Source organism: Curtobacterium sp. MCLR17_044 (genome assembly GCF_003234435.1).
In the GTDB taxonomy this organism is placed as follows: Bacteria; Actinomycetota; Actinomycetes; order Actinomycetales; family Microbacteriaceae; genus Curtobacterium; species Curtobacterium flaccumfaciens.
On the sequence record NZ_QKTC01000017.1, the window covers coordinates 1 to 56,959 of the forward strand.

At 68.8% G+C, this 56,959-nt stretch carries 52 protein-coding genes, 1 rRNA gene and 1 pseudogene (1 of these 54 cut by a window edge); 25 read left to right on the plus strand and 29 right to left on the minus strand.

What is annotated here, in order from left to right; genetic code table 11:
* The 4 genes from rrf to DEJ04_RS13025 all read left to right on the plus strand — a co-directional run.
* A 5S ribosomal RNA gene (rrf, locus tag DEJ04_RS13010) occupies window positions 1–104 on the plus strand; the annotation flags it as partial.
* Window positions 105–231: 127 nt separating this feature from the next.
* Window positions 232–1,362: an ROK family transcriptional regulator gene (locus DEJ04_RS13015; protein ID WP_111047337.1), complete on the plus strand. Its 1,131-nt coding sequence runs from the start codon at window positions 232–234 to the stop codon at window positions 1,360–1,362.
* A 103-nt stretch (window positions 1,363–1,465) separates the two neighbouring features.
* A complete protein-coding gene (locus DEJ04_RS13020) occupies window positions 1,466–3,481 on the plus strand; it encodes a beta-galactosidase (protein ID WP_111047338.1) in 2,016 nt (671 codons plus the stop codon).
* Window positions 3,478–5,637: an alpha-galactosidase gene (locus DEJ04_RS13025; RefSeq protein ID WP_258371381.1), complete on the plus strand. Its 2,160-nt coding sequence runs from the start codon at window positions 3,478–3,480 to the stop codon at window positions 5,635–5,637. The genes DEJ04_RS13020 and DEJ04_RS13025 overlap by 4 nt, the downstream gene beginning before the upstream one ends.
* Window positions 5,638–6,096: 459 nt before the next feature.
* Here the strand turns inward: DEJ04_RS13025 and DEJ04_RS13030 are convergent, their stop codons facing one another.
* Complete coding sequence (locus DEJ04_RS13030; RefSeq protein ID WP_111047339.1) at window positions 6,097–8,664, minus strand: glycoside hydrolase family 2 protein; 2,568 nt, start codon at window positions 8,662–8,664, stop codon at window positions 6,097–6,099.
* Window positions 8,665–8,780: 116 nt separating this feature from the next.
* Here DEJ04_RS13030 and DEJ04_RS13035 point away from each other — a divergent pair, with 116 nt between their 5' ends.
* Genes DEJ04_RS13035 through DEJ04_RS13060 form a run of 6 tightly spaced genes read left to right on the plus strand, consistent with a single transcriptional unit; the run spans window position 8,781 to window position 16,508 of the window.
* The gene (locus tag DEJ04_RS13035) at window positions 8,781–10,466 is read left to right on the plus strand and encodes an ABC transporter substrate-binding protein (protein WP_111031007.1); all 1,686 of its coding nucleotides are present in this window, start codon (window positions 8,781–8,783) and stop codon (window positions 10,464–10,466) included.
* A 34-nt stretch (window positions 10,467–10,500) separates the two neighbouring features.
* A complete protein-coding gene (locus DEJ04_RS13040) occupies window positions 10,501–11,490 on the plus strand; it encodes an ABC transporter permease (RefSeq protein WP_071247140.1) in 990 nt (329 codons plus the stop codon).
* Window positions 11,491–11,504: 14 nt separating this feature from the next.
* Window positions 11,505–12,545 carry an ABC transporter permease gene (locus tag DEJ04_RS13045; RefSeq protein ID WP_111023919.1) on the plus strand — a complete coding sequence of 347 codons (1,041 nt, stop codon included), beginning with the start codon at window positions 11,505–11,507 and terminating at the stop codon, window positions 12,543–12,545.
* A complete protein-coding gene (locus DEJ04_RS13050; RefSeq protein WP_111047340.1) occupies window positions 12,542–13,498 on the plus strand; it encodes an ABC transporter ATP-binding protein in 957 nt (318 codons plus the stop codon). The genes DEJ04_RS13045 and DEJ04_RS13050 overlap by 4 nt, the downstream gene beginning before the upstream one ends.
* Window positions 13,495–14,388 carry an ABC transporter ATP-binding protein gene (locus DEJ04_RS13055; protein ID WP_111047341.1) on the plus strand — a complete coding sequence of 298 codons (894 nt, stop codon included), beginning with the start codon at window positions 13,495–13,497 and terminating at the stop codon, window positions 14,386–14,388. The genes DEJ04_RS13050 and DEJ04_RS13055 overlap by 4 nt, the downstream gene beginning before the upstream one ends.
* A complete protein-coding gene (locus DEJ04_RS13060) occupies window positions 14,385–16,508 on the plus strand; it encodes a glycoside hydrolase family 36 protein (RefSeq protein ID WP_111047342.1) in 2,124 nt (707 codons plus the stop codon). Before DEJ04_RS13055 ends, DEJ04_RS13060 begins: the two co-directional genes overlap by 4 nt.
* 205 nt (window positions 16,509–16,713) lie before the next feature.
* Here the strand turns inward: DEJ04_RS13060 and DEJ04_RS13065 are convergent, their stop codons facing one another.
* The 6 genes from DEJ04_RS13065 to DEJ04_RS13090 all read right to left on the minus strand — a co-directional run bounded on the left by DEJ04_RS13065 (window position 16,714) and on the right by DEJ04_RS13090 (window position 22,630).
* Window positions 16,714–18,318 carry a DHA2 family efflux MFS transporter permease subunit gene (locus DEJ04_RS13065; protein ID WP_111047343.1) on the minus strand — a complete coding sequence of 535 codons (1,605 nt, stop codon included), beginning with the start codon at window positions 18,316–18,318 and terminating at the stop codon, window positions 16,714–16,716.
* 79 nt (window positions 18,319–18,397) lie between these two features.
* Window positions 18,398–19,030, minus strand: coding sequence for a response regulator transcription factor (locus tag DEJ04_RS13070; RefSeq protein WP_111047344.1), 633 nt, complete (start codon window positions 19,028–19,030; stop codon window positions 18,398–18,400).
* Entirely contained in the window at window positions 19,027–20,229 is a 1,203-nt protein-coding gene (locus DEJ04_RS13075; RefSeq protein ID WP_146248704.1) for a sensor histidine kinase, read from the minus strand. The genes DEJ04_RS13070 and DEJ04_RS13075 overlap by 4 nt, the downstream gene beginning before the upstream one ends.
* A 29-nt stretch (window positions 20,230–20,258) precedes the next feature.
* On the minus strand, window positions 20,259–21,056 hold the full coding sequence (locus tag DEJ04_RS13080; RefSeq protein ID WP_111047346.1) for an ABC transporter permease: 798 nt from the start codon (window positions 21,054–21,056) through the stop codon (window positions 20,259–20,261).
* Window positions 21,053–21,892, minus strand: a complete 840-nt coding sequence (locus DEJ04_RS13085) for an ABC transporter ATP-binding protein (RefSeq protein ID WP_111047347.1) — start codon at window positions 21,890–21,892, stop codon at window positions 21,053–21,055. Before DEJ04_RS13085 ends, DEJ04_RS13080 begins: the two co-directional genes overlap by 4 nt.
* A 165-nt stretch (window positions 21,893–22,057) precedes the next feature.
* Window positions 22,058–22,630 carry a hypothetical protein gene (locus DEJ04_RS13090; protein WP_111047348.1) on the minus strand — a complete coding sequence of 191 codons (573 nt, stop codon included), beginning with the start codon at window positions 22,628–22,630 and terminating at the stop codon, window positions 22,058–22,060.
* Window positions 22,631–22,768: 138 nt separating this feature from the next.
* Here DEJ04_RS13090 and DEJ04_RS13095 point away from each other — a divergent pair, with 138 nt between their 5' ends.
* A complete protein-coding gene (locus DEJ04_RS13095; protein ID WP_111047349.1) occupies window positions 22,769–23,701 on the plus strand; it encodes an NADP-dependent oxidoreductase in 933 nt (310 codons plus the stop codon).
* Window positions 23,702–23,792: 91 nt separating this feature from the next.
* Entirely contained in the window at window positions 23,793–23,996 is a 204-nt protein-coding gene (locus DEJ04_RS13100) for an HTH domain-containing protein (protein ID WP_084740495.1), read from the plus strand.
* Window positions 23,997–24,072: 76 nt separating this feature from the next.
* Here the strand turns inward: DEJ04_RS13100 and DEJ04_RS13105 are convergent, their stop codons facing one another.
* Window positions 24,073–25,338 carry a hypothetical protein gene (locus DEJ04_RS13105; RefSeq protein WP_111047350.1) on the minus strand — a complete coding sequence of 422 codons (1,266 nt, stop codon included), beginning with the start codon at window positions 25,336–25,338 and terminating at the stop codon, window positions 24,073–24,075.
* A 138-nt stretch (window positions 25,339–25,476) separates the two neighbouring features.
* On the opposite strand from DEJ04_RS13105, the gene DEJ04_RS13110 reads away from it, so the two are divergent.
* The 9 genes from DEJ04_RS13110 (at window position 25,477) to DEJ04_RS13145 (ending at window position 35,480) form a co-directional block, all read left to right on the plus strand.
* A complete protein-coding gene (locus DEJ04_RS13110) occupies window positions 25,477–27,597 on the plus strand; it encodes an AAA family ATPase (protein ID WP_181437816.1) in 2,121 nt (706 codons plus the stop codon).
* Between the two features lie 46 nt (window positions 27,598–27,643).
* Window positions 27,644–28,765 (plus strand): McrC family protein, encoded by a 1,122-nt coding sequence (locus tag DEJ04_RS13115; protein WP_146248706.1) that lies wholly within the window; start codon window positions 27,644–27,646, stop codon window positions 28,763–28,765.
* 59 nt (window positions 28,766–28,824) lie between these two features.
* The gene (locus tag DEJ04_RS13120) at window positions 28,825–29,145 is read left to right on the plus strand and encodes a nucleotide pyrophosphohydrolase (protein WP_111047353.1); all 321 of its coding nucleotides are present in this window, start codon (window positions 28,825–28,827) and stop codon (window positions 29,143–29,145) included.
* Window positions 29,132–30,853, plus strand: coding sequence for a DUF2075 domain-containing protein (locus DEJ04_RS13125; protein WP_111047354.1), 1,722 nt, complete (start codon window positions 29,132–29,134; stop codon window positions 30,851–30,853). The genes DEJ04_RS13120 and DEJ04_RS13125 overlap by 14 nt, the downstream gene beginning before the upstream one ends.
* 150 nt (window positions 30,854–31,003) lie before the next feature.
* Window positions 31,004–31,498: a helix-turn-helix domain-containing protein gene (locus DEJ04_RS18730; RefSeq protein ID WP_258371382.1), complete on the plus strand. Its 495-nt coding sequence runs from the start codon at window positions 31,004–31,006 to the stop codon at window positions 31,496–31,498.
* Window positions 31,422–31,862, plus strand: coding sequence for an alcohol dehydrogenase catalytic domain-containing protein (locus DEJ04_RS13135; protein ID WP_258371384.1), 441 nt, complete (start codon window positions 31,422–31,424; stop codon window positions 31,860–31,862). Before DEJ04_RS18730 ends, DEJ04_RS13135 begins: the two co-directional genes overlap by 77 nt.
* Window positions 31,863–31,897: 35 nt before the next feature.
* Entirely contained in the window at window positions 31,898–33,841 is a 1,944-nt protein-coding gene (locus tag DEJ04_RS13140) for an AAA family ATPase (protein ID WP_111047355.1), read from the plus strand.
* Window positions 33,838–34,437, plus strand: coding sequence for a hypothetical protein (locus tag DEJ04_RS18220; RefSeq protein WP_146248707.1), 600 nt, complete (start codon window positions 33,838–33,840; stop codon window positions 34,435–34,437). The genes DEJ04_RS13140 and DEJ04_RS18220 overlap by 4 nt, the downstream gene beginning before the upstream one ends.
* A 275-nt stretch (window positions 34,438–34,712) precedes the next feature.
* Window positions 34,713–35,480, plus strand: coding sequence for a hypothetical protein (locus DEJ04_RS13145; protein ID WP_111047356.1), 768 nt, complete (start codon window positions 34,713–34,715; stop codon window positions 35,478–35,480).
* Between the two features lie 829 nt (window positions 35,481–36,309).
* Here the strand turns inward: DEJ04_RS13145 and DEJ04_RS18225 are convergent.
* The 17 genes and pseudogenes from DEJ04_RS18225 to DEJ04_RS13215 all read right to left on the minus strand — a co-directional run bounded on the left by DEJ04_RS18225 (window position 36,310) and on the right by DEJ04_RS13215 (window position 49,017).
* Window positions 36,310–37,575 carry a site-specific DNA-methyltransferase gene (locus DEJ04_RS18225; protein ID WP_146248708.1) on the minus strand — a complete coding sequence of 422 codons (1,266 nt, stop codon included), beginning with the start codon at window positions 37,573–37,575 and terminating at the stop codon, window positions 36,310–36,312.
* A 412-nt stretch (window positions 37,576–37,987) separates the two neighbouring features.
* Complete coding sequence (locus tag DEJ04_RS13150; protein WP_111047357.1) at window positions 37,988–38,593, minus strand: aminotransferase class IV; 606 nt, start codon at window positions 38,591–38,593, stop codon at window positions 37,988–37,990.
* The gene (locus tag DEJ04_RS18450) at window positions 38,497–38,751 is read right to left on the minus strand and encodes a hypothetical protein (RefSeq protein WP_181437817.1); all 255 of its coding nucleotides are present in this window, start codon (window positions 38,749–38,751) and stop codon (window positions 38,497–38,499) included. The genes DEJ04_RS13150 and DEJ04_RS18450 overlap by 97 nt, the downstream gene beginning before the upstream one ends.
* Window positions 38,748–38,945 (minus strand): hypothetical protein, encoded by a 198-nt coding sequence (locus DEJ04_RS13155; protein ID WP_220035566.1) that lies wholly within the window; start codon window positions 38,943–38,945, stop codon window positions 38,748–38,750. Before DEJ04_RS13155 ends, DEJ04_RS18450 begins: the two co-directional genes overlap by 4 nt.
* A 36-nt stretch (window positions 38,946–38,981) precedes the next feature.
* Window positions 38,982–39,365: a substrate-binding domain-containing protein gene (locus DEJ04_RS13160; protein ID WP_111047359.1), complete on the minus strand. Its 384-nt coding sequence runs from the start codon at window positions 39,363–39,365 to the stop codon at window positions 38,982–38,984.
* 63 nt (window positions 39,366–39,428) lie between these two features.
* Entirely contained in the window at window positions 39,429–39,827 is a 399-nt protein-coding gene (locus DEJ04_RS18875) for a phospho-sugar glycosidase domain-containing protein (RefSeq protein ID WP_375334733.1), read from the minus strand.
* A 39-nt stretch (window positions 39,828–39,866) separates the two neighbouring features.
* Window positions 39,867–40,520, minus strand: a pseudogene (locus DEJ04_RS18880) (MupG family TIM beta-alpha barrel fold protein); the annotation flags it as partial.
* The gene (locus tag DEJ04_RS13175; RefSeq protein ID WP_111047362.1) at window positions 40,520–42,076 is read right to left on the minus strand and encodes a PTS transporter subunit EIIC; all 1,557 of its coding nucleotides are present in this window, start codon (window positions 42,074–42,076) and stop codon (window positions 40,520–40,522) included. The pseudogene DEJ04_RS18880 and the gene DEJ04_RS13175, both read right to left, overlap by 1 nt.
* Window positions 42,077–42,120: 44 nt before the next feature.
* Window positions 42,121–43,044 carry an N-acetylmuramic acid 6-phosphate etherase gene (gene murQ, locus DEJ04_RS13180; RefSeq protein WP_111047363.1) on the minus strand — a complete coding sequence of 308 codons (924 nt, stop codon included), beginning with the start codon at window positions 43,042–43,044 and terminating at the stop codon, window positions 42,121–42,123.
* Window positions 43,045–43,052: 8 nt separating this feature from the next.
* Window positions 43,053–43,967: a MurR/RpiR family transcriptional regulator gene (locus DEJ04_RS13185; RefSeq protein WP_181437818.1), complete on the minus strand. Its 915-nt coding sequence runs from the start codon at window positions 43,965–43,967 to the stop codon at window positions 43,053–43,055.
* Window positions 43,968–44,023: 56 nt separating this feature from the next.
* On the minus strand, window positions 44,024–44,611 hold the full coding sequence (locus tag DEJ04_RS18230) for a hypothetical protein (protein WP_146248709.1): 588 nt from the start codon (window positions 44,609–44,611) through the stop codon (window positions 44,024–44,026).
* Window positions 44,608–45,900, minus strand: a complete 1,293-nt coding sequence (locus DEJ04_RS13190; protein WP_111047365.1) for a hypothetical protein — start codon at window positions 45,898–45,900, stop codon at window positions 44,608–44,610. The genes DEJ04_RS18230 and DEJ04_RS13190 overlap by 4 nt, the downstream gene beginning before the upstream one ends.
* Window positions 45,900–46,643 (minus strand): ATP-binding cassette domain-containing protein, encoded by a 744-nt coding sequence (locus DEJ04_RS13195; protein WP_111047366.1) that lies wholly within the window; start codon window positions 46,641–46,643, stop codon window positions 45,900–45,902. Before DEJ04_RS13195 ends, DEJ04_RS13190 begins: the two co-directional genes overlap by 1 nt.
* 89 nt (window positions 46,644–46,732) lie before the next feature.
* Complete coding sequence (locus DEJ04_RS13200) at window positions 46,733–47,356, minus strand: hypothetical protein (RefSeq protein ID WP_146248710.1); 624 nt, start codon at window positions 47,354–47,356, stop codon at window positions 46,733–46,735.
* Window positions 47,353–47,955, minus strand: coding sequence for a hypothetical protein (locus DEJ04_RS13205; protein ID WP_111047368.1), 603 nt, complete (start codon window positions 47,953–47,955; stop codon window positions 47,353–47,355). The genes DEJ04_RS13200 and DEJ04_RS13205 overlap by 4 nt, the downstream gene beginning before the upstream one ends.
* Before the next feature lie 103 nt (window positions 47,956–48,058).
* A complete protein-coding gene (locus DEJ04_RS13210) occupies window positions 48,059–48,538 on the minus strand; it encodes a DUF4395 domain-containing protein (RefSeq protein WP_111047369.1) in 480 nt (159 codons plus the stop codon).
* Entirely contained in the window at window positions 48,535–49,017 is a 483-nt protein-coding gene (locus DEJ04_RS13215) for a thioredoxin family protein (protein ID WP_111047370.1), read from the minus strand. Before DEJ04_RS13215 ends, DEJ04_RS13210 begins: the two co-directional genes overlap by 4 nt.
* Window positions 49,018–49,220: 203 nt before the next feature.
* Here DEJ04_RS13215 and DEJ04_RS13220 point away from each other — a divergent pair, with 203 nt between their 5' ends.
* The 4 genes from DEJ04_RS13220 (at window position 49,221) to DEJ04_RS13235 (ending at window position 54,421) form a co-directional block, all read left to right on the plus strand.
* Window positions 49,221–49,439: a DUF1653 domain-containing protein gene (locus tag DEJ04_RS13220; protein WP_258371383.1), complete on the plus strand. Its 219-nt coding sequence runs from the start codon at window positions 49,221–49,223 to the stop codon at window positions 49,437–49,439.
* 68 nt (window positions 49,440–49,507) lie between these two features.
* On the plus strand, window positions 49,508–53,017 hold the full coding sequence (locus DEJ04_RS13225; protein ID WP_111047371.1) for a TM0106 family RecB-like putative nuclease: 3,510 nt from the start codon (window positions 49,508–49,510) through the stop codon (window positions 53,015–53,017).
* Between the two features lie 17 nt (window positions 53,018–53,034).
* Window positions 53,035–53,415 (plus strand): hypothetical protein, encoded by a 381-nt coding sequence (locus DEJ04_RS13230; RefSeq protein ID WP_111047372.1) that lies wholly within the window; start codon window positions 53,035–53,037, stop codon window positions 53,413–53,415.
* 148 nt (window positions 53,416–53,563) lie between these two features.
* A complete protein-coding gene (locus DEJ04_RS13235; RefSeq protein ID WP_111047373.1) occupies window positions 53,564–54,421 on the plus strand; it encodes a nuclease-related domain-containing protein in 858 nt (285 codons plus the stop codon).
* A gap of 31 nt (window positions 54,422–54,452) precedes the next feature.
* Here DEJ04_RS13235 and DEJ04_RS13240 read toward each other — a convergent pair whose 3' ends face one another.
* The 4 genes from DEJ04_RS13240 to DEJ04_RS13255 form a co-directional block, all read right to left on the minus strand.
* A complete protein-coding gene (locus DEJ04_RS13240) occupies window positions 54,453–54,878 on the minus strand; it encodes an SseB family protein (protein WP_146245601.1) in 426 nt (141 codons plus the stop codon).
* A gap of 95 nt (window positions 54,879–54,973) precedes the next feature.
* The gene (locus tag DEJ04_RS13245) at window positions 54,974–55,777 is read right to left on the minus strand and encodes an SDR family oxidoreductase (protein WP_111047374.1); all 804 of its coding nucleotides are present in this window, start codon (window positions 55,775–55,777) and stop codon (window positions 54,974–54,976) included.
* 160 nt (window positions 55,778–55,937) lie between these two features.
* A complete protein-coding gene (locus DEJ04_RS13250; protein ID WP_111047375.1) occupies window positions 55,938–56,603 on the minus strand; it encodes a GPP34 family phosphoprotein in 666 nt (221 codons plus the stop codon).
* Window positions 56,604–56,680: 77 nt separating this feature from the next.
* A protein-coding gene (locus DEJ04_RS13255) for an HNH endonuclease family protein (protein WP_309148019.1) crosses the window boundary here: on the minus strand, window positions 56,681–56,959 show its final stretch. The gene runs 513 nt beyond the window's last position; 279 of the gene's 792 nt are visible here — the last part of the coding sequence; its start codon lies beyond the right edge, outside the window; the stop codon is at window positions 56,681–56,683.

Genomic DNA, 56,959 nt, shown 5'->3' on the forward strand with positions numbered 1-56,959 from the left:
GCGAGAGGGAAACGCCCGGTCACATTCCGAACCCGGAAGCTAAGCCTCTCAGCGCCGATGGTACTGCAAGGGGGACCTTGTGGGAGAGTAGGACGCCGCCGGACTTAACGTTGAAGAACCAGGGAACCCCTGACCATTCGTGGTCAGGGGTTTTCTGCGTTTGCGGCCCCTTCGGGGTCCTTGTCGACGGGGACCGGTCAGGCCGTAGGATCAGCCGACGACGGAGGAACGATGACCGAAGCCTGGCCGGCCCTGCCCGACGGCTCCCGACTGGCGCTGCGGGAGATCCTCATCCACGGGGTGCTCTCCCGCGCCGAGATCGCTCGGTCACTCGGGCTCTCACGGGCGAGTCTCACCCGGGCCATGCGCATCCTCGTGTCACAGCGGCTCGTGGTCGAAGTGGGGACCGACGTGCGAGGTGCCACCGGTCGCCCGTCTGAGCTCCTGCAGGTGAGCAGCGGGCAGTGGGAGTTCCTCGGCATCAAGCTCACGAAGGACCGCCTGTACGCCGCGGTCACGGACCTGGGCGGACGGGTCCTCGCCCTGCACGAAGAGGCGATCGACGACACCGCCGCCGAGCCACTCGCGGAGCAGATCACCCTGGTGCTCGGTCGGCTCCGGAATGCGCACCCGGCCATCTGTGCGATCGGGGTCTCGCTGCCCGGCGACGTCATGGTCCGCGCGGGGGAGTCCGTCGTCGCGGCGTCGGTGTTCCTCGGGTGGCACGAGGTGCCGTTCGCCCGGATGCTCGAGGAGCGGACGGGGATCGCCACGTTCACCGCGAACGACGTCCACGCGCTGACGGCGAAGGAGCACTGGTTCGGTGCCGGCGCCGGTCGCGGGTCGATGGTGCTCGTGACGGTCGGTGAGGGTCTGGGGCTCGGGCTCATCGCGAACGGGCAGGTCTCCACCGGGGAACACGGGCGACTGGGGCGCATCGGGCACCTCCCGGTCCTCGGGGGCGGTCCGGACTGTGGCCTCGGTCACGCCGGGTGCGCCTCGAGCTACCTGCCGAGTCCGGTCATCGTGCGCAATGCCGGGCACGCGGGGAAGACGTACGACCAGGTGGTCGAGCTCGCGCGGGACGGCGACGAGGGCGCCCTCGCTGCGTTCGAGGATGCCGGCCGCGCCCTCGGGGTCCTGCTCGCCACCGCGGTGCACATCGCGGACCCCTCGGCGATCGTGCTGACTGGTGACGGGCTGCCCGTGTACGACCTGGCGCGGGCGACCGTCGACGAGTCGATGCGAGCCGCACTGGCGCCGTACACCGAGCCGGTGACGGTGGAGGTACAGCCGTTCGAGTTCTCGGAGTGGGCACGCGCGGGGGCGGTCCTCGCCATCCGTCGGCTGCTGGGGGAGTAGGCCGCGACCGGCTTGCAGAGCTGTCGACGCGTTAGTTACACACGTTGACAAACGCCGACGCAGACGGGAGGCTTGAGCGGTCCACACCATCGAAGGAGATGCCGTGACCGCAGCCCCCACCGTCCCGTGGCCGACCGACGGCCTGTCGTTCGGCGGCGACTACAGCCCCGAGCAGTGGCCCCGGGAGACCTGGCTCGAGGACGTCCGCCTGATGCGTGAGGCCGGCGTGAACCTGGTCACCGTCGGGGTGTTCTCGTGGGCACTGCTCGAGCGGTCGCCGGGGGACTTCACGTGGGAGTGGCTCGACGACGTCCTCGCGCTGCTGCACGAGAACGGCATCGCGGTTGACCTCGCGACGCCGACCGCTGCACCACCGAACTGGCTGCTGACCGCACACCCGGAGATCCTGCCCGTGGACGCCACCGAGCGGCGGGAACGACCCGGTGGGCGACTCGGGTGGTGCCCGGCCTCCGAGCTGTTCCGGGAGCACGCGCTCCGCGTGGTCGACGCGCTGGCGGAGCGGTACGGCCGACACCCCGCGGTGCGGCTCTGGCACGTGAGCAACGAGCTCGGCGGCGGCAACGGCCGGTGCTACTGCGAGGAGTCCGCAGCGGACTTCCGGCACTGGCTCGTCGCGAAGTACGGCGACGTCGAGGCCGCGAACGACGCGTGGGGCACAGCCTTCTGGGGGCACACGTACACCTCGTTCGACGAGGTCTCGCCGCCGCGCGGTGTCGGCGGCGCGCCGAACCCCGGGCTCGCGCTGGACTTCGAGCGGTACTCGTCCGACGCCCTGCTCCGCCAGTACGACGCCGAGAAGGCCGTCATCGAGCAGCACTCGGACGTGCCGGTCACGACGAACTTCATGGTGGGTGCCGGGTCGCAGGTCGTCGACTACGCCGGGTGGGCGAAGCACGTGGCGATCGTCGCGAACGACCACTACACGCTCGTCGACGACGCCCGCCGCGAGCAGGACCTCGCGCTGGCCGGGGACAGGATGCGCGGGATGTCAGCGGACCGTCGTCCCTGGCTGCTGATGGAGCACTCGACGGGTGGGCCGAGCTGGCAGCAGCGCAACCGCGCCAAGGAACCGGCCGAGCTCGTCCGGAACGCCCTGGCGCACGTCGCACACGGGTCCGACGGGGCGCTGTTCTTCCAGTGGCGGGCCTCCACCGCGGGCGCGGAGCAGTTCCACTCGGCGATGCTCCCGCACGCCGGCACCCGCACTCGCATCTGGCGCGAGGTCCTCGCCCTCGGCCGGGCACTGCAGGCCCTCGCCCCCGTGCAGGGCACCCGCGTCGAGCCGGCCCGAGTCGCGATCATCGTGGACGAGGCCTCCGGGTGGGCCGTGCAGTCGGGGCTCAAGCCGCACCGGGGCCTGCGCTACGGACGGGAGCTCCGCGCCTGGCACCGCGCGTTCCACGACCGGCAGGTGCTCACGGACGTGGTGCCCGCCGACGCCGACCTGGACAGCTACGACGTGGTCGTCGTGCCGACGATGCTCATCGTCGACGACGCGACCGCCGCGCGGCTGTCCGCCGTGGTGGACCGCGGCGCGACCCTGATCGTCACGTACCTGTCCGGCGTCGCCGACGAGACAGCCCGCATCCGCACCGGCGGCTACCCGGGCGCGTTTCGCGAGGTGCTCGGCGCCTGGAGCGAGGAGTTCACCCCGCTCCAGCGCGATGAACGCTGGACCCTCGACGACGGCGAGGTCGTCACCGACTGGGCCGAAGCGGTCGTCCTCGAGGACGCCGAGTCCGTGCTCCGCTACACCGACGGCCCGCTCGCGGGCCGGCCCGCCGTCACGCGCCGCGCCGTCGGCGGCGGCGCCTGGTACGTGTCCGCGATGCTCGCGGACGACAGCATCCAACGGCTCGTGGACGGGGTGATCGCGGAGCGGGGGATCCTGCGGACGGTCACCGGGCCTCCCGGCCTGGAGGCGGTGCGTCGCGTCGGCGACGACGGTTCCGCCTTCCTGTTCCTCGTCAACCACCGCGCTGACGACGTCACGGTCGTCGCGTCCGGCATGGACCTGCTCGACGGGTCCGGCCACGGGCCGGACACCGTCGTGCCGGCCGGACGCGTCCGCGTGCTGCGCGAGGAGCGGGCCTCGTGACCGTCGTGGAGCGCGAGTCGACAGCCGTCGGTGCAGGCGATCGACGGGTGCACGTGCTGCGATCAGCCGGGGTGTCGCTGGTGCTGGCGTCTGCGGCGGACGGGCTGCCCGAGGTGCTGCACTGGGGACGTGACGTCGGGCCCGTCGCGCCGGACGACGCGGCCGACCTGCTGCTCGCACTCGGCCGGCCGCTCGGGCCGAGTGCGCTCGACGCGCGGTGGCCCCTCACGGTGCTGCCCACCGAGCGCGACGGGTGGGAGGGGCGACCGGGGATCGCCGGGCACGTGGACGGAATCCCGCTCGTGCCGCGGTGGCGTGACGTGGTGGTGATCGGTGACGACGAGCGGATCGTCGTGACCGCCGAGTCGGACTCGTTGGCGCTCCGGAGCGAGTTCGCGCTCGACTCCGCGGGGGTGCTGCAGGTGCGGCACACCGTGACGAACACGCATGCCGAGCCCGTGCACGTGCAGGCGCTCGAGGCGACGCTGCCCGTGGGGGAGCGGATCACCGAGGTGCTCGACCTGGGCGGACGGTGGACCCGAGAGCGCACACCGCAGCGCCGGGCGGCGACGGCCGGGAGCCACGCGCGGGAGAGCCGTCGCGGGCGGACGGGCCACGATTCGCCGACGTTGCTCGTGCTCGGGACGCCCGGGTTCTCGGACGCCGAGGGCGAGCTGTGGGCGGTGCACCTGGCCTGGAGCGCGGACTCCGTGTACCGGTACGACCAGCTCGCCGAGGCGCGACCGCTGCTCGGTGCCGGAGAACTGCTGCGTGCCGGCGAGGTCGTGCTCGGCGAAGGGGAGTCGTTCGCCGCCCCCGACGCCGTGTTCGTGTGGAGCGACACCGGGATCGACGGGCTGTCCGACCGCCTGCACGACTCGTTGCGCAGCCGCCCGGGGCACCCGCGACGACCCCGGCCCGTGGTGCTCAACACGTGGGAGGCCGTCTACTACCGGCAGGAGCTCGAGCCCCTGGTGGCCCTGGCCGAGACGGCGGCGGACATCGGCGTCGAGCGGTTCGTGCTCGACGACGGGTGGTTCCTCGGCCGGCGGTCGGACTCGACCTCGCTCGGGGACTGGCGCGTCGACCCGTCGGTGTGGCCGCACGGGCTGGCACCGCTCGTCGACCGGGTGCGTGCGCTCGGCATGGAGTTCGGGCTGTGGTTCGAGCCCGAGATGGTCAGCCCGGTGTCCGAGCTGGCGGAGGCACACCCCGACTGGATGCTGCAGCGCCCCGAGGACGACGTCCGCACGTGGCGGAACCAGTACGTGCTCGACATGGCGAACCCACTGGCCCGGCACCACGTGCTCGAGAGCATGTCCCGCGTGATCGGCGAGCACCACGTCGACTTCGTGAAGTGGGACCAGAACCGGGACATCGTGCACGCGGTGCACGCGGGCCGCGCCGGCATCGACGCGCACACCCGCGGCGTGTACGCGTTGATGGACGAGCTGCGTGCGCGGCACCCGTGGCTCGAGATCGAGGCGTGCGCGAGCGGCGGTGCCCGGATCGACCTCGGCGTGCTCGAGCGTACCGACCGGGTGTGGCCGTCGGACTCGAACGACGCCTTCGAGCGACTGCCGATCCAGCGGTGGACCGAGGCACTGCTCCCGCTCGAGCTGATCGGCTCGCACGTCGGGCCGGAGATCTCGCACACCACGGGCCGGCACCTCGACCTGGACTTCCGGATGGCGGTGTCGCTGTTCGGCTCGGCCGGCATCGAGACCGACATCACGAAGCTGTCGCCCGAGGAGCTCGACCGGCTCCGGGCCTGGACGGCGCTGTACCGACGGGAGCGCGGGCTGCTGCACTCCGGGCGGCTGCGGCACCTGGACCTCGGAGACCCGGGAACGGTGGCGACGTCGGTCGTGGCCACCGACCGTTCGCGGGCGCTGGTGCGGGTGGCGCGGACGGAGACGGGGCCGAGGTCGTTGCCGGTGCCGCTCCGGGTGCGCGGACTCGACCGGTCGCGGCGCTACCGGCTCGCCCCGGTGTCCGGGCTCGCTGTCCCGCGTGGGCTCGACATGGTGCCGCCGGAGTGGCTCGTGCGCGGACACCTGGAACTGACCGGCGCCGTGCTCGAGGACGTCGGCGCCCGGCTGCCACTGCTCGCACCCGCGACCGCGATCGTGCTGGAGCTCCGCGCGATCGACTGAGCGCTGTCAGCCGGGCTCCTTCGGCCGGGGAAGCGTTTCCTGGTCGGCGACGTGACGGTTCTGGTTCGCGATCCTCGGCGATCGTGAACCAGAACCGTCACGCGTCGAGAGGAAATGGCCGTCCCGGGGCGCTCGGTGTGGGGTGTCGCGCGGTGAACGAGGCGGCGGTGCGGGACGACCCCTCCGTCCGCGGGCTGCGGTGTTGCGGGCTGCGGGCTGCGGTATTGCGGGTGGGAGTGGTGCCGGTGCGAGCGACGGTGCTGCCGGGTGCCGGGTGCCGGGTGCCGGGTGCGGGGTGGCGGTGCTGCGGGTGGTGCGGTGTGGGTGGCGGTGGTGCGGGTGCAGCGGAGGTGTGCGGGCGTGCTCGGGTGACGGTTCCGGTTCGCGAACCCGGGGGATCGTGAACCGGAACCGTCAGCGGCGCGAGGGAACGTCGCCGTCCCCCCTAGGGCGCCCGGGTCAGGGCAGCAGCGAACCCGCGTGGCGGAGGACGAGCGGGTGGACGAGTTCCTGTGCAGCGATGCCCGGCGCACTCGTCACCGTGAAGGTCACCGACTCGCCGGGGAGCAGGGACACCAACCCGTCGTCGACGCGGGCGGCCGCATCCACGCGGTCGGGGAACAGCGAGACGTCGCGCGCGTACGCGGTCGCCGTCACGGTGACCGTTGCGCCGTCCTCGGTCGCCGACACCACCGTGGACAGGGGCGAGGGCTCGAGTGCCTGGTCGACGACCTCGGCGAAGTCGTGCACGGTGCGGGTGCCGGCTCCCGTGACGACGAGGACCTCGGAACCGGGGTCGCCCGGCACCGCGAGCGACGACGGCAGCTGCACCCGGTCGGCATCGGCGGGAGCGGCCGCGAGCATGAACGACGACGACTCGAGCACGGTGCCGTCGAAGGCCACGCGGGAGACCGTGACCTCGTCGGCGACCGACGCCCCGGACGCGTTGACGAGGACGACGTCGAGACCTCCGTCGCCGTCGCCGCCCTGGGCACCGGACGACGGCTGCACGGTGAGCAGCACGGGCTGGTAGGCCTGCCGGACGGCGTACCAGACGGGCTTCCGGATGCCGGCGTGGTCGACCAGCGCCCAGGACACCACGGGCCAGTCGTCGTTGAGCTGCCAGACGACCATGCCGGTGTTGTCGGGCGTGCGGGAGCGGAACCACTCCATGCCGAAGCGGATCGCGTGCGCCTGGTTGAGCTGTGCGGCGAAGTGCCAGTCCTCGATGGAGGTCGGCTCGGGCAGGTGCCCGCGCATGCCGTCGGCGAGCTTCCGGTTGCCCTGGTCGGCCTTCTGGTGCACGAGCATCTCGTGGCCGTCCGGGTCGAGGGGCTCGTCGTGCACCACCGCGGTCAGGGTCGACCACGCCGGCGGGCCCTGGAACCCGAACTCGGCGACGAACCGCGGCTCCCAGTCGGCGTAGGCGCGGTAGTCGAGGCGGTTCCAGACGTCCCAGATGTGCACGCTGCCGTTCCGCTGGTCGTTCGGCGTCAGGTACTCGTCGAACGAGAACGGACTGCCCGGCGTGTACGGCCGGGTCGGGTCCAGCTCGGCGACGACAGACGGCAGCAGGGAACGGTAGTAGCCGTTGCCCCAGGTCCGGCCGACGAGCGACGGCCGCCAGCCCCACTCGGCGTAGGCGACGAGGTTCTCGTTGTTGCCGTTCCACACCACGAGCGACGGGTGCGGGCTGAGGCGGGTGACGGCCTGGCGGACCTCGGGCTCGACCTCGTCGGCGAGCCAGGGCTCCTCGGCGTAGGCAGCACAGGCGAACAGGAAGTCCTGCCACACCAGGACGCCGAGCTCGTCGCACCGGTCGTACAGGTCGTCGGACTCGTAGATGCCGCCGCCCCAGATGCGCAGCAGGTTCATGTTCGCGTCGATCGCGTCCTGGATCCGGTCCGCGTAGCGCTCGGGCGTCATCTCGGTCAGGTAGGCGTGGTCGGGGATCCAGTTCGCCCCGCGCACCATGACCGGACGGTCGTTGACGCGGAGCAGGAACGGCGCCCCGCCGGCGTCGGCAGCGGTGTCGAGGGTGACCGTGCGGAAGCCCACGCGGCCGGTCCACACGTCGTCGCCGACCTCGACCCGCACGTCGTACAGCGGCTGGTCGCCCTCGCCGCGGGGCCACCAGACGGCGACGTCGGGGACCTCGAGGCGGACGGTCGCCGCGCCGTCGACGACGGGACGTGCGCCGACGACCCGGCCGTCGGTGTCGGAACCGGTGTGCCCTGCGGACGCGGGGTGTGGGGCCAGGGTGATCCGGGCCTCCAGGCCGGTGCCCGCGGAACCGTCCGCGGACGCGACGGGCGCGCTGCCGATGGCCTGCGAGAAGGAGCCGGTGGAACCGGCGTGCTCGACGTCGACGTGGGCCGTCAGCACTCCGGTGGTGCCGTCGAGGTCGACGAGCGGGCGGACGGCCGCGATGCGGACGCCGCTCCAGGACTCGATGCCGATCGACTTCCAGATGCCGCTCGTGGCGACGTCGACGCCCCAGTCCCACCCGAAGTTCGACGCGTTCTTGCGGAGCGCGTTGTAGGGGTGGTGGTTGACGTGCGGCAGCTCGCCGCCGTGCAGAGCGGACAGGCGCTCGGCGGCGGGGACGGGCGCGTCAAAGGTGACGACGAGCTCGTTCGTGCCCGGCCGGAGCAGGTGCCCGACGGGGAACCGGTACGAGCGGTGCTGGTTGGCGGTGGTCGCGACGACGATGCCGTTGAGCTCGATCGTGGCGAGGGTGTCGAGGCCCTCGGCGACGAGGTCGTGGCGGGCATGCGTGGTCGGCCCCGTGACGGTCTCGCCCGGCCAGTCGAACGTGCGGCGGTAGCGCCAGACGGTGTCGCCGATCCACTGGGTGGCGGCCTCGCCGTCGCCGTCGAACGGGTCGGGGATCCGGCCGGCCCGCAGCAGGTCGGTGTGCACGCAGCCGGGGACCTGCGCCTCGACCGGTTCGCGGTGCTCCGCCGACTGCTCGGGCCCGGTCACCGCCTCGAGGGTCCACGTGCCGTCCAGGGTGGTCCGCTCCATTGCGTCTCCTCATCGTTACGGGGCCGTGACCCGGCCCCTTGACCGCCTTAGTTTACGCGTGTAACAATCACGCTCACAACGTGGACCCTGCGACGACGCAGACCGAGAGGACAACGATGTTCAACCCAACCCGTTCACGGCTCGCCATCGGCGGCGCCGTTCTCCTCGCAGCCGGCCTCGCGCTCAGCGGCTGCAGCTCCAGCGGCACCGCCAGCACGAACGACGCCGCTGCCTCGACCCTGGTGGCGTACACCGGCCAGTCCGGCGACTACCAGATCAACTTCAACCCGTGGTCGCCCTCCAACATCGGCGGCGTCGGCACGATCTACGAGTCGCTCTTCTTCATCACCAACGTCAACACGAAGGACCCGAAGCCGCTGCTCGGCAAGTCGTACGAGTGGAACGACGACGGCACGCAGCTCACCATCACGCTGCGCGACGGAGCCACCTGGAGCGACGGCGAGCCCTTCACCTCGAAGGACGTCGTGTTCACGCTCGACATGCTCAAGAAGCAGAAGGCCCTGAACTCGATCGGCTACGACGGCACCGCGAAGGCCGACGGCGACGACAAGGTGGTCGTCTCGTTCGACAAGCCGTCGTTCGTGCTCGGCCCGAACCTGCTCGGCAAGACCTGGATCGTGCCCGAGCACCTGTGGAAGGACATCGACCCGACCACCGACGTCGTGCGCGAGCCCGTCGGCACCGGCCCGTACACGCTCGGCACCTTCAAGGCGCAGGCGTTCACCCTCGAGGCGAACAAGAAGTACTGGGACGGCGCCCCGGCCGTGAAGACCATCCGCTACCTGTCGCTCTCAGGCAACACCGCCGGTGCCGACGCACTGAAGCAGGGGTCGATCGACTGGCAGACCGGCCCGGTGCCGAACATGGACGACATCCCCGCCAACTACAACGGCTACGACGGCATCACCGTCGGCCAGAACCAGATGGCCCTGCTGACCTGCGCGAACACCGACCTGGGATGCGCCGGCCCGCAGACCGACCCGGCCGTCCGCCACGCCATCGCCGACGCCATCAACCGCAAGCAGCTCAACTCGCTGGCGTTCGAGAACACCGCGAGCGAGATCTCGCCGACCTTCGCGCTCACCACGACGCAGAAGGACACCATCTCGAAGGACATCGAGCCGGCCGTGATGCCGGAGACCGCCGACACCGACGCGGCCGCCTCGACCCTCGAGGACGCCGGGTGGGAGAAGGGCTCCGACGGCATCTACGCCAAGGACGGCAAGAAGCTGTCGCTCACGGTCGAGGTCGTCACCGGGTGGACCGACTACATCACCGCGATCGACACGATGACGCAGCAGCTCAAGGCCGCGGGCATCGAGCTCAAGGCGCAGCAGTCGTCGTGGAACGAGTGGACCGACAAGAAGACCAAGGGCAACTTCGAGCTCGCGATCGACTCGCTCGGCCAGGGCCCGACGGCGAACCCGTACTACCTGTACAACAACTACTTCACGACGGCCAACACCGCGAAGGTCGGTGAAGCGGCCCCGATGAACATCTCGCGGTACAGCAACCCCGACGTCGACAAGGCCATCGCGAAGCTCGCCACGATCAACCCCGAGGACACCGCGGCGACCCAGCCCGAGCTCGACACGATCCAGGAGCACATCGTCGAGGACCTGCCCTACATCCCCGTGATGACCGGCGGCACGACGAGCGAGTTCCACGCGGCGAAGTTCACCGGCTGGCCGACGAAGGACGACCTGTACGCGTTCCCGGCGGTCTGGGCGAGCCCGGACAACGCCGAGATCTTCAAGGCGCTCAAGCCGGCGAAGGGCTGACACCGATGGGATCGCGACCGAGGGGCACTCGACGATGACCTACTTCCTGCGCAAGATCGGCTTCTACGTCGTCGCACTGTGGGCGGCCCTGACGCTGAACTTCATCATCCCCAGGCTCCTGCCCGGCAACCCGGTGGACATCCTGCTCGCCAAGCTCCAGCAGCGCGGCGGGCAGGTGACCCCGGCGACCCGGGAGGCGTACGAGCTGCTCCTCGGTGGCGATTCCTCGGAGCCGCTCATCTCCCAGTACGGCCACTACCTGGTCAACGTGTTCCGCGGTGACCTCGGCGTGTCCGTCAGTTACTTCCCGGCACCCGTCACCGAGGTGATCGGCAGTTCGCTGCCGTGGACCATCGCCCTGGTCGGCATCGCCACGATCGTGGCCGCCATCATCGGCGTCGGCCTCGGGGCCTTCGTCGGGTGGCGGCCCGGCACCTGGCTCGACTCGTTCGTGCCGGCCACCACCCTGCTCGCCGCGGTGCCCTACTTCTGGCTCGCGCTGATCCTGGTGTACTTCTTCGCCACCGGGCTGCACCTGTTCCCGGCGCAGGGCGGCTACGACGTCATCCTGACCCCCGGGTTCAACTGGGACTTCATCGTCTCGGCGGTGCAGTACGGGGTGTTGCCGGCGGTGACGATCGTGCTCGCGTCGCTCGGCGGCTGGCTGCTCGGCATGCGCAACATGATGGTGTCGACGCTGTCCGAGGACTACATCACCACCGCGCAGGCGAAGGGCCTGTCGGACGGCAAGATCCTGCGGAACTACGCCGCCCGGAACGCCGTGCTGCCGTCCGTCGCCGGGTTCGCGATCTCCCTCGGGTTCATCGTGTCCGGCTCCGTCGTCACCGAGCAGGTGTTCTCGTACCCGGGCATCGGGTCGAAGCTGCTGTCCGCCGTGACGAACAACGACTACGCGCTCATGCAGGGGATCTTCCTGTTCATCACCCTGGCGGTCCTCGGCGCGAACCTCGTCGTCGACCTGCTGTACGGACTGATCGACCCGCGCACGCGGGCCCGGAGCTAGGGGAGGAGACGACCATGACCAACATCCAGCAGGAGACCGAGCCCACCATCGGCGCACTGACCGAGGAGGCCGACAGCACCACGTCGATCGCCACCCGGCGCGCGTCGAAGGGCGGCATCCGCAGGTTCCTCCCCACCCTCACCCCGTGGCTCGTCACGGGCATCGCGCTCGTCGCCGGCGTCACGCTGTTCGGGGTGATCGGACCGCTGCTCGTCGGCGACCCGACCACCATCCGCGACACCGGGCTGCAGGGACCGAGCGGCTCGAACGTCCTCGGCACCACCCAGACCGGTCAGGACGTCCTGGCGCAACTCGCCTTCGCCACCCGCGGGAGCCTGCAGATCGGGCTCATCGTCGGCGTCCTCGCCACGGTGCTGTCCGCGTTCTTCGGCATCCTCGGCGCCTACCTGGGCGGGATCATGGACGAGGCGTTCTCGCTGTTCTCGAACGTGTTCCTCGTCATCCCCGGCCTGCCGCTCGTCATCGTCATCTCCGGCCTGGTGCCGCGTGAGGCCCGCGGGCTCTGGACCATCGCCGTCGTCCTGGCGATCACGTCGTGGGCCGGGTCCGCCCGGGTGCTGCGGGCGCAGACGATGTCGATCCGCAACCGCGACTACGTGTCCGCCGCCCGGGTCGCCGGCGAACGGCCCTGGCGGGTCATCGCCGTCGAGATCCTGCCGAACCTGCTGCCGGTGCTCGCGTCACAGTTCGTGTTCGCGGTGATCGCCGCGATCCTCGGAGAGGCTGGGCTGTCGTTCCTCGGGCTCGGGGCGTCGAACTCCTCGACGCTCGGCACCATGCTCTTCTACGCCCAGAACGGCTTCGCGCTGGCGAACGGCGCCTGGTGGTGGTTCGTGCCGCCGGGCCTGCTCATCGCCCTGCTCGGCATGGGCCTGTCCCTGGTGAACTTCTCGATCGACGAGGTCATCAACCCGCGACTCGCGAACGTGCGTGCGCAGCGACGGCGCGACCGTCGTGCGAAGCGTGCGGCCCGCTCGGGAGGCCCGGCCCGCGTCGCCACCGCCGGTCACGACACGAAGGGGGTCGCCCGATGAGCGCCACCGACACCGCACGACCGGTCACCTCCGGCGCCACGGGCGACGGCCGCCGGCCGGCCGTGCTGACCATCGACCACCTCGACGTCGTCTACGAGACCGAGCACCCCGTGCACGCCGTGAAGGACGTCTCGCTCACCCTGGCGCCCGGCGAGATCCTCGGACTCGCGGGGGAGTCGGGCTGCGGCAAGACGACCCTGGCGTACGCCATCACCCGGCTGCACCGGCCGCCGGCGAAGGTCACGTCGGGCAGCATCACGTTCCACGACCGCGACGGCACCGACGTCGACCTGCTCGGCCTGCCGCACGAGCAACTCCGGGCGGTGCGGTGGTCGAAGCTGTCGATGGTGTTCCAGGGGGCGATGAACGCGCTCAACCCGGTCACCACGATCCGCGCCCAGCTCGACGACGCCCTGGTCGAACACCGCAAGGGCCTGCCGCGCAAGGAACGACGGGCCATTGCCGAGGACGCCCTGCGCCGCGTCGGCGTCGACCGGTCCCGCATCACCGCGTACCCGCACGAGCTGTCCGGCGGCATGCGGCAGCGCGTCATGATCGCGATGGCGATGCTGCTCGAACCGCAGATCATGATCATGGACGAGCCGACCACCGCGCTCGACGTCGTGGTGCAGCGGGAGATCCTGCGCGAGATCGTCCGACTGCGCGACGAGCTCGGGTTCGCCGTCGTGTTCATCACGCACGACCTGCCGCTGCTGCTCGAGATCAGCGACCGGATCGCGATCATGCTCCGCGGCGAGGTCGTCGAGTGCGACCGTGCCAGCGTGATCCAGCACGACCCGCAGCACCCGTACACGCGGAAGCTGCTGCAGTCGTTCCCGAGCCTGTCCGGAGCCCGCGGCGCGTTCATCCGCACCGGGGTCGAGGACGGCGCCGAACCCGAGACCGACACCCGGGCCGTCGTGGTCCAGGCAGCACAGGAGACGGACCGATGACCAGTGTGACCGTCAGCCACCTCGGCAAGGACTTCCACACCCGCAAGGGCCTGAAGCGCACCACCCTGCGGGCCGTCGACGACGTGTCGTTCGACCTGCTGCCCGGCCGGACCGTCGCACTGGTGGGGGAGTCCGGCTCGGGCAAGTCCACCATCGCGCGGATGCTCGCCAAGCTCGAGACCCGGACGCGCGGCTCGATCGACGTGCGGCTCGAGGACGGCACCCCCGTCGAGGGCAGCATGTACCGGCGGCACGTGCAGATGGTGTTCCAGGACCCGTTCGCCTCGCTCAACCCGTTCCACTCGATCGAGCACCACATCGCCCGGCCGCTGCAGCTGCACCACCGAGCCCGCGGCGCTGACGAGACCGCCGACAAGGTGCGGGAACTGCTCGGTCGGGTGAACCTCGACGAGGACTTCGCGTCGCGGCGGCCGCACGAGCTCTCCGGCGGGCAGCGGCAGCGCGTCGCCATCGCCCGCGCACTCGCCCCGGGCGCCCAGGTGCTCATCGCCGACGAACCCGTGTCGATGCTCGACGTCTCGATCCGCCTGAGCGTGCTCAACCTGCTCGGTCGGCTGCAGCGCGAGGACGAGCTCGCCGTGCTCTACATCACGCACGACCTGGCGACTGCGCGGCACTTCTCCGACGAGATCCTCGTGCTCTACCGCGGCCGGGTCGTCGAGCGGGGACCGTCGGACGCCGTCATCCTCGACCCGCACCACGACTACACCCGGCTGCTCGCCGAGGCCGCCCCCGACCCGGAGCGCACCGAGCGCCGGATCACCGCGGGGCCGCCGCTCGACCGGACGAAGATCGACAACACCACGTGCTACGACCACACGGTCGGGGACTGGGTGTCGAGCCAGCCCGCACCGGTCGGGGCGCGATGAGCGACGGATCGACGTTCGTCGACTGGGTCACCGACGGGTTCGGGGCACGGTTCCGGGTCGGTGCGGACCAGCCCGCGGCGCTCGTGTCGTTCGTACCGACCGGCGGAGCGCTCGCCGGTGGCACGCTCGCCGACGGGCCGGACGACCCGCAGCCGCTCGTCGAGCTGACGACGATCGGGCACGGGCGGTTCCCGGGCGGTTTCCGGCACGTGGACTCCACCATCGGGGCGCGACTGCGCCCCGTGTCGCACCACGTGCACGACGACGGGACCGACCTGTGGTTCCGGATCGTGCAGGCGGACGCGGCCACGGGCCTCCAGACCGAGTCGGTGTTCCGGGCGCGCGCTGGCGTGCCCGCGTTCCAGACGTGGACCGAGGTGTCGGCCGAGCACGGTGAGCACGTCGTCGACTTCGTCTCGTCGTTCGCGACCGGGGCGTTCCTGACCGACTCGAGCGCCACCGTCGACGAGCTCGCCCTCGTGCACGCCGACAACGACTGGGCAGCGGAGAGCCGGTGGCGGACCGATCCGCTGCGATCGATCGGGCTCGCGCGCATCGACCGGGAGGCCCAGCACCACCCGCCCCGCAGCCGCGCCGTCGTGCAGAACCGCGGCTCGTGGTCGACCGGTGAGGCGCTGCCGATCGGGGTGCTGCGGGCGGAGGGCGCTGTGTCGCTTCCGTACGCGCTCGTCTGGCAGGTCGAGCACAACGGGCCGTGGTTGTACGAGCTCGGCGAGACCCGGCGGCACGCGTACCTGCTGCTGAGCGGCCCCACCGACCAGGAACACCAGTGGACCACCGTCGTCACGCCCGAGCAGCCGTTCACCTCGGTGCCGGTCTCCGTCGGGATCGCCGGGTCGATCGACGACGCGTTCGGGGTGCTCACCCGGCAGCGTCGGGCGTTCCGGCACGTGCGGGAGGCCGACCGCGCCCTGCCCCTGGTGTTCAACGACTACATGAACACGCTCATGGGCGACCCGACCACCGAGAAGCTCCTGCCGCTGATCGACGCGGCCGCCGACGCCGGAGCGGACCTGTTCTGCATCGACGCCGGCTGGTACGCCGAGGGACACTGGTGGGACACCGTCGGAGCGTGGGAAGAAGCTGCGTCGCGGTTCCCGACGGGGCTCGGGGCCGTCATCGACCACATCCGTGCGCGCGGCATGCAGGCCGGCCTCTGGCTCGAACCCGAGGTCATCGGCATCCACTCGCCGCTGGCCTCGACCCTGCCGTCGTCCGCGTTCGTCGAGCACCACGGGGTCCGGGTCGCGGAGCACGGGCGGCACCTGCTCGACCTGCGCTCGCCGGAGGCTCGTGCGCACCTCGACTCGGTGGTCGACCGGCTCGTCGGGGAGCTCGGCGTGACGTTCTTCAAGATGGACAACAACACCATGACGGGGCCGTTCGCCGGGATGCTCGACCACCAGCGGGCCCTGCTCGACTGGCTCGACGCGGTGCAGGAGCGGTACCCGGCACTGCTCATCGAGAACTGCGCCTCGGGAGCGATGCGCGCCGACTGGGCCATGCTGTCCCGCCTGCACATGCAGTCGACATCGGACCAGCAGGACCCGGTGCTGTCCGCCACGATCGCCGCCGCTGCTCCCGCCGCGATGCTGCCCGAGCAGGCGGGGAACTGGGCGTACCCGGCACCGACCATGGACCCGGAGCTGTTCACGCTGTCGCTCGTGAACGGGGTGCTCGGGCGGATGTACCTGTCCGGGTACCTGAACGAGATGTCGCCGTCGCAGCGGGCGGTGGTCGGTGACGCTGTCGCGGCACACCGGCAGGTCCTGGACGTCGTCGAGGCGTCCGTCCCGGTCTGGCCCCTCGGGCTGCCCGCCTGGGAGGACCCCTGGGTCGCACTCGGCCTGCACGCCACCACGGGCGACCTGTACCTGTCGGTGTTGTCGCTGCCCGGTGCGTCGGCGTCGGTGTCGTTGCCGCTGCCGGCGTTCGCCGGGCAGGCGGTGGTCGTCGAGCCGCTCTTCCCGACGGCACTCGGGTCGTGGTCCGTGGCGTGGGACGCCGCTTCGGGCTCGCTCGAGGTCGTGAACGGCGGATCGACCCCCACAGCGCGGGTGCTCCGCGTCCGATCGCAGGAGGCGGACGCGGGGGCCTGAGTGGGCGCGCGTCGCGATGGCAGGGCGCGCGCTGGAGCGGACGGGAGGCACGGTGCGGGCAGGCACCGTGCCTCCGGTTCCGTCCGTGGTCGCGTCCACGGCGCGGGGGAGGCGGGTTCGTGTCCGCGCGGTGACGGTTCTGGTTCAGGATCCTCGGGGATCGTGAACCAGAACCGTCACCAGCGCTGCAGAACGGGGTCTCCGGTCACGCCTGGTCCTCGTCGTCGGGGCGTCGCGGAGCCCGGAGGCGCAGGGTGGCGCCGAGGCCGATGACCAGGAAGCCGGCGGCGGAGAAGGCGGCGGCGCGGGTGCCGTCGGAGAAGGCGTCGGCGGCGTCGGCGCGGGTGGCCCCGTCGAGGCCGGAGATGGCTCCGCCGGAGGACTGCACCACGGCGTCGGCGATCTTCGTCGCGGTGGCGGCCGGGGTGCCCGCGTCCTGCAGGCGGTGCTCCAGGATGCTGCCGGTCGAGGTGAACAGGACGGTGCCGAGGACGGCGATGCCGAGCGCCGAGCCGATCTGGCGCGCGGTGCTCTGGGCGCCGGACGCCTCACCGCTGCGTTCGACCGGGACGTCCTGCAGCACCACACCGGTGAGCTGGGCCGTCGCGAGCCCGACGCCGAAACCGTAGACGAACAGGCACGGCACGATCGCCCACCACGGCGTCGACGACGTCACGACGAACCCGATCGCGGCGACCCCGACGATCTCGGCGCCGATGCCCATCCGGACGATCGGCAGTGCTCCGACGCGTTGCCCGACCGTGGCGGCGAACCCGCTCGCGACGAACGACCCGATCGCCAGTGCGAGCAGCACGAAGCCGGTCTGCAGGGCGGAGTACCCGAGCACGTTCTGCAGCCAGAGCGGCAGCGACAGGATGATGCCGAACTCGCCGAGCGACACGATGAGTGCGGCGACGGAACCGTTCCGGAACGAGCCGATGCGGAACAGGTCGAGTGCGATCAGGGTCGAGCGTCCGGCCCGCTGCCGGCGCAGGGAACGGACCACGAAGGCGGCTCCGGCAGTGCCCGCGATCACGAACGCGACCGGGATCGGGGAGACCGGGCCGTCCCACGACCACGAGCCGATGGTGAGCGGCGTCGACGACGGGGTCCACCAGCCGTAGGTGCGGCCCTCGATGAGCCCGAACACCAGGGCGGCACTCGCGATCACGGACAGTAGCGCTCCGACCAGGTCGATGCGGCCGGTGTGCCGGGCATCCCGCGACTCCCGCACGGCGACGGCGAGCCCGACGAGGATGACCGCGACGATCGGGACGTTGATGCCGAAGGCCCACCGCCACGAGAAGTCCGTCGTCAGCCAGCCCCCGAGCAGCGGGCCGACCGCGACCATGCCGCCGATCGTCGAGCCCCACACGGCGAACGCGATGCCACGCTCCCGGCCGGTGAACGTCGCGTTGAGGATCGAGAGCGTGGTGGGCAGGACCATCGCGCCTCCGATGCCCTGCAGCACGCGGGACACGACGAGGAGCTCACCGGTCGGCGAGAGCGCGGCGAGCACCGACGCCACCGCGAACACGATGACGCCGGTGGTGAGCAGGCGTCGGCGGCCGAACCGATCGGCCACGGACCCGAAGACGAGCAGCAGGGCGGCGAACACGAGCGTGTAGCTCTCCTGCACCCACTGCACCAGGGTCGAGCCGATGTCGAGGTCGGCGACGATGCTCGGGATCGCGACGTTGACGATCGTGGAGTCGACGATGATGAGCGCCACGGCGAGGCTGATCACGACCAGGCCGAGCCAACGACGACGATCCGGCGTGGTGGCTGGTGCTGCGGCGGGAGCGCTCATTCCGGTGGTTCCTCTCAGATGGTCAGCATGCTGACGACCTGACGGTACACCCGCTTCCGGTGACCGGCGGACCGGGGACTCAGGGGAGGAGCTGGAGCTCCATCGCGCGGGTCACGGCGCGGGTGCGGTCGTTCACCCCGAGCTTCTCGAAGACGTGGCCGAGGTGCGTCTTCACCGTGGCCTCGCTGAGGAACAGTGCGCGGCCGATCGCCGGGTTGCTGTTGCCCTGGGCGACGAGGCGCAGGACGTCGAGCTCGCGCGGGGTCAGGGACGGGCCGGCTGCGGCGGGGAGCGAACCCGTCGCTCGGCGGACGAGTGCTGCGGCAGCCGAGGGGGCCAGCGCCGTCTCGCCCCGTGCGGTCGCCCGGACGCCGGCGAGGATCTCGGACTCCGGGGCGGCCTTGAGCAGGTAGCCGGTGGCGCCGGCCTCGATGGCGGCGAGGATCTGGTCGTCCGACTCGTACGTGGTCAGGATCAGGACGCGGACGCCGGGGTCGGCGGCGAGGATCTCCGCCGTCGCCGCATCGCCGTCGAGCACGGGCATCCGGAGGTCCATGAGCACGACGTCGGGGTGTTCGGCCAGCGCCACCGTCACCGCGGCGCGGCCGTCACTGGCCTGGCCGACGACCTCGACGTCGTCGGCGTCCTGCAGCAGGGACACGATGCCCGACCGGACGATCGGGTGGTCGTCGGCGACCACGACGCGGATCACCGGGTCACCTCTGCCACGGGGTGACGATCAACGGCCTGGGAGCTCGGCTCGGGTCCGGTGGGCAGGCTCGCGTCGACGACGGTGCCCCGGCCCGGGGTGCTCGTGATCGTGCAGGCACCGCCAGAGAGCGCCAACCGTTCGTGGAGGCCCCGGAGACCGTGCCCGGCCGTCGGGACGCCCGTGTCGAAGCCGACGCCGTCGTCGGTCACACGGACGCCGACCCGTCCGGGCGCGTGCTGCAGGACGACGCTGACGGAGCCAGCGTCGGCGTGTGCTCGGATGTTCGCGAGGGACTCCTGGACGACCCGGAGCAGCACGACCTGGGCGTCGCGGTCGAGCGGGCCGTCGGTCGCGTCCACGGCGACGGGCGTGCCGGTCTCGCGGGTGTAGCGCTCGGCCAGGCGGTGCAGGGCCCCGGCCAGGCTGCCGCTCGTGGCACCGGCGACCCCGGCGGCGATGAGGGCACGGGAGTCCTCGAGGGCCGCTCGTGCTGACTCCTCCAGGACCCCCAGCCGTTCGTCGAGCGCGGCACCGCGGTCGTTCGCCAGGTCCTTGCGGGCACGTTCGGTGAGCATGACGATGCCGGCGAGGTTCTGCGCGACGGTGTCGTGGATCTCGCGGGCCAGGCGCTCCCGTTCGCTCGCCACACCGGCACTGCGGTGGGCGTCGGCGAGGGACTGCTGGGTGGCGCGGAGTTCGTCGAGGAGCTGGCGGCGCTCCTCGGACAGGCCGGCGACGCTCGAGATCCACACGCCCATCGCGCAGGCACCGATGACGCTGATGCCCTCGATGAGCACGGTGCTGACGAGGGCGTCCGGGCCGCCGGAGACCTGCAGGCCAATGCCGCTCGCGACGCCGACCGCGACCGAGAGCAAGACGGCGGTGCGGACCCGTTCGGACTGCACCCACACGAGGGGGAACGCGATGCACTGCACGAACGCGGTGCTCGGCACGACGGCGGGCAACACCAGGGCGGCGACGAGGACCAGCGGGAGGAAGGCCGCGGCGGCACGGGGGCTGTCGTAGCCGCGGTGGCCGAACACGGCGTAGGCGACGACGAGCACCACGACCGCGGTGAACGCCGGCCAGCGGGTACCCCACGGTGACCAGCCGAACACGGTGATCACGGCGGTGAGGAGCATCGTGCCCGCGAAGAAGACGTGCAACCACCGGTTGCGCATCCACGTCTCGCCGTTCATGTGCCCAGCATCCCACCAGTGCGGCGCCATCAGGCGTCCTTGCGGTTCCACCGGAACGTCAGCAGGCAGGCCACCGTGCCCAGGACCAGCCACGCTCCCAACACGAGGGCTCCGAGGCCGAGGTGCCACGCGCCTCCCGGCTCGCCCGACTCGAACGCACCGGGCAGGAAGACGGACCGCATGCCGGACGCCATCCAGCGCAGGGGGAAGACCGACGCGACGTCCTGCAACCAGGTGGGGAGCTGCGTGAAGGGCAGGTAGACGCCGGAGATGAACTGCAGCACCAGCACGATCGGGACGATGGTGGCGGTGGCGCGCCGGCCCTCGCGGGGGAGCGCCGAGACGGCGATGCCGAGGACGCAGCTGGTGGCGATGCCGAGGACCATCACCCCCGCGAAGACACCCCACTTGCCCGCGTCGGTCGGCAGGTCGACGCCGAACACCAGGCTCGCGATCGCCAGCAGCAGTGCGGTCTGCACGAGCGTGGTGACGAGGACCATGCCGATCTTGCCGACGAAGTACGACAGGACGGGCAGCGGCGTGCCGCCGAGTCGCTTCAACGTGCCGTCGCTGCGCTCGGTGGCGATGTCGACGCCGAGGGACTGCGTGCCGGAGAGCAGGATGCCCGTCGCGACCAGGCCGGGCAGGTAGTAGGTGGCGTAGTCGACGCTGACGTCGGGACCGGCCTGGATGTCGGCGGCGCCGGAGAACGCCACCGAGAACAGCGCCAGCATGATGATCGGGAACAGGAACGTGAAGAAGACCGCGTCGGGAGCGCGGAAGTAGGTGCGAATCTCGTACGAGATGCGGCTGGTCGCTGTCTTCATTTCTGTCCCACCATGTCGAGGTAGACGTCCTCGAGGGACGGACGGATGACTTCGAGGTCGTGCATGGGTGCGGTGCTGCTGCGGATGAGCGCCGTCGGGTCGGTCGTGCGCTCGTCGTGGTGCCCGCCGTCGTCGTCACGCCAGCGGACGCGGGGCGTGCGGGCCTCGGCGCCGCCGATCTCGTCGATGGGTGCGAGGTCGAGGAGCTTCCCATCGGCGATGACCGCGGCACGGTCGGCGAGCTGGGCGGCTTCGTCGAGGTAGTGCGTGGTGAGCAGGATCGTCGTGCCCTCGTGCTGCACCTGGCGCAGGAGGTCCCAGAACTGTCGGCGGGCCTCGGGGTCGAAGCCCGTGGTCGGTTCGTCGAGGAACAGGACCTCGGGGCGGCCGATGATGCCGAGGGCGACGTCGACGCGGCGGCGCTGGCCACCCGACAGTCGACTGATGCGGGTGTTGCGCTGCGTCTCGAGCCCGACAGCGCCGAGGAGCTCCTCGACGCTGCGGTGCTTCGGGTACAGCGTCGCGAAGTGGTTGAGCTGCTCGGCGACGGTGACGTTCGGGGACTCCGCGCTGGTCTGCAGGACGATGCCGATGCGTGCGTTGTGGCTGCGGCTCGTCCGTGCCGGGTCGTGGCCGAGGACTCGGACCTCGCCGGCGGTGCGGGAGCGGTACCCCTCGAGGATCTCGACCGTCGTGGACTTGCCGGCACCGTTCGGGCCGAGGAGCGCGAAGGTCTCGCCCCGTTCGATCGTGAAGGAGACGTCGTCCACGGCACGTTTGCCGGTGGCGTACTGCTTGCCGAGGTGCTGGACCTCGATGGCGGGGGACTCGGGCATGGGTCCAGCTTCGCCGCCGGGTGGCCGTGGGGGGATCGGCCGGGGCGGTGGTGTCGGCATCGTCCGATCGGGGGATGGTGCCGGCGGGGAAGGTGGTTCGCTTTCCGGCCGGTGACGGTTCTGGTTCGCGATCGTCGGGGATCGCGAACCGGAACCGTCACGACTTCAGTACTGCGGCCGGATCCAGTCCGTCGGTTGCACGAAGCGGGCGCGGGGCAGGACCTCGTCCGGCTCGGCGGTCCGCACGCTCGTGATGATCGTGTCCTCGCCGTACTCGTACGACCGGCGGGCGATGCCGTCGCGCTCGTCGATCACCAGCGTCGTGCGGAACGCCGGGTCCTCGCCGTGCTCGAACGTCACCAGGATCGAGTGTTCGCCGATGTGCTGGACCAGGATCGGGTGGAAGCTCTCGGGGCCGCGACCCCATCGGAGCATCAGGTCGGGCACGGCCATCCGGACGACGGGATCGGAGACCATGCACCGGGCGAACGAGATCTCGTCCGGACCGTCGTCGGGGTCGTGCAGCACGCCGTCGCGGTAGGAGACCGGCTTGGCCCGCTGGCGCACGAGAGTCCAGGTCTGCGCGGCCTCGTCGATGTCGACGCGGAACTGCCAGTACTTCTGCCGGGACTCCTGGTGGACGCCCTCGAGGACGTACCGGGCGGGTCGACGGAGGGCGGCGAGCTCCTCGGCGATCGCGGGACCGTCGGACCGGGTGAGGAGTTCGTCGAAACGCACGGTGCCAGCATGGCGCACCACGTGCCGTGGACCGCACCGCTGACGGGCAGGAGGCGCGGGGCGGGGTGGTGCCGGGCCTCCAGGCCGTGGGGTGGTCGCGTCAGGTTGCGTCAAGCAACGTGCGCGTAGACCGGGAGGATGCAGGTCGTCGGAGTTGAACAGTTCGGAGGGCCCGAGGCCCTCGCCGTCCACGAGGTGCCGGAGCCGCACGCCGGTGCGGGATCCGTGCGGATCCGGGTGCAGGCGTTCGCCGTGAACCCGACCGACACGGGGGTGCGTGCCGGGCAGCGGGACAGCTCGCAGGCCTCGCCGCCGTACGTGCCGGGGATGGACGCCGCCGGCGTCATCGACGAGGTCGGGCCCGACGTCACCGGATGGCAGGTCGGCGACGAGGTCATGGCGATGGCATTGCCGCTCAGTGCTCACGGTGGCGCCTACGTGCAGGAGCTCGTCGCGCCGGTGGGGTCGTTCACGCGGATCCCTCGTGGGACGTCTCTTCCGCTCGCCTCCACGGTGCCGATGAACGGGCTGACGGCGTTGCAGATCCTGTCGCACGCCTCGCTCGCGCCGGGTCAGACACTCGCAGTGACCGGGGCCGCTGGGCTGCTCGGGAACTACGTGGTGCAGCTGGCGAAGGCCGCCGGGCTGACCGTGATCGCGGATGCTGCTCCGGCGGACGAAGCACTGGTCCGGTCGCTCGGGCCGGACCACGTGGTGCCGCGAGGTGCTTCCTTCGCCTCCGCTGTCCGTGAACTCGTGCCGGACGGGGTCGATGCGCTCGCCGATGCTGCCGTGCAGCGCGACGAGGTGGTGGACGCCGTTCGCGACGGGGGAGTCTTCTTCGACGTGCGGGGGTGGCAGGGGAACGGGGCTCGGGGGATCGAGTTCGTGCAGGTCATGGTGTTCTCGGAGTACCGGTCGTTCGACAAGCTCGAGCAGCTGCGGCATGCGGTGGAGAGCGGGACCTTGACGCCGCGGGTGGCCGAGGTGCTGCCGGCTGCTCGGGCTGTGGAGGCGCATGAGCGGTTGGAGGCCGGCGGGACGCGGGGGCGGTTCGTGCTGACGTGGTGAGTTGACGCTGGTGTGATGGACGGGAGGCGCGGTGCGGGTTGCTGCCGTGCCTTCCGTTGGCCTTGGGTGTTCAACGCGCGATGATGGCCATGTGACCCTGCACGAAGCCATGATCGAGGTACTCCGTGAGAACGGCGCGCCGATGACGAGCCGTGAGATCGCGGACTCCATCAATGCTCGAGAGCTGTACCGACGGAAGGACGGCCACGCGCTGCTCGCCGGGCAAGTGAGTGCACGAGCGCGGAACTACCACCAGCTCTTCCATCGAACCGCGAGCCACATCGCTGTTCGGTGAAGCGCGCGCGGCGCGGGCCCTCCTGTCACTGCAACCGCCTCGGCGCAGCGGCGCCGGAAGGGCCCTCTGTCCGACTTCAGCGAGCGTCGCCGGCGTCTCCGTCATCGGGTCGTCGACGCAGCTTGTTCGCCCAGACGCCGAGACGAGCGGACACGGCCTCTGCAGTGGTGCTCGCCTGCTCCAGCGCGCTGCCTCCGAGCTTGCGCGCCACCTCGACCCCGTCGGTGCCACCTTCGACGATCCGGTCCCGTGCATCTTCGGCCGCATCTCCGAAGGCAGCGCGCCACCGCTTCGACTCGAGCTCTGTACGTGAACCCTCGATACCCATCCCGCCGTGGAACGCCATCACCTGGCCGGCGACAGCGTTCGTCGAACGAACGACTGTGCGGGAGTCGAGAGGATGCATCACCACCGAAACGTCTCCCACACGTGCTGCCGCGTCGATCCGACCCAGGAGCGTCTCCGTGCGCTGCGTGATGGAGGCGCGGCGTGACCGGCGGGTGTCGCGGAGTGACTCCCGGTGGTGATCGAGGTCCCCCGGAGCGGTCAGCTGCACGTGATCGAGCTCGAGGATCGCGACGCCTTCCTGAAGCTTGAAGGACTGCGCCAGGACTGCCAGCCACTCGTGCACGGTTCGCTCGGCGCTCTCCGTCACGTCGGCAAGTTCTCCGACCTTGGAAGTGCGTTCGAGCTTCTCAGCCAGGGCGTCGAGTTGCAGGAGCGCGTACGACTGCGCGCGAGCGATGGTGAACTCCGTCCCGTTCACCTTCGACCACGTCACCGCGTTCACGTGACCGACACGGTCGCGGACGCGCAAGGCATCGTTGATGATCAGCTCTACTCCGATGAGGTCGGCGACGGCGGCGTCCTTTTGCGCCCGGAGCACGTCGTCGAGCTTCGCGTCGATCTTCGCGAGATAGTCGGTGATCTCGTCCATCGCCTGCTGCATGGCGAGCTGCGCCATGATGCCGGCGACCCCGGTGAGCATCGCGGGACTGGTGAGCATGGAGCTCACCTTGGTGAACTCGAGGATGTTCTTGATCTTCCCGTTCTCGGTGACGATGGCGCGGCTCACGCCTGCACTCGACCCCTTCATGGCGGAGAACTTGTCGAGCGCTTTCGCGGACTCCTTCGTCAGCTTGACCCATCGGCCAGACCCCGCCGCCACCTGTGCGGCAGCGTTGGCTGCGCCGGACGCACCGCTGAGCGTCTGACTCAGGCGGGGCAGATCGAACTGGCGCGAGGGCAGGTCGTTCGCGGAGAGGAAGCGCTCGATGGCCGTGTTTGAGCCGAAGAACGTCACGCCGTCTTCGTCGCGCACCACGTCGATCTCGTCGGTCATGTGTGCTCCGTGTTCGTCGCGGGTCGGGTGAGCTGATCATAAGGGGTGACGAATGCTCTCGAAACGCCGTCGTGTCGAGTGCGACCGGCAGAATGGCGTGCGAGCGGCACCGCAGCCGTGACGATGAGGGGAACAGCAGTGTCTCGAGCAGAGAACCGACTCCGACGACTTCAGGAAGCACTCCGCTACCTCGACAGCAACGGTGGAGAAGCCCGACGCCTGGATGTGTGGAACGCCGTCCTCGAGCGCATCCCCCTCGAAGACGAAGAGCTGGCGCCGAACACGAAGGGCAAGCCGGTCGGTGACTCCGACTTCTTTTGGGGATCGTCAACGATGGTGAACGCGGGCTTCATGGAGAAGCCACGCCGCGGTGAATGGCGCGTGACCGACCTCGGTAGGCAGCACAGTGCGTCCGACGTTCCGATCGAGGAATTCGGCGCGGTCCTCAACACGCGCCAGCGTGACTTCGACCGGCAGCGCAAGGAGGACCTTCAGCTCCGGCTCGCCACGGAGATCGTCCCGCCTGACTGGCGAGCCGAGACAATCCGTTCGACGAGCGCCATCTTCGTCGACCGAGGGCTCCGCCAGCTCGACTCGGTCTTCGCTCCTGGCCGTGGCGTCTGGCGCAGCGACGTCGTCGCGGAACTCCGCGAGCGGTTCATCGGACGACCGGAGGTCGACGGCGCTGTCTTCCTCGAGAAGCTCACGACCCAGTTCGACGGCGCGAGCGACGATGCGAAGCTCCTCATGGCGGAACTCCTGTGCTGGCAGATCTTGCCACTCGAACAACCCGGGGAGCGGAAGAAGCGGGAGCGCGTGACGTTCCTGCTCGATCGGATGGAGCACCCCGTCACCATCCCGGCCGAGATCGACCAAGCGTTCCGTTCGTGGTCCTTCAACCCCGGGCAGGGCATCTCCGGGCACATGTTCGCGGCGACGTCCATCCTCATCGAGTGCGTCGACGCGTGGCTCCGGCTCGGTGAGGAGCAGCGCGACCGAGCGCTCGACGACCCCACGGCGTGGCGAGATGTCGTCATGGCCCTGCCCGGAACCTCCCTGCCGATCCAGCGGAACGAGCTGCTCCTGCTCGTGCATCCAGGGTTCTTCGGGGAGGTCGTCTCGAGTGACGACCGGGAGGCGATCCGATCTGCGTTCGCCGGCGAGGTCGAAGGGCAGATGGAGGACGACCCGGACGAGGCTTTCCAGCAGATCACCATCGCGTTGCAGCGGAAGGCGAAAGGGCCGGCGCTGTTCTACAAGGAACCATTGGCGGCGCGCTGGCGCCAGAAGGTGCTGACGCCACCCGATCCGGTGCTGCCTCTGGGCCCAGTTCCGGCCGACCTCGATACCATGCCCGACGTCCGTGCCCCCTTCACTCGGGTGAACGGTCAGCTGGCTGCGGCGGCCCACATGCCCGAGCCCTGGCTCGAGGACACCCTCAACCTCATCGAGAGTCGCAAGCAGGTGATCCTCTACGGCCCACCCGGTACCGGCAAGACGTTCCTGGCCCAGGCACTCTCGAGGCACGTGACAGACGGCACCGATGGCGAGACCACCATCGTGCAGTTCCACCCGACCTACTCGTACGAGGACTTCTTCGAGGGCTTCCGCCCCGTCGCCAACGACGACAGCGGCAACCTCGCCTTCACCTTGCGCAAGGGTCCGCTCCGCCGCCTCGCCGACGCTGCAGCCGCCAACCCGGAGGCGAACTACTTCCTGGTCATCGACGAGATCAACCGCGGCAACATCGCGAAGGTCTTCGGCGAGCTCTACTTCTTGCTGGAGTACCGCGACAGCGAGATCTCCCTGCTCTACAGCGACGAACCGTTCACCCTGCCGAGCAACATCTTCGTCATCGGCACGATGAACACGGCTGATCGCTCGATCGCGATGCTGGACGCCGCGATGCGGCGCCGATTCGCGTTCATCGAGCTGCACCCGGAACGCGAGCCCGTGCAGAACGTGCTTTCGCGCTGGGCGGCAACCAAGGGCCTCCAGGACGACCGCGCCGACCTGCTGACGCGACTCAACGCGCAGATCCAGGACCACGACGCCAAGGTCGGTCCCTCGTTCCTGATGCGCGACCTGGGTGTGACGGGTCTGCAGGACGTGTGGCGGTACGAGATCCTGCCGCTGCTGGCGGAGCACCACTACGGCGAAGGCGTCGACCTGGAGGCCCGGTACGGCTTGAGGGCGCTGCGTCGCCAAGCGACGCCTTCCGCTGCGGACGGGACCGAAGGTGCTTCCGTCGACGATTGAGCTGCGGGAGGCGGACCAGCCGGTGGTGCACCGGCTGCCGCGCGCGGTGGCGGTCGGGCTCGCTGCGGCGAACATCGCGACGGTTGCGCCGACGTTCGGCGCGGACGAGTACCGCGTGAGTGGTGTCCGGAAAGTCGGCGTCGTGCGGATCGCCGGGCACTCGGTGTGGCTGAAGCCGAAGACGCCGGTGCGGCGGCTGTTCGCGATGCTCGGGTACGCGCGGGCCGGAAGCGCGATCTGGACCGAGGACGACTTCGGGTTCCAGGAGGACGAGGACCTCGTGCCGGCGTTGGCGCACGCCTTCGTGCGGCAGGCTTCGCGGGCACTCGCCGGAGGGCCGCTCCGCGGGTACGTCACGCGCGAGGATGCGCTGCCGCTCGTACGCGGGCGGTGGCGGATCGGGGACCAGCTGACGCGACGGGGCGGACAGCCGCTGCCGGTCGAGGTGTCGTTCGACGACTACGTGGAGGACATCGCGGAGAACCAGGTGCTCCTGACCGCTTCGATGCGGCTGTTGCGGCTGCCGGGCGTGCCGGCCGATGTGCTCGGGGCGCTGCGGCGGATCGTACGGGTGCTCGATGGGGTGTCGGTGATCCCCGTCGGAGCGCCGGTGCCCTCCGTGTGGATGGATCGGCGGAAGCAGCGGTACTCGTCGGCGCTGGCGCTGGCGTCACTCGTGCTGTCAGGGTCGTCTGTCGAACAACGGGCGGGGTCGGTCGTCGCGTCGGGGTTCCTCGTCGACATGTGGTCCGTGTTCGAGGACTTCGTCTCGGCGGCTCTGCGCGAGGCGTTCAAGCCGTACGGGGGAGTGCTCGTGTCGCAGTACCAGTCGACGCTCGACGTGGAGGGGACGGTGAAGATCGCGCCGGACCTCGTGTGGCTCGTCGACGGAGAGGTACGGGCGTGCATCGATGTGAAGTACAAGGTAGAGAAGCACGGGCAGTACCCGAACGCGGATCTGTATCAGATGGCGGCGTACTGCCGGAGGTTCGGGTTGGGAGAGGGGCATCTCGTGTACGCGGCGGGGGAGACGGAGGCGCGGCGTATCCAGGTGGTCGACGGACCGTTGGTCCAGCAGCACGCCCTCGATCTCAGCCGTCCCATGGTGGCGGTGGCTGACCAGTTGTCGTCGTTCGTTCGGCAGGGATTGTGCAGTGAGAGCGTCTAACCGACCGGGCGACCGCGCGCTCGTCTCGCTGTCGACAGCCGCGCTGCTAGCGTCGCAGCATGGCGGATGAGGGGCTGCGCGACGAGCTACGGGCTTTCGTCGACGAACGCGACTGGGGCCAGTTCCACAGTCAGGAGAACCTCGCGAAGAGCATCTCGATCGAGGCGGCGGAGCTGCTCGAGTGCTTCCAGTGGCAGGCCGAGGCCGACGACTCGCGTGTGCGGAGCGAGCTTGCTGACGTGCTCACGTACTGCTTCCTTCTCGCAGATCGCCTCGGCACGGCGCCGGAGACCCTGATCCGCGAGAAGCTCGCGATCACGAAGGCCAAGTACCCGGTGGAACGATCGCGAGGGCGGAGCACGAAGTATGACCAGCTTTGACATCGAGCGGCTCCCGTTCACCCACGAGCACCTGCGGTCGTGGCAAGCGGATGACCGTCGCTTCATCAACTGGCCGGTGGTCTACATCCTCGACGACGGGAAGCGGGTGTACGTCGGCGAGACCCTGAACACCGCCGCGCGGATGCGGCAGCATCTCGAGTCAGCCGAGCGCAAGACGTTGAAGGCGGTTCGGCTCGTCCTCGATGACACGTTCAACAAGTCAGTGTGCCTCGACCTCGAGTCCCAGCTCATCGCGTTGCTCGCCGCAGACGAGAAGTTCACCGTGCTGAACAGCAACAAGGGCATCGTCGACGCCGATTACTACGACCGGCCGAGGTACCGCGACACCTTCAAGCAGATCTTCGACGCACTCCGCGAGCAGCAGGTGTTCACTCGCAGTCTGCTTGAGATCGAGAACCGTGAGCTCTTCAAGCTCTCGCCCTTCAAGGCCTTGAACCGTGACCAGGCAATCGCGATGGAGGACATTCTCGAGGGCCTGTTCGATGACTGGAACGACGCGGCAGCGACTGCCATCACCGTGCAAGGGGATCCCGGCACCGGCAAGACCATCGTCGCCGTCTACTTGGTCAAGCTCCTCCGAGACCTCGCCCAGGGGAAGGGGCTCGACGATGTCGAGAGCGACGCGCTCTTCTCCGACTTCTTCACCAAGGACAACCACCGTCTGCTCAATGGTTCGCGGCTCGGACTCGTCGTTCCGCAGCAGGCGTTGCGGGCGTCCCTCAAGCGCGTGTTCGCGAAGACCCCCGGTCTCGACAAGACGATGGTGCTCACTCCCTTCGAGGTCGGGAAGAGCGATGAGCCCTGGGACCTGCTCGTCGTCGATGAATCGCACCGCCTCAACCACCGCGCCAATCAAGCGTCCGGCACGCAGAACAAGAGCTTCGGGGAAATCAACGAGAAATTGTTCGGCGCCGACTCCGACCACCTGACACAAGTGGACTGGATCCGGAAGCAGAGCCGACACCAGATCTTCCTGATCGATTCGCATCAGAGCGTGCGCCCGGCCGACCTCCCGCAAGCGACACAGAAGGCGCTCATCGACGAGAGCGACGCCGCGGATCGCCGCTACCGGCTCTTCACGCAGATGCGCGTGCAGGGTGGAGCGGACTACGTGTCCTTCGCGCGAGCGCTCCTGAGGGACAAGCCCCCCGAGCGTGAGGACTTCGGAGCCTACGATGTGCGGTTCTTCGACGACCTTGGCGAGATGCACGACGCGATACGCGCCCGCGATGCTGAAGTCGGTCTCTCCCGCCTCGTTGCCGGGTACGCCTGGGAGTGGAGGAGCAAGAACGACTCCGCCGCGATCGACATCGAGATCGACGGTCGCCAGCTGCAGTGGAACCAGACCCAGACCGACTGGATCACCTCAGCGGGGGCGGTTGAGCAGGTCGGATCGATCCACACCGTGCAGGGGTACGACCTCAACTACGCGGGCGTCGTCATCGGGCCGGACGTGCGGTTTGACCAACAGGCGCAGCGTGTCGTCTTCGACCGATCGAACTACTTCGACAAGAAGGGTATGGAGAACAACCCGCGGCTCGGGATCGAGTACTCGGATGAGGACGTCCTCCGGTTCGTGACGAACGTGTACTCGGTCCTGATGACGCGCGGGGTCCTCGGCACCTACCTGTACGTGGTCGACCCGGCGCTGCGGGAGCACCTGCGGAGGATCATTCAGGCGCGCTGAGCCAACCACGAAGAATGGCCTCGGTTCCCGCTGGTCTCCCGCGAGATCGTACTCCGGCTGCTGCAAACCGCGCAGGCGCCGCGGATCACCGCCGCGTTCGCCGGGGGCACCTCCGTTGTCGCTAACGCGTCCGCGCTGCTGCAGGGGCGGATGGACGAGCCGTGGTCGACGTCGCTGCTTGCATCGACGCTGCGGGTGAGTGGATCGACGTTGTTCGCCCGGTTCAAGGAGGCGTCGGGGATGACGCCGGTGCAGTACCTCAAGCGGACGCTGCTGGGGGAGGCGCGGCGGCGGATGGTCGTGCACGGGGACACTGCGGCGTGGGCTGCTGCGGCGGTGGGGTTCCGCATTGCGGGCTGGTGTCGCACCTCCAGTCCGAGAGGTGATGCGCCGCGACGGATGCTGAGTCCGTCCGCGCCGGCAAACCGGATGGATGCAAGTTATCGGAGTCGATCAGTTCGGAGGGCCCGAGGCCGTCGCCGTCCACGAGGTCCCGGAGCCGCACGCCGGGTCCGGATCGGTGCGGATCCGGGTGCAGGCGTTCGCCGTGAACCCGACCGACACCGGGGTGCGTGCCGGCCAGCGGGACTCGTCGCAAGCGTCACCACCGTATGTGCCCGGGATGGATGCGGCCGGAATGATTGACGAAGTCGGGCCGGACGTCTCCGGCTGGGCGGTCGGCGACGAGGTGATGGCGATCGCGCTGCCGCTCAGCGACCACGGGGCGCTTACGCGCAGGAGCTCGTCGCGCCGCTCGGCGCCTTCACGCGGGTGCCGCGCGGACTGTCGATGGCGCTCGCGTCCACGATCCGAACGAACGGGCTCACCGCGCTGGAGATCCTGTCCCGAGCTGCGCTGGCTCCCGAGCAGACGCCTCAGTCCGCACGCAACGCGGATCCCGGTGCTTCAGGGCCAGGCTCGAGCCAGGCGTGGGCCAGACGAGCACTGCCGATTGTCGACAAACCAACTCGTGGCCATGGAAGTATCGATGAGACCGAGAGCGTCGTGACGCGGTGAGGTCCGCTCAGGCCGTAGACTACATAAATGACGAAGAAGCCGCGGAGCGCACCTTGGGTGCAGCATGTAGAGGTCGATGGGGTCAGACTCTACGAGGACGGCGGTAATCTCGGCTTCGACGTTACCCATCCGCTTACTGCTTTCGTTGGCGCGAACGGCATCGGCAAATCTACACTCCTCGCCTTGATCAATTTCGCGCTTACCGGCATTGTCGTGGACCCCGCCGCGAATTACCTCGATGTGCCCAACATTGCGACGCGATCCGCTTCTTTCGCACGAAGCTATTTTTCTGGCCGAGTACACGAGATTGACCGTGATCGCGCCGAAGTTAGGGTCAGGTTCGAGTTGAGGGGTCAGACGTTCCTGGTGGGCCGCAATCTATTCGACGGCGCTTTGGTAAGACAGTTCGAATTGCACGAGGGTGACCAAAGGTTAGATTTACAGGCAGATGACGATGCTAGCCGCACCGAGGAATATCGAGCTAGTTGCACTCGTGCCGCTGGTCTCGCAAACTTCGGACAATTCATCTTCTGGCAGTTATACGTGATGATCTTCGACGAACGCCGCCACCTCCTGTTTTGGAATGAGGAAACGTTATCCACAGCGCTGATGCTCTCCCTCGGTGTCGACCCAGCAATTGCTGACAAAGCGGAATCGCTGCGCCGGGATATCGATAAGCAGGAATCTCTTGCAAGAAACGCGCGATGGCGCGCGACCCAAGCTGAGCGGCGGCGCCGGAAGCTGATGAAGGACGCCAGGGGCGTCGAATCTCTCAGCGACGAGGAGCAGGTGGAGCTCGTCGAAGAGTATCGCGATGCGGAGGATGCTGAAGCTCTTCTCCGCAAGCGAGTTGATGCCAGCGAGACTGCTCTGGATGACTCCAAGAAGCTAGTTGCAGATCTCGCTATCGAAGAGTCGCTGCTCGAAAGCGAATATTTAAGTCTCCTCAAAGCTCTCCCCCGAGCAAGGCGACCGATGGAACACGCGATTCTCGTCAAACTCAACGAGCGACACGAATGCGATCTATGCGGCAATGACGGAGTAGCTCCCGCTGAGCACGTAGTAGAATCTATCGAGGCGCACAAATGCCCATTGTGTGATTCTGTCCTCGCGCAAGGCGACGTAGACGTGGAACCGTTGCAGGACGTCGACCGCAAGCTCAACGCTATTCGCAAGAGGCTGAATGACTCCAGGTTGGCTCACTCCAGGCTGCGCGCAGAGAACGTGCAGCTCTCAGAGCTCTGGAAAACTGCTTCGGGAAATCTGTCTCGCGCGCGGGATCAAGCTGGTCCCCTCACATCTCCTGAGGAACTTGGAAAATTCGCTGAAGCGTTCGAGCGGGTGAGTGAAGAGATCCGAGAAGCGCTGGAAGACGTTGACAGGTACAGGGAGACGCGTGACTCTTTCCGTAATCAGCTCGGACCGCTTCTGCGAGTCATCGCGGATGCTTATCGTGAAGTGGAAGAGGCTTTCGTGCCCGCGTTCCGCAGCTTGGCGGAGCGCTTCATCGGTCGAGAGGTCGACATCGAACTCGATGCAGGATCTACGAATCTTTCCCTACGGTTTGAGCTTGAGGGGCAAAGTAGGCGGATCGCCACCGAGCTGTCGGAGAGTCAGCAATATTTTGTTGACATTGCGCTGCGCATGGCTATCCAGCAAGTGTTCTTGGAAGGGCCTTCCACTCTTATGATAGACACGCCGGAAGGGAGTCTCGACATCGCCTACGAAACGCGGGCGGGTGAGATGTTCGCAGAGACGGTGCGATTGAACGGGCACCTACTGATGCTCTCGAACTTGAACGGTTCGCATCTGCTCGAACGTCTAGCCGAGAGGCTGAACGATTCTCAGATGGAGATTGTGCCAATGCTCAATTGGACGAATATGAGTGATGTCCAGTTGGCCGCCACTGATCTTTTCGACCTCATCCTGGATGGACTTCAGGAGAAGCTGTCGGCGGAGTCCATCGTATGAGCGCGTACCTCACAGATAGGGAGCAGCTCAATGCCAAGGTCGATATTGTAGGTATAGTCAGTGCCCTTGCGCCAGCGTTCGGAACGGTCGCAAAGGCCGACGTTCACCTTTTTGCGTTCTTGAGTGCCGCTACTTCGAAGATCAATCGTACTACGCGCTTGGAGTGGGGCTACAGCTTCGTGGGAACGAAGAACGGTGCGCCGTTCGCAGACGCCCTCGAAGCTGGTCTTCGGGAGATGACACTTTCGGGGGAACTGATGAAAGATGTCGATGACTTCACTGCTGGACCTGCATTCTACCGCGCCGCTGGCGTCTTCCTAACCAGCGAGAGCTTCGCAAGCAGACTCTGGATGGTGCAGGATGTGTGTTCCCTGGTAGCCTATCGCTCCCTCCCGCGGATCTCTCGCGAGGTGTCAAAGGAGCCTCTACTCGCGCGCTCGGCGCGGTTAGAGCGCAGTAGCGTTATTGACGAGGCTGCTTTGGAAGCGCAAGTGCTCGAGGCTATGGCGCAGATTGCCAATGTCCTGCCTGACCAGTATCCGCCGTCGTTGCCAGTCGCGCGATGGCTCGAAGCGTGGGGTTCGGAAACTTCGTGATCTACGGGTACGTGCGGGACACGGTAACTCGGATGGTCCAGGAAAAGGTCGCGAATGCGCTAGAGCCGAGTACCGCTTCTTTGGTGGGGCGACTGCTGTTGCAGGTTCAACACATCTACAGGGTCGTTGACGAGCGTGACTTGGTTTCTCGCGTACAGATCTCTATTCCATTTCCAGGGTCGACACATGGGGTTACAGGGGCTTCAACCCGACTGCCTGGTAGTGTTCTTTCGCGAGCATTCCTCGAATCAGGGTCGATCTACGTCGGAGTCGAGATGGATGGCAGCTACGTCATCGGGAAGTCGCGCTCGTCGACAATGACGTCGCAAACTGTTGACGCTTTTATCGGAGGAGGGCAAGCGGACCTCATCAAGGTTGAGGATTTCGAGGTGCAGATCCCGTTCGTTGAAGATGGGCTGAGCCCTTACGCGCTGACGTTCTTCTCTGACCTTGACCGCGCGCTTGACGAATACTACGAGATGCGTGCCAAGCGAAGCCACTGCGACATCTTGGAGGCGGTCTGGACCGACGACGGGCGTTTGCTGCTGGAGAATAAGCCAGAGTCGACCATGCGGCGCTCGCTTCAGTCCTTTCTAGCTGCATACTTACGCAACGCCACACCGTGGGTGCTCCCAGAGCAGAACGTGAATGAGACGGAACCAGTCGACATTCGCATACAGTGGGGTTCGGGTCGTATGTCGCTCATTGAGATTAAGTGGCTTGGTGATTCTTTGGGGAAGGACGGCGAACACGTCAGCACTACTTACCGGGACGCGCGGGCTGTCGAAGGTCAGCTTCAAGTCGATGCTTACGGGCAGGAACAGGCCACGTGGGCCGGGGGCGTCATTGTTCGGAGCCGCTTGGTTGTTTTTGATGCTCGGCGTTTAGGCGTGGAAATTTTGCCCAGCGGAGAGGTTACTTCGAAGGATCCCTGGTTCTACGAGGCGAGAGACATAAAGAAGGGGGACTTGCCGACGGTCGCAACGTCAGATGGCGATTGGCGCCGTTGGTTCCTCGAACCGTCAGCTCCTCGACGAGCGTAGCCATTCGTCTGCAGCTTTGAACGGAGCGCTGAAAGACTCTTTGGGTCATCTCTTCGTGCGCTCGCGGGAGCTCAGAGCACGGTCTAGCTTCACTGGGGTCGTGAGTGATGCTGGTTATTGCTTTTCGTCTTGCGTGGCCGGGGCGCATTAGTAGGCTTTCTGCTTCCCGGAGAGTAGCGACTTCCCATGTCCGCATTAGACAGTCTTCCCGCTTCTTGTTACGTGCCTATTGTTGTTGGCGTTAGCTCGACGATTTCTCGGGCGCCTGGAAGGGGGAGCAGGCAGAAGGACAGCTCCTACGCGCATCGCGCAGTTAAATTTTGAGCGGGGCGATTTGTGACGAGTTGCCCTGCCGACTGACTTTCAAAGCTGTGAGTCAGCGTTTGCGTCAAGCGCAAACAGCTTCGACTCTTCACCGGAAGCCTCTATTCGGGAACGAGCGGGATTCGCGCTCCGCGCTACCTCGCCGATCACGTCTCGAGGATCACTTTTCTTGCCCTGAGCTCGCATGCGCTGGTCTAACGATCGAAGCCAAAAGACGAGTCAGCCGCCGTGGTCGCGACTGGCAACTTTGGGATGCGCGAAGAGTTTGAACATCACAATGCCCTGAAATCGTGGACACGGTCCCTTCTTCCCTGAGGTTGGTACAACGAGGAAACAGCCCCGGTGGCACGCGTCGAGCTTCACCGGGCGGGGAAGGGCCGTCTAACTCCGTGGAAGATTCCCTTCGGACATCGAATCACTTCTCCGGCAACGCTTACACATCTCCAGTTCGAATGCCGTTTGGACCCTGTCAGATGGTAGCGAGTGCGCGAGACCGCAATGGGCATCAAGGCTTTTGCAGGACGATGAGACTTTCGGGCAATTCTGCTCTGCCCCCCTGCTGTGGCGCAGTCCTCATACTGCGAAGGGGTTCCACTTGCGCCACCTGCCAGTTGCTGGCGAGAGCCAATTCCACAAGGATGTCAGCGACTGGGATGTCGATCCCTGCATACCTGCTATCGCCTACAACCATCCACAGCTGTCCTTTGGATGGCAGTAGATTCCTCGAGTTTGTCATGATCAGCAACATATCTGCAAAATATCCCCCGATCATCGCGGGAATGTGATTGCTCCACAGCCTTACCTCCGACGCGGTCAATCCATTGAGCGTGTCATTCAGTACTTTCGATTCAGTTGGAGCAGCTTCAAAGTTTCGGAAAATTTGCACATGCGACGAAAGCGTACTCTTACGCAAGTCCTGGTTCTTCTGCTTGTCCAGATAACCAAGCATCCACAACTCGATGTTGTAGACATCAGTGTAATCGAACGAATTTGGGTAGGGCGGCGAAAATATTACCAAATCTGTCTGATCAATTTCGGTAATTGTTTGCCGTGAATCGCCTCGGATCAATCGGAAGGATGGTTCAGGTCTGTTGCCGTGAGTGGCAATGTCGCCGGTCGCGTCCTCGACTGAACTCAGCACGGTAGCGAGTGCCTCTTGTCGAGTTGTTTGCCTCGAAGACCAGTTGGAGCGATATCTGCGTCCTTTTCCACTCACCCTCGCGTTGCTGATGGAGAGAAGATCGCCACCTATGCTTGTTTGAAGGAGGCGGCGTTCTGCTGGATCGTAGCGAAGGGTGTGGCTAATAAGTGCCTGCAAAAAATCATACAGCTCCCTTGAAAAGAGCCAACGTTCGTTTTTGCCTGGTTCTACGAATGTTCTCGGTAGATTACCGATGTCCGCAGTTGGAGCGAAGTCGGAAACTTTTTGTGCGAACTGAGAGAAATCCTTCACGGCGAGTTTGAGCTTATTGAGATTGTAGGAAGTAAGTTTTGCTTCAATAACGTCCGCTAGATAAGGGTTCACTTCGCTCGTTATTGGCTTGCAACCTAGGAATTGGGCGGTTAGGGCTGAGGTGCCGCTGCCGCCGAACGGATCCACAATTGTTCTGACGTCATTCGGTGATTCGCGTATTGCGCGAGCCACAACTTCGGGCGCAAAAGCCTCCTTGAACTTTTGCCAGCCCTGAAACGGCAAGGTCGGTGATTTGAAGTTTGTGGCCAACCATCTCGGGTTCCGGGCGCCCGTCCATCGAACGTAGTCCTGAGTCATACGGATCCCTTCAAGCTTCCGGTTTGGAACCCGCGTCCGCGCGCCGAACCGTGACCATGGTATCAAGAGTTTCAAGAGCTTCATGCAAGGTCCGCGACAGGGCTGGGCTGCGTAGAAGTGATGGGATACAAATGCTTGGCTCGTGCAATTGGTTGCTCATTTCATATCTGCAGTCCGCTTCCATGGCTGTTGAGTCCTTCACAATGCGCCGATGGCTTCGCGCTTGACGCTCTGATCGCCGGGCTGGACGAGAGCGTCTGCGGCAGCGGCGCCTCCCGGCCGTCTCACCGCCCCCGCAACGCCCCGTTCAACCGCCCCCATCAAATCAGCGTCCACCGCGATTTCTCGCGCATCCACGGCGTGAATCGGCGCCACCGATCGCTGACTGTTCGTAAACCACGGAGCCTCAGCCTCAGCGAGCTCGGACACCCGTACGTGCCGGTACTCCGTCCGGAACCCCGCCCCCCTCGAAGAACGCGAACGCCCCGATTTGCGCCGTCCCGTGCAACGCACCCCCGGACTGCGCCGGCGTGACGACCGTTTCCTCGAACTTCGCCACGAGCGATAAGGTCAGCCCCTCAGGCACGTACCCGTCGGTCGTCGTGAACTGCACGTCGTTGGCACCGCGTCGAGCGGCCTCGCGAAGCACAGCCCGATTGACGGCGTACGACAGCGTCTTCGCCCCCTGGAACAACCACGGCGCGCCAGTCTGAGCGGTCAGCTCGTACCCGCGGCTGAGCAGCACGACCGAGATCCCGGTGGTGCGCTCCCGCTCCCACGACGGGTTGGGGTCGAGGTACGCGTACCCAGTAGGCCCCGCGGGCTCGCCGGGCCGGCCCACGGGACCGCTCTCACGCCCACGGGTCGGGACGTATTTGCAGTAGGCATCGGAGGCGTCGTCGAGTGCGGCGATCCCCGTCTTCACAGCGGCGCGGAACGCCGGGAGCGCCGGCGCGGGGAGTTCGAGGATCGACGCCGAATGGGCGAAGCGGTGGAGGTGCTCGTCATCGGCGTGCACCCCGGCACGTCGACGATCCCGACGGTCTCGAAGACCCCGTCGCCGTGGGTGATGCCGAGGTCCATGAGGTCGACGTGAGGGCTGCCTGCGTCGACGACGTGCAGCGGGGAGTCGGGCGAGGTGGGGTCCTCGATGAGGACGACGACGGGGCTGGTCATGGGGTCTTCAGGGGCTGGGGCGGTGGGGGAGCGGTGGATGCGCGCTGCACGAGCTGGGCGCCGACGCGGTAGGTCCGGCCGTTCCGCTCGGTCGCGCCGTGGTCGTCGGGTCGGATGCCCTGCAGCAGCAGGTTGACGGCGAGTTCGGCGGGTTCGCTCGCGCCGTTGTCGACGACTGTGATGTTCGGACCCAACGTCTGCAGGCAGGGGATGGCCTCGTAGCAGATGAGCTACAGGTCGTCGGGCATGCTGACACCGCGCGAGGTCAGGCCGAACACGGACTCGTGGTTCGCGGCGAACAGGGCGGTCATGCCGGTGCGCCGGTCGAGCACGTCCGAGGCGGCGGCGGCGCCTAAGCCGGGGGTGAACGGGCCGCGGACGACCAGGTCCTCGTCCACGGTCAGCCCGGCGGCGTGCAGTGCCTCAGCGGACCCGGCGAAGCGTTCGTGGCCGGAGTCGGCCGAACCGCCGAGGTAGCCGATGCGTCGGTGGCCGAGGTCGATGAGGTGGTCGGTGGCGGCTCGGGCGCCGTCGCGGTCGGCCGCGAGGACGGTCGGGGCGGCGCTGTCCCGGGAGAAGCGGACACGACTTCTCCGCCGCTGGCTTTCCGCGATGAGTTGTGTCGCAGACTCGCTGACGTCTCGGGCCTTCCGCTTGTGGCCGTTGGGGTGGTCCCTTCAGGCACTGGTGACGGAAGCGCCTCCGGCGCGGCGGGCGCTGCTTCGGCACCTGGTGATTAGCCCCTCAGACGAGCACGGTCGAGAGGGACGGACTCCGGGCGCGCAATCAGGGCTCGACAAGAAGCCGAGCACGGCGACGCGACTGTCCGCCGGCAAGTCGCGCAGCGCGATCGCCACGTCGCCGCAGTACCGCCCCGCCGACGCTAACTGCACGGTGACGGACCCCGCTGGCCTCGGCTGCCCGCCGACCTCGGGCAGCGGCAACCCGGCGAATCGCTCCCGCGAGTGCTCCAGCCGGATCATCGCCTCGGCCGCATCAGACCGGTTCCGGTCGGGGACTGTCAACGCCTCTATCACCGCGCGGTGCACACCCGCAGCGGCGGTACCGTCAAGCACGACGAGACCGTCGCGGACGAACGACCCCAGCCGCGACCACGAGTGGCGGGTCAGCGCCGGGTCACCGACGTACACGTCGTCCACGACGGCGTCCACGAGCGACAGCGCCTGCACCAGTGGCGGCGAGTTCCGGTGTGCCTCGACGGTTGGGAGTCCCTCGCCAAGCGGCCCGCGGCGGACAGCGTCGCCGGCGAGAAACGCTCCGACGCGCCAGCCGAACTCCCGCGCGACCGACACCGACGCGGCGACCGACGACAGCGCCAGCCCGGTCCACTCCCGTGGGTAGAAGTTGTGGATCAGCTCGACGTCGAGATCGGCGAACGGCTCGAGATCGCCGGCTCAGAGCGTGCTCGCGTTCAGCGCGATCGGTAACGTGGAAGCGATTGCCCGGATCGATTCGGCCGAGAACCCGAAGTCGATGCGTACTCGGGCGACACCGATCGACCGTAGGAACTCCCATGGTGCATCGCCGAGCAGCCGCGCGGTGTTCGGCGAGACGTCAGCGACGACGGCGAGCCCGCAGGATCGAGCTTCCGAAACGATCGCTGCCGCAGCCGCACGCGCACCGTCGGGAGAGTCCTCCGGGATGTGCAGCGACGTGAAGGCGAGCGTCGCCCCCGCTGCGGCTGCGGCCGAGAAGGTCGGCGCGGCGAGCGACGCGTGCCCGAGGTAGGCGCTCGCCCCGAGCCGCATCAGCGCGACGCCCCGGCCCGCGCCGAGTCGGGAGCAGCGGAATCCGCACCCGCGGCCGCTGTGGCCGATACCATCGGCGAGCTCGCGTCTGCGTGCTCGGCCGAGGCCACGACGTCGAGCGGTGCGCCAGGAGCGGACTGCGCATCGAGATCGGCCCGCACCGAGTCCGACACCCCGAACAGCAGCGTCGCCACGAACCCGACGACGTACGCCACGATGAGCCCCGACCCGTACCCGAGCAGCGCCCACCCGTACCCGGACGACCCGTTCAGCAGCGGGATGAGCGACAGGTCCGAGGCCCCGATGGCGATCGCCCCGACGGAGTGCCCGAGCTGGTCGAACAGTCCGACGACCCCACCGCCGAACGCCCCACCCATGCACGCGGTGATGAACGGCCGACCGAGGGGGAGCGTCACGCCGTAGATCAGGGGCTCGCCGACGCCGAGGAACCCGGCCGGCAGCGCACCGCGGATGGTCCGCACCAGCGATGCGTTCGACCGGAACCGAACCCACAGCGCGATGCAGGCTCCGATCTGCCCGGCACCACCCATCGCCAGGACGGGCAGCAGCACGGTCCACCCGGTCTGGTCGATCAGCGTGGTGTGGATGGGGATGAGCCCCTGGTGCATGCCGGTCATGACGAGCGGCAGGAAGAGTCCTCCGAGCACGAAGCCGGCGAAGGCTCCACCGTTCGCGAGCAGCCAGGTCGCCGCGGTCCCGATCGCGACCGAGACCACACCGGCGACGGACATCAGGATCCCCAGCGTCACAGACCCGGCGACGAGGACGGTCACGGTCGGCACGACGATGAGCGCGATGACGTCGGGCGTCACGCGCCGCATGAACCGCTCGACGTACGCGGCGACGATGCCGCCGGCCAGCGCCCCGAGCACACCGCCCTGCCCGGGCGCCAGGGTCTCGCCGAACACGGTGACGTTCGCGACGCCGGCCGCGACGATGATCCCGCCGACCGCGCCGCCGAGGATGGGCGTGCCGCCGAACTCCTTCGCGGCGTTCATCCCGACGAACACGGCGAGCAGCGACAGGAAGCCGGACGAGAGCACCCCGAGGAACGGCGTCACTCCGGGCACCCACCCCAGGTTCGTCAGGATGCCGTTGATCCCGGCGATCAGCCCGCAGGCGATCAGCGCGGGGATGAGCGGGATGAAGATCGCAGAGATCTTCCGGATCGCGCGCATGGTGCGGCCGTCGGAACGGGACCGCGCGGTCGCCTTGATGGACGCACCGCGAGCAGCGAGCTCCTCGGGCGACGCACCAGGCCCACCAGCCGCAGCCGACGGGGCGGCCGCGCGCAGGGCCTCCAGGCCGTCGGCCACGCGGTCGACGAGACCCGGGCCGAGCACGATCTGCAGGTTCGAGCCGGCCGCGATGGCGGCCATGACGCCGTCGGTGGCCTTGAGGTCCTCGAGCGCGACGGAGGAGTCGGACACGACCTCGACCCGTAGGCGGGTCATGCAGTTCTCGACGTCGGCGATGTTCGCGGATCCGCCGACGGCGTCGAGAATCTGCTGGGCGAGTTGCTGTGCATCGGGCATTGCTGTGCTCCTCGGGGGAAAGGAAACGGAAAAGGGAACGGGGTCTACAGCACGGCGCGCAACGAGCCGGCAGCAGCATCGAGGCGCTCGCGGGCATCGGCAGCGGAGGCACCGGTCAGGATCACGGCGATGGCGGTCTTGACCTCGCCGTCCGAGGCGTCGAGCGCTGCCTGGACCTCAGCGGGGGGCGCGCCCGTGACGTCCTGCACGAGTGAGAACGCCCGCGCGACGAGCTTCGCGTTCGTCGCCCGCACGTCGACCATGCGGTTGCCGTACGTCTTGTGGCTGCGCACCATCGCGAGCGTGGTGAGCATGTTGAGGACGAGCTTCTGCGCGGTGCCCGCCTTCAGGCGGGTCGACCCGGCGATGAACTCAGGGCCGACGACGACGTCGATGGCGATGTCCGCCTCCCGCCCCGCGGCCGAGTCGGGGTTGCACGCGACGGAGACCGACAGGGCGGAGCGGCGCCGGGCCTCCAGGATGGCCGCGATCACGTAGGGCGTCCTGCCGGACGCGCTGATCCCGACGACCACGTCGTCGGCCGTCAGGCCGAGCGCGTCGAGGTCGCGGACGGCGGCCGCTTCGTCGTCCTCCGCGCCCTCCACCGCGGTGGTCAGGGCGGGGTCGCCGCCGGCGATCACGCCGACCACCTGGCTCGGGTCCGTACCGAAGGTGGGCGGGCACTCGCTGGCGTCGAGGACGCCGAGCCGGCCCGGCGTGCCGGCGCCGACGTAGACGAGGCGGCCGCCGCGCGCGAACGCTGCGGCGATCGAGTCTGCCGCCAGGGCGATGGCCGGGAGGCATGGCTCCAGTGCCGCAGGCACGCTGCGGTCTCCGGCGTTCATGCGTTGGGCGGCTTCCATCGTGGAGATCGTGTCGATGTCGTCCAGCGAGTGGTCGGTCGCCTCGGTGGTGAGGGCCGCGAGTTCGTCGCGGAGGGCGTCGTGGGTTTCGTGCGTCTGGTTCATGGTGGTGCTCAGTTCCGGTGGTGGGTGCGGACGGCGTCGCGGCTGCGGGCGAGGAGCGGCTGGGAGCGCTCGTCGGTGCGTTGCGCGACGACGATGAACAAGGTGTCGACGATGGCGAGCTGGCTCATCCGGCTGCCCATGGCCGCGGGGCGCAGGGCGCTCTCGGCGCCGGCGACACCGAGCAGGACGTGGTCGGCGGTGGTGGCGAGCGGGGCGGCGGCGTGGCCGGTGATCGCGACGATCGTCGACCGCTGGGCTGCGGCGGCGTGGGCGACCTCGAGGGTCTCGACGGTGGAGCCCGAGTGGCTGACGAGCACCAGGACGTCGTGTTCGCCGATGACGCTCGCCAGGGTCAGGGCGTTGTGCGGGTCGTCGGCGATCGAGCTCACGATGCCGATGCGCTCGAGCTTGAGGTGCAGGTCTCGGGCGACGATGCCGCTCGCGCCGACGCCGTACAGGACGACGCGGCGGGCGTTGGCGAGTTTTCGTGCTGATTCGTCGAGCGCGTGCGGGTCGAGTGCGGCGCGGGTGTCGGCCATCACCGCGCGGACGTCCTCGGTGACCTTCGCGATGACGGTGGCGACGTCGTCGTCGACCGCGACGCCGGCGTGGATCTCGGTGGACTCACGCTCGTGGATCCCGCGTTCGACGGCCCGGGTCATGCTCCGCTGCAGGGCGGCGAAGTTCGCGAAGCCGAGGTGCTGGGCGAACCGGGAGACGGTGGCGGGGGAGACCCCGGCTCGGCCGGCGAGGTCGGTGGCGTTCGTGGTGGCCGCGGCTGCCGGGTCGTCGAGGACGGCGTCGGCGATGGCGCGCATGCTCGACGGCATGCTCGCTGACTGGGTGCGGACGAGGGCGAAGGCATCGGCGCGCTCGGACCGCTCGGATCGCTCGGACCGCTCGGGCCGATCGGTGATCGTCATCCCGCCATGAAAGCGTCTTTCGTAGGCGAGCACCAGTGCTGAAAGTAAATTGCGTGTTACGTCGTTGTGCCCGACCTGTGTGCCAGCGGACTGACGATGGCGGCGATCACCACGGGGAGGACGAACGCCCACGACGCCGGGTCGGTGTTCGTCGACACGACTCCGGCCCATCCGGCTGGGTGGCCGGGACTCCCGCGACCGAACAGTGCTGCGACGAACAGGTAGAGCACGCCCGGCACGGACTGGAGCCGGTCGCTGAGCACGGCGCGACTGGCCAGTGCGAGTGCGCAGAACGCGATCGTGTTCCGGGCGGTCGCGACCGCGGCCTCGGGTTCGGCGCCGACCGCGAGGCCGATGCTCGCGGTGGCTGTCACCAGCGCGACCACCGCGATGACGGCGGCCAGCTCGAGCAGGTCCGTCCGCCGAGTGGGCGCGGGGAACGGTGCGCGGGTGACCGAAGCGCTCGTCGCGATGGCGATCACCAGCGGGAGCACGGCCGCGACGGGGATCAGTGCGAACGGTGCGCCGCCGCCGAACGAGGGGAAGAGCATGCCGATCGGGCCGAGCGTGATGGAGAGCACCGTCAGGGCGGTCGTGAGTCCGAGCAACGGCAGGGTGCGGTGGACACGCAGCCACCAGATCACGAGGACGGCACCGTGATGTGGCCGACCGAGCAATCCGTCAGCCGGTCGACCGTCGCGGTGACCCACGCGGCCTGAGCGGGGGCCGGAGCACGACGGAGGGCTCGCAGAACGTCGGGGTCGTCCAGCTCGAGGGCGGGTTCCACGTGGTCGGCGTTCACGATGCCCTCGGCGGCGACGTCGATGAGCCATCGGTTGGCAACAGCGGCATCGTTGAGGCGTTCGGCGTCGTCCTGCTCGGTGCCGCAGTAGGCCACCTCGGCGTCACCGAGCGAGGAGGTGGTGATGCTGTGGAGCACGTCGGCGTCGGTCATCCGGACCTGGACGATCATGTTCAGGACGTCGGCCGTCGATGGCGCGTTGCTCGCGCGGATGGTCGACGGCACCGTGATGCCCGAGCGGCCGAGGTTCTCCGCAGCCTTGCGGATGACGGATTCTGAGTTGCCGCTGTCGCGTTGCTCCGGGAAGAGGCAGATCGTCGGCGCCGCGCCGCTGCAGATCGCCTGCGCTTGCGGGCGGTCGACGATCGGTGCCGCGCCGAGGCCGGAGCCGGCGGTCAGCGCGACGAGGGTGATCACGACGAACGAGCTGGCGCCGATCTGGAGTCCGTACCGGCGCGCACGGTCACTACTCGAGCGTCGAGCGACCGCGATGACGAGCAGACTGCACCCGGCGAGCAGACTGAACGCAGTCGCGATGACCGGAGCCCGGATGTCGACCGCGGTCTCGACCGAGCAGCAGTCCGCCATCACCAGACCGGCGAGGTACCGGAGCGGGAAGTAGTCCACGGACCAGGTGAAGCCGAGCCAGCTGTAGGAGACGAGCAGACTCAGCGGGATGGACGCCACCGGCGGGAGCCACCGCCCCAGTGCGAATCCGATGCAGCTGTGGAAGAACAGGATCCCCGCGAAGGCCAGGCCGACGAGGGGCGACGGGCCACCGGGAGTGCCCCAGGTGTCCCGACTCATGAGTGCGACCGCGACGAGCTGGAGCAGCAGACCGGCGGCCAGTGGTGTCCACAGGTGATCGGTGACGACTGCTGCACTGGGTCGGCTGCTGGACTCGATCACGGGCGCAGCCAGACGGAAGCGCTTCCCTTCCCAGGCGCCGGCCGTGGCCGCCACTCCGCACGAGAACACCAGGTAGATCGCGGAGCCGGCCATCGCCGCGGGCCAGTAGCCGGCGACGGTCGTCTCATCTGCGAACTGCACGCTGTAGGCGACGACGCCGAGCAGCCCAGGAATGAGGAGCCATACTGCTGCGCGACTGCGCCACGGGATGATCGGGCGCATCAGTCGTCCTCGTTCGTGAAGCGCGCGTACGACGCGGTGATCGCGTCAGCGGGGGAGAGCCCCTCGAACGGTTCCGTGAAGGCGTCGACGGACCCGGAGAACGGGACGTGTCCATCCACGAGCACGGTCACGTGGTCGTACGTTGCAGCGACATCCTCGGTCTGGTGGGTCGAGACGATCACGGAGACATCGTGCGGCAGGTTCTGGATGACTTGCGCGAAGCGTGCCCGTTGTGCCGGGTCGAGTCCGGCCGTCGGTTCGTCGAGCAGGATCCACTGCGCTCCCGAGACCAGCGCACCGGCGACGCCGAGACGCCGGATCTGCCCGCCCGACAACGAGGTCGCTCGTGCGTCGGCTCGGGTGGCGAGATCGACGGCGGTCAGGGCAGCCGTCGAGCGATCCCAGGCGTCGGCGCGTGACAAGCCCTTCAACCAGCCGCAGTAGGCGACGTGCTCCCGTGCGGTCAAGCCGGGGAAGGCGCCGCTCCGCTGCGGGAGCCACGCGACGCCGCGGCGGTACCGTCGGCGGTTTCCGCGCGTCCCCGGTTCCCCCAATCCCTCGATGCTGATCGTCCCGGTGCGGGGACGGAGTGTGTCGGCGACGAGTCCGAGCAGGGTCGACTTGCCAGCGCCGTTCGGCCCGAGCAGGACGCTCGCTCCGGTCGGGAACACCGTCGACAACCCGGAGAGCACCGTGTGGTCCCGCCGGTACCCGAAGGTGAGTTCGTCGATCTGTATGCCCACTGCGCCCCCCCTTGAAACCTTGTACTGGTGTTTCACCGTACAGGGTGGAGGATCACCTCAGGACTACGAGGTGCGGCAGGCCTCCTGAGTCAGCGCTGGCGGGCGGCTGCTTCGGTGGCCGCCTGCACGTAGCGCCGGCAGCTTCGGGACTGGTGGAGGAAGAGTGGCGTGAAGACGACGGCCGCAACGAGGAGCGTGCCGCAGAGGATCCGACTGAAGACGGTAGAGAAGGGGTCGTCGCCGACGAGGTTCGGGAGCTGCGGACCGACGATGCCGAGGCAGAGCAGCAGGAACTGACCGAGGGCGATCGGCTGGTAAGCGGCGCGGAGACGGGCGAGGTCGAACGCCCGTTGTGCGAGGTCAGAATCGGCCGGTTCGATCGGGGCTTGCTTCGCGATGGCCCGCGCGAGGGTCTTCCGGCCGAAGCGCGAGAGCCCTTCGAAGGGCGCCTGCATCTGCGGAGTCAGCCGGAGTGTGGTGGCGACGAGCGAGAACGCCCCCGCGAGTCCTCCGGCCGCCACCGTGCACCCGATCACCACGAGGGGCCATCCCGGGCCTCGGCGCGCGTCTCCGAGCAGGATGACGACCACGACGCCCACCATCAGGCCGACGATTCCGCCGGCCAGGATGATCCAGGCTGTGCGGCGCCAAGCTCGGCGGGCGATCGCCTCCGGTGTCTGTGGTGTCTCTGGTGTCTCCGTCGCGGTGGTCATGCGACGGAGACCGGAGTGTCGGTGCGGCGTTCGTTCTCGGCCGTCGCGGCATCCGCGTAGCGCCGCGCTCGGCGGCCTCGGACGACCAGCAACGGCACGACGAACACCATTTCGATGACGAAGAGCGCGAGGAAGATCCGGCTGATGATCGCGTTGCCATCGCCGGTGACGACCCGAGCGAACTGGGGAGCTGCGGCTCCTGCGAACAGCAGGAGGTTCTGGACGAGGATCAGCCGGTTGAACGCGGCGGTCCCGCGGGCGAGGGTGAGCGCGCGGTGCTGCAGTTCTGGGCCTGTGTCCTCCTCGAGCGGAACGCCCGAGCGGATGGCTCCGTTGATGATCTTGCGGCGGTCTCTCGTCAGGCCCTCGGTCGCCTGCGTGATGATCGACGACGCGCGTGCCGTGGCGGGGAGCAACGAGAGCATCCCGGCCATGCCGACGAGCACGGCGACGCACGTGCAGATCGCCAGGGCGACGGTCCAACCGTCCTCGTCCCGCGAGGTTGCCCAACCGGCCACTGCCCCCGCGACCGCGGCGATCGACACGACCAGGGCGGTACGACGCCACGCGCGCCGGATGATTCGTTCGTCTTCCCCCACCCGCTCACCCTACGGGGCGGGGCAGAGCCGTGTTCCGGAGCCGAGCACCTGTCGGACGCTGGCGGTGCGGTCGAGGCGAGGCGGGCCTCCAGGCCGGACGCCGTCAGGCGACGCCGCGCCGCGGACGGAAGACGCCCGCCCGGACCAGCCACACGTAGAGCAGGCAGCCGATGCAGACGTCGAAGGCAGCGTTGAGGAACGCGGCGACCAGGGCGACCGCGGCACCGATCGGGGCGGCGTACGGCACGCCGAGCAGCGCGAGGAGCAGGGCGACCGCGGTCACGAACAGGCCGACCTGCTGGGCGAAGGTCGGTGGTTCCGGGGCCTCGAGTTCGTCGGGCGGGGCCAGGCGCGGGCGGACGACGCGGCGGAAGAGTGCGCCGTAGGGGTGGCGGCGGATGCCGGCGATGCCTCCGACGGCGAACAGTACGACGATGACCGCGAGCAGCACGATGCCGGCGATCCACGTCTCGGGGATGAGCGTGAGGACGATCGTCGCGGCGAGGAGCACCGTGGTGATGGCGGCGCCGAAGCGTGGGGAGCGCGGGTCGATGCCGCGGTCGGTGTCGTTCGTGGTGGTCATCGGGACTCCTGGGTGCCGGTCGTGTCTGCGGTGCCTGCGGTTCCTGCGGTCAGGACGGTGTCGAGGGCTGCGGCGAGCTCGGGTGGGCGGGGTGGGCCTCCGAAGCGGGTGCGGACGGTCCGGGAAGCGTCGACGAGCAAGACCGTGGGGGTCTGCAGGACGTTGAAGCGGCCCGCCAGTCCGGGGTGCTCGGCGAGGTCGATCTCCAGTCGGGTGACACCGTCGTGTCGGGCTGCGACGGAGTCCAGGTGCCGGGCGGTCGCGGGGCAGCGGGCACAGGTCGGGGTGGAGAACTGGAGGAGGGTGGCACGCGTGCCGAAGGCTGTCGGCGGGGCGAGGTCGGCGACGGTGCTGGCGGTGCCATCGGCTGAGGTCGGGCTGGGCTTCGCGCGGCCGGTCCTGGAGCGGAGGAGCAGCCCGAGGACGGTGGCGAGGGCAAGAACCCCCGCCAGCACGGCGACGGCCACGATGACGGTCATGGTGCGACCGTACGTCGTGGTGCTGTCCGCACGGAAGCACGTGTCCGTTCGTGACGGGGCCGGGCGGTCAGGTGGCCCGGCGCAGCCGTCGCATCGTTCCGTCGGCAGGCGAGCGCCCCGCCAGTGTGGGGACACCTGCGCCTTGAACAGGCATACGTTTCTCGCGTCGGCAGCGGACGGCTCGCCTGCCTACGATCGAGAGTGTGAGCTTCGACGTGACACCTGGGCGGTACCGGCACTTCAAGGGCAACGACTACGAGGTGCTGCTCGTAGCCCGTGACGTCGAGACCGAAGAGCCGGTGGTCGTGTACCAGGCGCTGTACGGCGAACGCGGGCACTGGGTCCGCTCGCTCGCCGACTTCACCGCGCACGTCACGCGCGACGGGTGCGACGGGCCCCGGTTCGTGCCGGTCGGCAGCTGACAGCCAGAGCAGCCGGTGTCGGCGCCCACCCCTAGGCTTTCAGGGCACCGGAGAGCAAGGGGGAGCGCATGCAGATCGGCGTCGACGGAAACGTGCTGCTCAGCCCGAGTGACCTGAGTACGTGGTCGGCCTGCGAGTGGGCGTTCCTCCGCCGCCTCGACGCCAAGCTCGGTCGCGGGGAAGCCCTGCCCGACGTGCACGACGACATGCTCGAGCGCACGGCTCGGCTGGGGGACCAGCACGAGCTCGACTACCTCGACATCCTCAAGCAGACCCGCAACGTCGTCGAGTTCGACCGCCCCGCCCCGCCGGACTACGCACGCGCCGCAGCCGAAGCACGACAGGCCTTCGCCGGCGGTGCCGACGTGCTGTACCAGCCGACGTTCCACGCAGCACCGACCGCCGACGCCCCCGGCTTCATCGGCTTCGCGGACTTCATCATCCGCAACGACCACGGCGAGTACGAGGTCTACGACACCAAGCTCGCCCGCCACGCCAAGATCAGCGCCCTGCTGCAGCTCGCCGCGTACGCCGAGCAGATGCAGGCGCACGGCATCCCGACCGGGCAGCAGGTGCACCTGGTGCTCGGCGACCGGACGACCACCACGCACGACCTCGCCGACATCGCGCCGGTGTACCGCACGCAGCGCGCCGAACTGCAGCGGGTCATCGCCGAGCGCATCGCGGCAGACGAACCGCTGCGGTGGGGTGACCCGCGGTACTCGAGCTGTGGACGCTGCGACGTTTGCTCGACACAGGTCGCCGAGCACCGCGACCTCGTCCTCGTCGCGGGCATGCGCCTCGACCAACGGGCGAGGCTCATCAAGCACGAGGTGCGGACGATCGACGACCTGGCGGTCCGCACCCGGGCAGTGCCGGGCTTGTCCCGCGCGACGCAGGATCGGCTGGTACGTCAGGCGAGCCTCCAGATCGAGTCGGAAGACGCCCGACGGAAGGGCGCCGACGGGCCGGGCCAACCCGTCAAGCCGCGCTTCGAGGTCCTCGACGCCCGTGCGCTCGACGCGATCCCGGCACCCGACCCGGGTGACGTGTTCTTCGACTTCGAGGGCGACCCGCTGCACACCGAGGACGGCGTGCACTGGGGCCTCGACTACCTGTTCGGCCTGGTCGACGACCGCGCGGAGTTCACCGCGTTCTGGGCGCACACCATCCGCGACGAACGAGTCGCGCTGGAGCAGTTCCTCGCGTTCATCGAGGCCCGGCGGCAGCAGTACCCGGGCATGCACATCTACCACTACGCGGCCTACGAGCGGACGCACCTGCTGTCGCTCGCCGCCCGGCACGGGGCGGGTGAAGAGGCCGTCGACGACCTGCTGCGCGCCGGGGTCCTGGTCGACCTGTACCCGATCGTCCGCAAGGCCCTGGTCGTCGGCAGTCACAGCTACTCCATCAAGAAGCTCGAGCCGCTGTACATGGGCTCGGACCTGCGCGAGAGCGACGTCACGAACGCCGCGGACAGCATCACCGCCTACGTCGACGCGATCGAGGAGCTCCGGAACGGCGACGCCGGCGAGGGGCAGCGGATGCTCGACCAGGTCGCCGACTACAACGCCTACGACTGCCGCTCGACCCTGCGCCTGCGCGACTGGCTCCGCTCGCTGCGTACCGACGACCCCGACGCGGCCGACCCCGTGCTCGAGCTCGAGGTCCCGCCGATCCCCGTCGAGCGCGAGCCGAACCCGGTGTACGTCGCCCTGGCCGCGCAGCTCGAGGACGTCGACGCCCTCGACCGCACCCCTGACGAGACCGCGTTGGCGCTCGCCGCAGCCGCGATCGACTACCACCGCCGCGAGGCCAAGACCTTCTGGCAGGACCACTTCGACCGCCTGCGGAACCCGGTCGATGACTGGGCCGACACGCGCGACGTCCTGGTCGTGGAACGGGCGTCCGTCGAGCGCGACTGGGACACGCTGCCGCGTGCCCGCTCGCAGTCGCGGGAACTCCGGTTGTCGGGGACGCTCGCGCCCGGCTCGCGGCTCCGGCCTGGAGGCACGCCCCACCTGGTCTACGACGACCCGCTTCCGCCATCGGTCGCCTCACCGGGCCCCGGGTCGAAGGGCGCGTCGTCGCGCGCCGTGATCGTGGACGTCTGGGACAACGGCGATGCCGTCGAGGTCCTCGTGAAAGAGGGACTGCCCGTCGGTGGCGAACCGCACCACGAGTTCCCGGTGGCCCTCGCCCCGTCGGCACCGCCCCGCGCGAAGCCCCAGCCGGAGGCGATCGCGTGGTGGGGTCAGGCCGTGCTCGACGAGCTGCCGGCGATGCTGCCCGACCCTGCGCTCGACCTGCTGCGTCGGGTGCCCCCGCGTGGCCCGATCGTCCCGGTGCAGGGCGACGACACGGTGTCGGCCGTCGTGTCGACCTTGCTCGGCCTCGACCGGTCGTACCTGGCGATCCAGGGCCCTCCCGGCACGGGCAAGACCTACGTCGGCTCGAACGTCGTCGCCCGGCTCGTCCGCGAGTACGGCTGGCGCGTCGGGGTCGTCGGCCAGTCACACGCGACGTCGGAGAATTTCCTCACCTCGGTGGTCAAAGCCGGCGTTCCCACGGACCGGGTCGTGAAGGTGCCGAAGTCCGGCGCGACCGAGGACGAGCTCGACGCCGCGGCCTGGACCCCGGTGAAGAACGGTGCTGCGGTCGCCGCGTTCCTGTCTTCGTGCGAGTCCTCGGGCACCGGCGGTGTCGTCGGTGGCACGGCGTGGACGTTCGCGAACGAGTCCACGATCGAGCGCCGTTCCCTCGACCTGCTCGTGGTCGACGAGGCCGGGCAGTTCTCCCTCGCCCCGACCATCGCCTCGTCGGTCGCCGCGACCCGGCTCCTGCTGCTCGGGGATCCCCAGCAGCTGCCCCAGGTGTCGCAGGGCTCGCATCCGGAGCCCGTCGACGAGTCCGCGCTCGGCTGGCTCGCCGACGGACAACACGTCCTGCCGCCGGAGTTCGGGTACTTCCTGGCCCGGACCCGCCGCATGGAGCCCGCGCTGACCGAGTCCGTTTCCGCTCTGTCCTACGACGGGCAGCTCGCCTCGATGGTCTCCGGGCGGCACCTCGACGGCATCGACGCGGGTGTGCACCCCGTGCCGGTCGTCCACGCGGGCAACACGACGTCCTCTGCTGAAGAGGCCGCCCGGGTCGTCGCGCTCGTCGGCGACGTCGTCGGCCGCACCTGGACCGACGGTTCCGAAACCCGTGCGCTGACCGACGAGGACGTCATCGTGGTGGCGCCGTACAACGCGCAGGGGGCACTGATCCGGCAGGAGCTCGACCGCGCTGGCTTCACCGGCACCCAGGTCGGCACGGTCGACCTGTTCCAGGGACGAGAAGCTGTCGTGTCGATCGTGTCCCTGGCGGCGTCGAGTGCGGCGGACATCCCGCGCGGCCTCGACTTCCTGCTCATGCCGAACCGGTTGAACGTGGCGATCTCGCGGGCGAAGTGGGCGGCCTACCTCGTGCACTCACCGGCGCTGAACACGGGGCTGCCCCCGTCGATCGCGGGCCTGTCCCTGCTGTCCCGCTTCATCGAGCTCGTCGAGCCTCGCCCGCAGGCTGTCCGAGCCTGATCGCGAAGGCGGGGGACATGCTGGAGGACTGGGCGAGCCGACCCTCGCCGTGGCGCTCTCGGGCGTCGACGGCGGACCTCGTCGTGACGGTTTCGCTGTTCGTCGCGACAGCGCTGGCTGGGATCGCCGCTGTGCTCATCGGGTGGGTGTTCGCCGGACTGTCGCAGTACAGCTGTGACTGGGAGACGTCGACGCGACCGTGCACGCCGTGGGTCGCGTGGCTCCCGAGCCTGGTCGAGAGCGTCGTGCTCGTCGCCGCCTTCGTCGGGGGTGCGATCGTGGCCGCCCGAGTTCGACGGACGAGGCCGCAGGGATGGGCGGTCGCTGTCGGCACCGCGACCGTTATGGCGATCGTGGTCTCCGTGACCTGGGTGGTCGTCGCGGAGCACGCCGGGTGAGCCAGCGCTGCGTGACGGTTCTGGTTCACGAACCCCGGGGATCGTGAACCAGAACCGTCAACCTCGCGAAACCATGGACCCACCCGCCGCGCTGTGACGCCAGAACGAGGGCTGGCCGGACCAGCGGTCGTCCTGGAACGGTGGAGGCATGGGGGAGCACACAGTCACCGCGGACCGCCCGAGCCCGAAGGGAACGGCACCGCTGACACTCCGCGCCCGCAAGCCCGGGTACGCCGTGATGCAGCAGTGTCTCGCGGTCCAGGCCGACGGCCGCGCGCTGACGACCTGGCAGCGGTTCTGGGGGCACGACCCGCTCCGGCCGGAAGCCCGTTCGTGGTTCAAGGGGGCGATCGGCGAGCGGCAGGTCGCGGCGCAGCTCGAGGAACTCGGCCCGGACTTCACGGTCCTGCACGCCGTCCCGATCGGGAAGGGCAGCTCGGACATCGATCACATCGTGGTCGGTCCGACCGGCGTCTTCTCGATCAACACGAAGAACCACTCCGGTCACGCGGTCTGGGCGGGCGGACGCACACTGATGGTGAACGGCCAGCGGACGCCGCACCTGCACCGCGCGCTCGCCGAGGGGGAGCGTGCGACTACGCTGCTGTCGGCCGCAGCGGGCGGTCCGATCCTCGTGCAGCCGATCCTGGTGGTCGAGGCTGCCGAACTCCGGTTCGGCAAGAAGCCGCCGGCAGCCGTGGTCCTCGAGCCCGAGCGTGTGGGGAGCTGGATCCGCGGCCTCCCACGGGCGCACTCCGACGAAGCCGTTCGCTTCCTGTCGATGCTGGCGGAGGAACGGGGCACCTGGCACGTCGATGCCGTGGTCATCAACGACACACTCCGCCACGTCCAGCGCTTCGAGCGACTCGAACGCGAGATCGCCGACGCTCGCTCCCGCCGCAGCCTCATGCACCGGGCTCGGGTCCTCGCGGTCCTGGCCGTTCCGGCGGGTGGTCTGCTCGGGTACTGGTGGGCCGTCGCTGTCGCGGCGATGGCGGCTGGCTGACGACGAAGGCTGCGCGCCTGTGACGGAGCGATCAGTCGTCGCTGGTCGGGACGCCGCTCTGCATCTGCGCCCGCATCTGGGCGAGGACATCGGCGTGCAGGAAGTTTGCCTCGGCCGCACTCGTGGGGTCGACCACGATGCCGAACTCCTCGGGGAGCGCGGACACGAGCTCGGACATCGGCACCGGACGCCCCTCGGCGTCGGGCAGCCCAGCGGCGAGTTCGCCCGGGTCGGTGAAGACCGGCACGAACGGCTTGTCCCGGATCATGACGTGGGCGACGCTGCCGGCCTCCGGGGTACCCGCCGCCTTCCAGGGGACCCACGCCGCGCTGCGCAGGAAGCCCGCAGGCGAGGCCGCCATCCTCCGTCGGAGTTCGGCAGCAGCGGTCGGCGGGGCCTTGTCGACGCCTCGGCCGAAGGCTGATCCGTTGGTCTGATCGGTACTCACACCAGCCATGCTGTCACGGTCGGCGGACACGGCGGGGCCGAGCCGCGCCTCCAGGCCGATGCCCGGCGCACGCGGACGTGCGCCGGGCGGCGGAGGTGACGGTCTCAGTACGCGGCCGACTGCCCGCCGTCGATCGGGACGACCGTCGCGTTGACGTAGGACGCGTCGTCAGACAGCAGGAAGGCGACGACGGCGGCGATCTCGGGGGCCTCGCCGTAGCGCTTCGTCGGGTTGACCTGGATGAACTCCTCGGCGGCCTTGCGGGGGTTCTCCGCATCGAGCTGCTTCATCGAGTTCTCGACCATGGGCGTCCAGATGGCGCCGGGGGCGATGGCGTTGATGCGGATGCCGTAGCGGCCGTACTCGACGGCCGAGTTGCGGGTGAGGCCGACGACGCCGTGCTTCGCAGCCGCGTACCCGGACTGGTTGCCGATGCCGCGGATGCCGCCGACGCTCGCGGTGTTCACGACCATGCCGGAGCCCTGCTCGCGCATGACCTTGAGCACCTTCTCGAGCCCGAGGAACACGCCACGCAGGTTGATCGACACGACGCGGTCGAACTCGGCGGCGGTGAAGGACTCGGTCGGGTTCTGCTTGCCCTCGATGCCGGCGTTGTTGAAGAAGCCGTCGATGCGGCCGAAGCGCTCGGTCGTGGCGGTGACGTAGGCGTCGACCTGGGCTTCGTCGGACACGTCGGCGACGGTCGTCAGGACCTGCGCGTCGGGGGTGGCCTCGAGCACGGCGGCCTTCGTCGCCTCGAGTCCCTGCTCGGAGACGTCGACGAGGGAGAGCGCAGCGCCCTCGGCTGCCAGGCGGATGGCGGTCGCGCGGCCGAGGCCGGAGCCGCCGCCGGTGATGAGGACGACACGGTCGGCGAAGCGGGTGGTGCCGGTGGTGGTTTCGGGCATGGTGGGAGGCCTCCTGAGGTCTTCGACGGTGAAGGGCTCGGGGTCCGCGGTGGGGCAGCGAGTCCGATCGATGCATCTGCATCGAGATACCTAGACTACACCTGTCGTTTAGTGACCGCGTCAGCAGGCGTCCAGCACCCGCACCATCGCGCTGCCGGCCTCAGCTCGTCACGATCGACGTCGTCGTTGCCATGGTCGCAGCCATGATCACGACGATCGTCGCGGCCTCGATCTCCTCGAGCACGGCCTTCACCGCCGGGCTCGCCCAGGTACCCGAGGTGATCCCCTTCACCAGGTCCTTGTCGACGGCGCCGAACTGCTTGCGCAGGGTGTTCGTCGCGTCGAGCAGGCCGATGACCGCGGCGGAGAACGGCGTGGGTCCTGCCCGGCCAGCCAGCACGTCCCCGATGCCGGAACGCAGCAGTGCCTCCGGGGCTCCGTCCCGCTCCGGGTGCTTCGTGGTGGGGAAGAGGCCGAGCACCTTGCCCTGCTCGACGCTGATGATGCCCCTGGCGACGAGGCCGGCGAACACGTCGTCGCGCAGCCGCTGCTTGCCGAGTCGGCTCACCCACCACTTCGCCTTGCGCGGTGCACCGGATGCCGCGATCGACCCGACGACGCCGTCGAGCACCGGGTCGCCCGTGGCGGCGCCGTTGACGACGGTGACCAGCCCGCCCTGCAGCGAGAGGACACCGCGGAGTGCGAGGTCAGCGAGGACCGCGCCCGCGAGACCGGTGTCCAGCGTCTGCCCGTCGAGGGACTTGCGGCCGTCGGGCTCGACCTGCAGGAGCGCGAACGCCTGTGGGACCGTGAGTTGCTCAGCCATGCCCGCAGCCTGCCACGCGGGGCGGAGGTGCGCCGGGCCTCCGAGCCGACACCCAGCGGCGCCGGACCCGCCCGACGTCAGCAGGCGTCCAGCACCCGCACCATCGCGTCCCGCTCCGCCGGAGCCACCCACAGGCGGTACTTCGCCTTCACCGTGACCTGGTGCTCGACGTAGGTGCAGCGGAACGCCTTGTTCGCGGGGAGCCAGGTCGCCGCGTCGCCGGAGCCCTTCTGCGAGTTCGAGCGGCCATCGACGGCGAACAAGTTCACCGGGTCGTTCGCCAGCGCCTGCCGCTCGGCCTCGGCCAGCCGCTGCGCCCCGGTGCGCCAGGCGTTCTCGAGTGCGACGACGTGGTC

Excerpts from the sequence above, each read along its gene's own strand:
- DEJ04_RS13185 (WP_181437818.1), bottom strand. The coding sequence starts at position 43,967 with ATGACGATCACCGATCGGCCCGAGCGGTCCGAGCGATCCGAGCGGTCC.
- DEJ04_RS13060 (WP_111047342.1), top strand. The coding sequence starts at position 14,385 with ATGAGCGACGGATCGACGTTCGTCGACTGGGTCACCGACGGGTTCGGG.
- DEJ04_RS13095 (WP_111047349.1), top strand. The coding sequence starts at position 22,769 with ATGCAGGTCGTCGGAGTTGAACAGTTCGGAGGGCCCGAGGCCCTCGCC.
- DEJ04_RS13200 (WP_146248710.1), bottom strand. The coding sequence starts at position 47,356 with ATGACCACCGCGACGGAGACACCAGAGACACCACAGACACCGGAGGCG.
- DEJ04_RS13225 (WP_111047371.1), top strand. The coding sequence starts at position 49,508 with ATGCAGATCGGCGTCGACGGAAACGTGCTGCTCAGCCCGAGTGACCTG.
- DEJ04_RS13050 (WP_111047340.1), top strand. The coding sequence starts at position 12,542 with ATGAGCGCCACCGACACCGCACGACCGGTCACCTCCGGCGCCACGGGC.
- DEJ04_RS13035 (WP_111031007.1), top strand. The coding sequence starts at position 8,781 with ATGTTCAACCCAACCCGTTCACGGCTCGCCATCGGCGGCGCCGTTCTC.
- DEJ04_RS13105 (WP_111047350.1), bottom strand. The coding sequence starts at position 25,338 with ATGACCGACGAGATCGACGTGGTGCGCGACGAAGACGGCGTGACGTTC.
- DEJ04_RS13085 (WP_111047347.1), bottom strand. The coding sequence starts at position 21,892 with ATGCCCGAGTCCCCCGCCATCGAGGTCCAGCACCTCGGCAAGCAGTAC.
- DEJ04_RS13230 (WP_111047372.1), top strand. The coding sequence starts at position 53,035 with ATGCTGGAGGACTGGGCGAGCCGACCCTCGCCGTGGCGCTCTCGGGCG.
- DEJ04_RS13240 (WP_146245601.1), bottom strand. The coding sequence starts at position 54,878 with ATGGCTGGTGTGAGTACCGATCAGACCAACGGATCAGCCTTCGGCCGA.
- murQ (WP_111047363.1), bottom strand. The coding sequence starts at position 43,044 with ATGAACCAGACGCACGAAACCCACGACGCCCTCCGCGACGAACTCGCG.
- DEJ04_RS13245 (WP_111047374.1), bottom strand. The coding sequence starts at position 55,777 with ATGCCCGAAACCACCACCGGCACCACCCGCTTCGCCGACCGTGTCGTC.
- DEJ04_RS13045 (WP_111023919.1), top strand. The coding sequence starts at position 11,505 with ATGACCAACATCCAGCAGGAGACCGAGCCCACCATCGGCGCACTGACC.
- DEJ04_RS13250 (WP_111047375.1), bottom strand. The coding sequence starts at position 56,603 with ATGGCTGAGCAACTCACGGTCCCACAGGCGTTCGCGCTCCTGCAGGTC.
- DEJ04_RS13145 (WP_111047356.1), top strand. The coding sequence starts at position 34,713 with ATGGATGGCAGCTACGTCATCGGGAAGTCGCGCTCGTCGACAATGACG.
- DEJ04_RS13120 (WP_111047353.1), top strand. The coding sequence starts at position 28,825 with ATGGCGGATGAGGGGCTGCGCGACGAGCTACGGGCTTTCGTCGACGAA.
- DEJ04_RS13015 (WP_111047337.1), top strand. The coding sequence starts at position 232 with ATGACCGAAGCCTGGCCGGCCCTGCCCGACGGCTCCCGACTGGCGCTG.
- DEJ04_RS13190 (WP_111047365.1), bottom strand. The coding sequence starts at position 45,900 with ATGCGCCCGATCATCCCGTGGCGCAGTCGCGCAGCAGTATGGCTCCTC.
- DEJ04_RS18220 (WP_146248707.1), top strand. The coding sequence starts at position 33,838 with ATGAGCGCGTACCTCACAGATAGGGAGCAGCTCAATGCCAAGGTCGAT.
- DEJ04_RS13235 (WP_111047373.1), top strand. The coding sequence starts at position 53,564 with ATGGGGGAGCACACAGTCACCGCGGACCGCCCGAGCCCGAAGGGAACG.
- DEJ04_RS13030 (WP_111047339.1), bottom strand. The coding sequence starts at position 8,664 with ATGGAGCGGACCACCCTGGACGGCACGTGGACCCTCGAGGCGGTGACC.
- DEJ04_RS13065 (WP_111047343.1), bottom strand. The coding sequence starts at position 18,318 with ATGAGCGCTCCCGCCGCAGCACCAGCCACCACGCCGGATCGTCGTCGT.
- DEJ04_RS13040 (WP_071247140.1), top strand. The coding sequence starts at position 10,501 with ATGACCTACTTCCTGCGCAAGATCGGCTTCTACGTCGTCGCACTGTGG.
- DEJ04_RS13175 (WP_111047362.1), bottom strand. The coding sequence starts at position 42,076 with ATGCCCGATGCACAGCAACTCGCCCAGCAGATTCTCGACGCCGTCGGC.
- DEJ04_RS13215 (WP_111047370.1), bottom strand. The coding sequence starts at position 49,017 with ATGACCGTCATCGTGGCCGTCGCCGTGCTGGCGGGGGTTCTTGCCCTC.
- DEJ04_RS18730 (WP_258371382.1), top strand. The coding sequence starts at position 31,004 with ATGGACGAGCCGTGGTCGACGTCGCTGCTTGCATCGACGCTGCGGGTG.
- DEJ04_RS18225 (WP_146248708.1), bottom strand. The coding sequence starts at position 37,575 with ATGACTCAGGACTACGTTCGATGGACGGGCGCCCGGAACCCGAGATGG.
- DEJ04_RS13080 (WP_111047346.1), bottom strand. The coding sequence starts at position 21,056 with ATGAAGACAGCGACCAGCCGCATCTCGTACGAGATTCGCACCTACTTC.
- DEJ04_RS13075 (WP_146248704.1), bottom strand. The coding sequence starts at position 20,229 with ATGAACGGCGAGACGTGGATGCGCAACCGGTGGTTGCACGTCTTCTTC.
- DEJ04_RS13210 (WP_111047369.1), bottom strand. The coding sequence starts at position 48,538 with ATGACCACCACGAACGACACCGACCGCGGCATCGACCCGCGCTCCCCA.
- DEJ04_RS13125 (WP_111047354.1), top strand. The coding sequence starts at position 29,132 with ATGACCAGCTTTGACATCGAGCGGCTCCCGTTCACCCACGAGCACCTG.
- DEJ04_RS18450 (WP_181437817.1), bottom strand. The coding sequence starts at position 38,751 with ATGACCAGCCCCGTCGTCGTCCTCATCGAGGACCCCACCTCGCCCGAC.
- DEJ04_RS13140 (WP_111047355.1), top strand. The coding sequence starts at position 31,898 with ATGACGAAGAAGCCGCGGAGCGCACCTTGGGTGCAGCATGTAGAGGTC.
- DEJ04_RS13055 (WP_111047341.1), top strand. The coding sequence starts at position 13,495 with ATGACCAGTGTGACCGTCAGCCACCTCGGCAAGGACTTCCACACCCGC.